The 57,396-nt window shown below is 60.6% G+C and carries 52 protein-coding genes (1 of these 52 only partly in view); 28 read left to right on the forward strand and 24 right to left on the reverse strand.

Translation table 11 applies throughout. The annotated features are described in order from the left end of the window. Positions 1-356 precede the first annotated feature (356 nt). The 6 genes from L6D82_RS17330 to L6D82_RS17355 all read right to left on the reverse strand — a co-directional run bounded on the left by L6D82_RS17330 (position 357) and on the right by L6D82_RS17355 (position 7,172). Positions 357-1,130: an enoyl-CoA hydratase gene (locus L6D82_RS17330; protein ID WP_236190594.1), complete on the reverse strand. Its 774-nt coding sequence runs from the start codon at positions 1,128-1,130 to the stop codon at positions 357-359. A gap of 14 nt (positions 1,131-1,144) precedes the next feature. Next, complete coding sequence (locus L6D82_RS17335; RefSeq protein WP_011334278.1) at positions 1,145-2,272, reverse strand: acyl-CoA dehydrogenase; 1,128 nt, start codon at positions 2,270-2,272, stop codon at positions 1,145-1,147. A 20-nt stretch (positions 2,273-2,292) separates the two neighbouring features. Then, positions 2,293-3,483, reverse strand: a complete 1,191-nt coding sequence (locus L6D82_RS17340; protein WP_007951273.1) for an acetyl-CoA C-acyltransferase — start codon at positions 3,481-3,483, stop codon at positions 2,293-2,295. A 12-nt stretch (positions 3,484-3,495) separates the two neighbouring features. Continuing rightward, positions 3,496-4,257, reverse strand: a complete 762-nt coding sequence (locus L6D82_RS17345; protein WP_236190596.1) for an SDR family NAD(P)-dependent oxidoreductase — start codon at positions 4,255-4,257, stop codon at positions 3,496-3,498. Between the two features lie 16 nt (positions 4,258-4,273). Next, on the reverse strand, positions 4,274-5,938 hold the full coding sequence (locus L6D82_RS17350; protein ID WP_236190598.1) for an AMP-binding protein: 1,665 nt from the start codon (positions 5,936-5,938) through the stop codon (positions 4,274-4,276). Positions 5,939-6,155: 217 nt separating this feature from the next. After that, entirely contained in the window at positions 6,156-7,172 is a 1,017-nt protein-coding gene (locus L6D82_RS17355) for an AraC family transcriptional regulator (protein WP_236190600.1), read from the reverse strand. A 179-nt stretch (positions 7,173-7,351) separates the two neighbouring features. On the opposite strand from L6D82_RS17355, the gene efeU reads away from it, so the two are divergent. The 4 genes from efeU to efeO (L6D82_RS17375) are packed head-to-tail and all read left to right on the forward strand — an operon-like array spanning position 7,352 to position 11,561. Further along, positions 7,352-8,191, forward strand: coding sequence for an iron uptake transporter permease EfeU (efeU, locus tag L6D82_RS17360; RefSeq protein WP_007951269.1), 840 nt, complete (start codon positions 7,352-7,354; stop codon positions 8,189-8,191). A gap of 8 nt (positions 8,192-8,199) precedes the next feature. Then, positions 8,200-9,399 carry an iron uptake system protein EfeO gene (efeO, locus tag L6D82_RS17365; RefSeq protein WP_236190602.1) on the forward strand — a complete coding sequence of 400 codons (1,200 nt, stop codon included), beginning with the start codon at positions 8,200-8,202 and terminating at the stop codon, positions 9,397-9,399. Between the two features lie 17 nt (positions 9,400-9,416). Beyond that, positions 9,417-10,715, forward strand: a complete 1,299-nt coding sequence (gene efeB, locus L6D82_RS17370; RefSeq protein ID WP_236190612.1) for an iron uptake transporter deferrochelatase/peroxidase subunit — start codon at positions 9,417-9,419, stop codon at positions 10,713-10,715. 21 nt (positions 10,716-10,736) lie between these two features. Beyond that, on the forward strand, positions 10,737-11,561 hold the full coding sequence (gene efeO / locus L6D82_RS17375) for an iron uptake system protein EfeO (RefSeq protein WP_085687128.1): 825 nt from the start codon (positions 10,737-10,739) through the stop codon (positions 11,559-11,561). 62 nt (positions 11,562-11,623) lie between these two features. Here the strand turns inward: efeO (L6D82_RS17375) and pssA are convergent, their stop codons facing one another. Next, positions 11,624-12,967, reverse strand: a complete 1,344-nt coding sequence (gene pssA / locus L6D82_RS17380) for a CDP-diacylglycerol--serine O-phosphatidyltransferase (protein ID WP_085687126.1) — start codon at positions 12,965-12,967, stop codon at positions 11,624-11,626. 256 nt (positions 12,968-13,223) lie between these two features. Between pssA and L6D82_RS17385 the strand changes: the two genes are divergently transcribed. Further along, a complete protein-coding gene (locus L6D82_RS17385; protein ID WP_007951264.1) occupies positions 13,224-13,790 on the forward strand; it encodes a TetR/AcrR family transcriptional regulator in 567 nt (188 codons plus the stop codon). A 53-nt stretch (positions 13,791-13,843) separates the two neighbouring features. Beyond that, positions 13,844-14,323, forward strand: coding sequence for a nuclear transport factor 2 family protein (locus L6D82_RS17390; protein WP_085745578.1), 480 nt, complete (start codon positions 13,844-13,846; stop codon positions 14,321-14,323). A gap of 42 nt (positions 14,324-14,365) precedes the next feature. Here L6D82_RS17390 and sfnG read toward each other — a convergent pair whose 3' ends face one another. Beyond that, positions 14,366-15,460, reverse strand: a complete 1,095-nt coding sequence (gene sfnG, locus L6D82_RS17395) for a dimethylsulfone monooxygenase SfnG (RefSeq protein ID WP_236190614.1) — start codon at positions 15,458-15,460, stop codon at positions 14,366-14,368. Between the two features lie 258 nt (positions 15,461-15,718). Between sfnG and L6D82_RS17400 the strand changes: the two genes are divergently transcribed. Continuing rightward, a complete protein-coding gene (locus L6D82_RS17400) occupies positions 15,719-16,498 on the forward strand; it encodes a TSUP family transporter (protein WP_007951261.1) in 780 nt (259 codons plus the stop codon). On the opposite strand, the gene nudC is transcribed toward L6D82_RS17400, so the two are convergent. The 3 genes from nudC to L6D82_RS17415 all read right to left on the reverse strand — a co-directional run bounded on the left by nudC (position 16,466) and on the right by L6D82_RS17415 (position 18,971). Beyond that, entirely contained in the window at positions 16,466-17,296 is an 831-nt protein-coding gene (gene nudC / locus L6D82_RS17405) for an NAD(+) diphosphatase (RefSeq protein ID WP_102718714.1), read from the reverse strand. The two genes, L6D82_RS17400 and nudC, sit on opposite strands and share 33 nt — an antisense overlap. Positions 17,297-17,302: 6 nt before the next feature. Further along, on the reverse strand, positions 17,303-18,115 hold the full coding sequence (locus L6D82_RS17410) for a crotonase/enoyl-CoA hydratase family protein (RefSeq protein WP_236190616.1): 813 nt from the start codon (positions 18,113-18,115) through the stop codon (positions 17,303-17,305). 82 nt (positions 18,116-18,197) lie between these two features. Next, complete coding sequence (locus L6D82_RS17415) at positions 18,198-18,971, reverse strand: class I SAM-dependent methyltransferase (RefSeq protein WP_236190625.1); 774 nt, start codon at positions 18,969-18,971, stop codon at positions 18,198-18,200. A 158-nt stretch (positions 18,972-19,129) separates the two neighbouring features. Between L6D82_RS17415 and L6D82_RS17420 the strand changes: the two genes are divergently transcribed. From L6D82_RS17420 to pncA, 4 genes are all read left to right on the forward strand, one after another. Next, the gene (locus tag L6D82_RS17420; RefSeq protein ID WP_007951256.1) at positions 19,130-19,663 is read left to right on the forward strand and encodes a tetratricopeptide repeat protein; all 534 of its coding nucleotides are present in this window, start codon (positions 19,130-19,132) and stop codon (positions 19,661-19,663) included. A gap of 62 nt (positions 19,664-19,725) precedes the next feature. Continuing rightward, positions 19,726-20,211, forward strand: a complete 486-nt coding sequence (locus L6D82_RS17425) for an RNA polymerase sigma factor (RefSeq protein ID WP_373870912.1) — start codon at positions 19,726-19,728, stop codon at positions 20,209-20,211. Continuing rightward, on the forward strand, positions 20,208-20,966 hold the full coding sequence (locus L6D82_RS17430) for an anti-sigma factor family protein (RefSeq protein WP_085745571.1): 759 nt from the start codon (positions 20,208-20,210) through the stop codon (positions 20,964-20,966). Before L6D82_RS17425 ends, L6D82_RS17430 begins: the two co-directional genes overlap by 4 nt. A gap of 50 nt (positions 20,967-21,016) precedes the next feature. Next, positions 21,017-21,643, forward strand: coding sequence for a bifunctional nicotinamidase/pyrazinamidase (pncA, locus tag L6D82_RS17435; RefSeq protein ID WP_236190627.1), 627 nt, complete (start codon positions 21,017-21,019; stop codon positions 21,641-21,643). Positions 21,644-21,785: 142 nt separating this feature from the next. On the opposite strand, the gene L6D82_RS17440 is transcribed toward pncA, so the two are convergent. Both L6D82_RS17440 and L6D82_RS17445 read right to left on the reverse strand, forming a co-directional pair. Beyond that, on the reverse strand, positions 21,786-23,087 hold the full coding sequence (locus L6D82_RS17440; protein ID WP_085745569.1) for an ATP-binding protein: 1,302 nt from the start codon (positions 23,085-23,087) through the stop codon (positions 21,786-21,788). 4 nt (positions 23,088-23,091) lie between these two features. Next, positions 23,092-23,793 (reverse strand): response regulator, encoded by a 702-nt coding sequence (locus L6D82_RS17445; RefSeq protein WP_007960391.1) that lies wholly within the window; start codon positions 23,791-23,793, stop codon positions 23,092-23,094. A 263-nt stretch (positions 23,794-24,056) separates the two neighbouring features. Here L6D82_RS17445 and L6D82_RS17450 point away from each other — a divergent pair, with 263 nt between their 5' ends. From L6D82_RS17450 to L6D82_RS17475, 6 genes are all read left to right on the forward strand, one after another. After that, the gene (locus L6D82_RS17450) at positions 24,057-25,214 is read left to right on the forward strand and encodes an efflux RND transporter periplasmic adaptor subunit (protein ID WP_102718708.1); all 1,158 of its coding nucleotides are present in this window, start codon (positions 24,057-24,059) and stop codon (positions 25,212-25,214) included. A gap of 15 nt (positions 25,215-25,229) precedes the next feature. Further along, the gene (locus tag L6D82_RS17455; protein WP_236190637.1) at positions 25,230-28,328 is read left to right on the forward strand and encodes an efflux RND transporter permease subunit; all 3,099 of its coding nucleotides are present in this window, start codon (positions 25,230-25,232) and stop codon (positions 28,326-28,328) included. A 126-nt stretch (positions 28,329-28,454) separates the two neighbouring features. Further along, a complete protein-coding gene (locus L6D82_RS17460) occupies positions 28,455-28,901 on the forward strand; it encodes a hypothetical protein (RefSeq protein WP_236190639.1) in 447 nt (148 codons plus the stop codon). After that, positions 28,898-29,371 (forward strand): hypothetical protein, encoded by a 474-nt coding sequence (locus L6D82_RS17465; protein ID WP_236190641.1) that lies wholly within the window; start codon positions 28,898-28,900, stop codon positions 29,369-29,371. Before L6D82_RS17460 ends, L6D82_RS17465 begins: the two co-directional genes overlap by 4 nt. Before the next feature lie 153 nt (positions 29,372-29,524). Then, the gene (locus L6D82_RS17470) at positions 29,525-30,166 is read left to right on the forward strand and encodes a DUF1345 domain-containing protein (protein WP_236190644.1); all 642 of its coding nucleotides are present in this window, start codon (positions 29,525-29,527) and stop codon (positions 30,164-30,166) included. Positions 30,167-30,324: 158 nt separating this feature from the next. Next, entirely contained in the window at positions 30,325-30,774 is a 450-nt protein-coding gene (locus tag L6D82_RS17475; RefSeq protein ID WP_085745563.1) for a hypothetical protein, read from the forward strand. A gap of 57 nt (positions 30,775-30,831) precedes the next feature. On the opposite strand, the gene L6D82_RS17480 is transcribed toward L6D82_RS17475, so the two are convergent. The 3 genes from L6D82_RS17480 to L6D82_RS17490 form a co-directional block, all read right to left on the reverse strand. Next, positions 30,832-33,159: an autotransporter family protein gene (locus L6D82_RS17480; RefSeq protein WP_236190646.1), complete on the reverse strand. Its 2,328-nt coding sequence runs from the start codon at positions 33,157-33,159 to the stop codon at positions 30,832-30,834. A 373-nt stretch (positions 33,160-33,532) separates the two neighbouring features. After that, a complete protein-coding gene (locus tag L6D82_RS17485) occupies positions 33,533-35,659 on the reverse strand; it encodes a hypothetical protein (protein WP_102718703.1) in 2,127 nt (708 codons plus the stop codon). A gap of 155 nt (positions 35,660-35,814) precedes the next feature. Next, on the reverse strand, positions 35,815-36,615 hold the full coding sequence (locus tag L6D82_RS17490) for a hypothetical protein (RefSeq protein WP_085745560.1): 801 nt from the start codon (positions 36,613-36,615) through the stop codon (positions 35,815-35,817). 241 nt (positions 36,616-36,856) lie between these two features. Here L6D82_RS17490 and L6D82_RS17495 point away from each other — a divergent pair, with 241 nt between their 5' ends. The 5 genes from L6D82_RS17495 to L6D82_RS17515 all read left to right on the forward strand — a co-directional run bounded on the left by L6D82_RS17495 (position 36,857) and on the right by L6D82_RS17515 (position 42,113). Next, positions 36,857-37,882, forward strand: coding sequence for a LacI family DNA-binding transcriptional regulator (locus tag L6D82_RS17495; RefSeq protein WP_102718702.1), 1,026 nt, complete (start codon positions 36,857-36,859; stop codon positions 37,880-37,882). Between the two features lie 64 nt (positions 37,883-37,946). After that, entirely contained in the window at positions 37,947-38,729 is a 783-nt protein-coding gene (locus tag L6D82_RS17500) for a sugar phosphate isomerase/epimerase family protein (RefSeq protein ID WP_102718701.1), read from the forward strand. Continuing rightward, on the forward strand, positions 38,722-39,687 hold the full coding sequence (locus L6D82_RS17505) for a sugar kinase (RefSeq protein WP_102718700.1): 966 nt from the start codon (positions 38,722-38,724) through the stop codon (positions 39,685-39,687). Before L6D82_RS17500 ends, L6D82_RS17505 begins: the two co-directional genes overlap by 8 nt. 137 nt (positions 39,688-39,824) lie before the next feature. Then, positions 39,825-41,123, forward strand: a complete 1,299-nt coding sequence (locus L6D82_RS17510; protein ID WP_102688049.1) for an MFS transporter — start codon at positions 39,825-39,827, stop codon at positions 41,121-41,123. 21 nt (positions 41,124-41,144) lie between these two features. Then, on the forward strand, positions 41,145-42,113 hold the full coding sequence (locus L6D82_RS17515) for a 2-hydroxyacid dehydrogenase (protein ID WP_236190648.1): 969 nt from the start codon (positions 41,145-41,147) through the stop codon (positions 42,111-42,113). Between the two features lie 125 nt (positions 42,114-42,238). Here the strand turns inward: L6D82_RS17515 and L6D82_RS17520 are convergent, their stop codons facing one another. The 4 genes from L6D82_RS17520 to L6D82_RS17535 all read right to left on the reverse strand — a co-directional run bounded on the left by L6D82_RS17520 (position 42,239) and on the right by L6D82_RS17535 (position 47,671). Next, positions 42,239-43,426, reverse strand: a complete 1,188-nt coding sequence (locus tag L6D82_RS17520; protein ID WP_134020210.1) for a pyridoxal phosphate-dependent aminotransferase — start codon at positions 43,424-43,426, stop codon at positions 42,239-42,241. A 41-nt stretch (positions 43,427-43,467) separates the two neighbouring features. Next, on the reverse strand, positions 43,468-45,093 hold the full coding sequence (locus tag L6D82_RS17525) for a methyl-accepting chemotaxis protein (RefSeq protein WP_102688047.1): 1,626 nt from the start codon (positions 45,091-45,093) through the stop codon (positions 43,468-43,470). Between the two features lie 223 nt (positions 45,094-45,316). Further along, positions 45,317-46,456, reverse strand: a complete 1,140-nt coding sequence (locus L6D82_RS17530; RefSeq protein WP_102688046.1) for a glycerate kinase — start codon at positions 46,454-46,456, stop codon at positions 45,317-45,319. A 90-nt stretch (positions 46,457-46,546) separates the two neighbouring features. Then, positions 46,547-47,671, reverse strand: coding sequence for a sugar diacid recognition domain-containing protein (locus L6D82_RS17535; protein WP_102688045.1), 1,125 nt, complete (start codon positions 47,669-47,671; stop codon positions 46,547-46,549). A gap of 171 nt (positions 47,672-47,842) precedes the next feature. Here L6D82_RS17535 and L6D82_RS17540 point away from each other — a divergent pair, with 171 nt between their 5' ends. Continuing rightward, positions 47,843-49,153 (forward strand): MFS transporter, encoded by a 1,311-nt coding sequence (locus tag L6D82_RS17540; RefSeq protein ID WP_236190650.1) that lies wholly within the window; start codon positions 47,843-47,845, stop codon positions 49,151-49,153. Positions 49,154-49,209: 56 nt separating this feature from the next. Here the strand turns inward: L6D82_RS17540 and L6D82_RS17545 are convergent, their stop codons facing one another. Continuing rightward, positions 49,210-49,581, reverse strand: coding sequence for a DUF6124 family protein (locus L6D82_RS17545; RefSeq protein ID WP_102688043.1), 372 nt, complete (start codon positions 49,579-49,581; stop codon positions 49,210-49,212). Between the two features lie 544 nt (positions 49,582-50,125). Beyond that, on the reverse strand, positions 50,126-50,488 hold the full coding sequence (locus L6D82_RS17550; RefSeq protein ID WP_102688042.1) for a VOC family protein: 363 nt from the start codon (positions 50,486-50,488) through the stop codon (positions 50,126-50,128). 97 nt (positions 50,489-50,585) lie between these two features. Between L6D82_RS17550 and L6D82_RS17555 the strand changes: the two genes are divergently transcribed. The 3 genes from L6D82_RS17555 to rarD all read left to right on the forward strand — a co-directional run bounded on the left by L6D82_RS17555 (position 50,586) and on the right by rarD (position 53,589). Continuing rightward, complete coding sequence (locus L6D82_RS17555; RefSeq protein ID WP_102688041.1) at positions 50,586-51,485, forward strand: LysR family transcriptional regulator; 900 nt, start codon at positions 50,586-50,588, stop codon at positions 51,483-51,485. 69 nt (positions 51,486-51,554) lie between these two features. Continuing rightward, entirely contained in the window at positions 51,555-52,568 is a 1,014-nt protein-coding gene (locus L6D82_RS17560) for an aldo/keto reductase (protein ID WP_102688040.1), read from the forward strand. A gap of 139 nt (positions 52,569-52,707) precedes the next feature. Beyond that, a complete protein-coding gene (gene rarD / locus L6D82_RS17565; protein WP_103385188.1) occupies positions 52,708-53,589 on the forward strand; it encodes an EamA family transporter RarD in 882 nt (293 codons plus the stop codon). A gap of 63 nt (positions 53,590-53,652) precedes the next feature. On the opposite strand, the gene hppD is transcribed toward rarD, so the two are convergent. Both hppD and L6D82_RS17575 read right to left on the reverse strand, forming a co-directional pair. Continuing rightward, positions 53,653-54,729 carry a 4-hydroxyphenylpyruvate dioxygenase gene (hppD, locus tag L6D82_RS17570; RefSeq protein ID WP_007958955.1) on the reverse strand — a complete coding sequence of 359 codons (1,077 nt, stop codon included), beginning with the start codon at positions 54,727-54,729 and terminating at the stop codon, positions 53,653-53,655. A gap of 246 nt (positions 54,730-54,975) precedes the next feature. Then, positions 54,976-55,923 (reverse strand): DMT family transporter, encoded by a 948-nt coding sequence (locus L6D82_RS17575; protein WP_236190652.1) that lies wholly within the window; start codon positions 55,921-55,923, stop codon positions 54,976-54,978. A gap of 76 nt (positions 55,924-55,999) precedes the next feature. Here L6D82_RS17575 and L6D82_RS17580 point away from each other — a divergent pair, with 76 nt between their 5' ends. After that, positions 56,000-56,872 carry a LysR family transcriptional regulator gene (locus L6D82_RS17580; protein WP_236190654.1) on the forward strand — a complete coding sequence of 291 codons (873 nt, stop codon included), beginning with the start codon at positions 56,000-56,002 and terminating at the stop codon, positions 56,870-56,872. A 106-nt stretch (positions 56,873-56,978) separates the two neighbouring features. Beyond that, positions 56,979-57,396: the beginning of an EAL domain-containing protein gene (locus tag L6D82_RS17585; RefSeq protein ID WP_102718093.1), read on the forward strand. It continues 1,118 nt past the right edge of the window; 418 of the gene's 1,536 nt are visible here — the first part of the coding sequence; its start codon is at positions 56,979-56,981; its stop codon lies off the right edge, out of view.

Genomic DNA, 57,396 nt, shown 5'->3' on the forward strand with positions numbered 1-57,396 from the left:
TTCACTCGTTGATCCATCGGGGACTCTTGATTCCAGGGCATGGTCAGCACCTCCTGACCATGATTGATACCTGTAAACCATGTCCCCGGTCTCAAACGTAAAGGATGTACCCGGTCTTTACCCACCCCAGCCCTCTCCCGGAGGGAGAGGGAGCCGACCGAGGTGTCTCAGGTCTGACATCGACCTGAAACATCCCGGTCGATTATGGAATTGCCAAACGAAGACACCAATCCCGCGCTATTCAAGCCTGAGTTCAACTCGGTAGCTCAGGTCGGTGCAACTCCCGAAAACAACTCGGTCAGTCCCCTCTCCCTTTGGGAGAGGGTTAGGGTGAGGGGGCTTTTGAGGGCGCCGCGTTATTTGCCTTGAAATTTAGCAGGCCGCTTAGCCACAAACGCCGCCATCCCTTCCTTCTGATCCTGCGTCGCAAACGCCGCATGGAACACCCGGCGCTCGAATCGCACGCCTTCAGTCAGGTTCACTTCGAACGCGCGGTTGACGCTTTCCTTGACCATCATCGCAATCGGCAGCGATTTGCTGGCGATCACTGCAGCGACTTTCAGCGCCTCATCCAGCAACTCGGCACTCGGCACGATCCGCGCAACAATGCCGCAGCGCTCGGCTTCCACCGCGTCGATCATGCGGCCGCTCAGGCACATTTCCATGGCCTTGGCCTTGCCCACGGCGCGGGTCAGACGCTGGGTGCCGCCCATGCCCGGCAGCACGCCGAGGTTAATTTCCGGCTGGCCGAATTTGGCGTTGTCGCCGGCCAGGATGAAGTCGCACATCAGCGCCAGCTCACAGCCGCCGCCGAGGGCAAAACCGTTGACCGCTGCGATGATCGGCTTGCGGCGGTTGGCCACGCGATCGCTGTCGCTGAACAGGTCGTCCATGTAGATCTGCGGGTAGGTCAGATCGGCCATTTCCTTGATGTCGGCGCCGGCGGCAAAGGCTTTGGTCGAACCGGTGATGACGATGCAGCCAATGTTCGCGTCGGCTTCAAATCCATCGAGCGCGCGGTTCACTTCGCTGACCAGTTGCGCGTTGAGGGCATTCAGCGCCTGCGGGCGATTGAGGGTGATCAGGCCGACGCGGCCATGGGTTTCCAGCAAAATCGTTTCATAACTCATGTGCAGATTCCTTCTCAAAGATTGCGCGAAATGACCATGCGTTGAATGTCGCTGGTGCCTTCGTAGATCTGGCAGACCCGCACGTCGCGGTAGATGCGCTCCAGCGGGAAGTCGTTGAGGTAACCGTAACCGCCAAGGGTTTGCAATGCCATGGAGCAGACCTTTTCGGCCATTTCCGAGGCGAACAGTTTGGCCATCGACGCTTCAACCAGCGCCGGCTGACCGCTGTCACGCAGGGCGGCGGCGTAGTGCACCATCTGCCGTGCTACTGCGATCTGGGTCGCCATGTCCGCGAGGCGGAATGCGACAGCCTGATGTTCGATGATCGGCTTGCCGAAGGTGTCACGCTCGCGGGCGTAATCACGGGCGGCTTCGAACGCGGCGCGGGCCATGCCCACCGATTGCGAAGCGATGCCGACACGGCCGCCTTCGAGGTTGGCCAGGGCGATCTTGTAGCCCTCGCCCTCCTCGCCCAACCGGTTGGCCACCGGCACTTTCACGTCTTCGAACAGAATCTGGCAGGTGTCCGAGGCGTGCTGGCCGAGCTTGTCTTCGACGCGGGCGACTTTGTAGCCCGGCGAATCGGTCGGCACGATGAAAGCGCTGATCCCGCGCTTGCCGGCGCTCGGGTCGGTGACGGCAAACACGATCACGATCCCGGCGTTCTGCCCGGAGGTGATGAACTGTTTGCAGCCATTGAGCACGTAGTGATCGCCTTCAAGGCGTGCACGGGTTTTCAGGCTGCTGGCGTCGGAACCGGCCTGTGGTTCGGTCAACGCGAAAGCGCCGAGCATTTCGCCGCTGGCCAGCGGCTTGAGGAAGCGCTCACGCTGGTCGTCGTTGCCGAACTTGAGGATTGGCACGCAACCCACTGAGTTGTGCACGCTCATGATCGTCGAGCAGGCGCCGTCGCCGGCGGCGATTTCTTCCAGGGCCATGGCGTAGGCCAGGTAACCGGTGTCGCAACCGCCCCACTGCTCCGGCACCAGCATGCCGAAGAAGCCCAGCCCGGCCATTTCGCCGATGGCTTCTTTCGGGAAGCGGTGCTCGCGATCCCACTCGGCGGCGAACGGTTTCAGCCGTTCCTCGGCAAACTGCCGGGCCATGTCGCGGATTTGTTGCTGGTCGTCATTGGGAATCATGGCAAATCCTTAACTCGGGTTCAGACGCACTCGACGGCCATCGCCGTGGCTTCGCCGCCGCCGATGCAGATCGCCGCGACGCCGCGCTTCAGGCCCTTCTGGCGCAGGGCCGAGAGCAAAGTCACCAGAATCCGCGCGCCGGACGCACCAATCGGATGGCCCAGGGCGCAGGCGCCGCCGTGGATGTTGAGCTTGTCGTGAGGGATTTCCAGGTGGGTCATCGCCGCCATGCCGACCACGGCGAAGGCTTCGTTGACTTCAAACAGATCGACCTGATCCAGCGACCAGCCGGTTTTCTTCATCAGCTTCTTGATCGCGCCAATCGGCGCCACCGGGAACAGGCCCGGGGTGTCAGCGAAGGCTGCGTGGCCGTGAATCACCGCCAGCGGTTTCAGACCCTGTTTCTGCGCTTGCGACTGACGCATCAGCACCAGTGCAGCGGCGCCGTCGGAGATCGAGCTGGAGTTGGCTGCGGTCACGGTGCCGCCCTCGCGGAACGCCGGTTTCAGCGAGGCGATCTTGTCCAGTTTGGCTTTTGGCGGCTGCTCGTCGTTGCTGATCACAACCTGTTCTTTGCCGACGGTCACGGTCAGCGGAACGATCTCGGCCTTGAAGCTGCCGTCCTTGATCGCCTGCTGGGCGCGGGTGGTCGAGGCAATGGCGAAAGCGTCCTGAGCCTCACGGCTGAAGTCGTTGGTTTCAGCGCAATCCTCGGCGAAGGTGCCCATCAGGCGGCCCTTGTCGTAGGCGTCTTCGAGGCCGTCGAGGAACATCGAATCCAGCACCCGGCCGTGCCCCATGCGGTAACCGGCGCGGGCGCGGTCCAACAGATACGGCGAGTTCGACATGCTTTCCATGCCGCCGGCGATCACCACATCGGCGCTACCAGCCAGCAGCATGTCGTGGGCCAGAATCGTGGTTTCCATACCCGAACCGCACATCTTGTTGACCGTGGTGCAGCGGGTGGATTTATCCAGCCCGGCGCCCAGCGCAGCCTGACGCGCAGGCGCCTGGCCGAGACCGGCCGGCAACACGCAGCCGAACAACACTTCATCGACCGCATCGGCGGCCACACCGGCACGTTCAACCGCAGCCTTGATCGCCGCCGCGCCGAGTTGTGGCGCGGTCAGGCTTTTCAGTTCGCCCTGAAAACCGCCCATCGGGGTGCGGACGGCGCTGACGATGACAATCGGATCGTTGGAGATGGTCATGGGAAATCCTCCTTACTTGGCGGCCATGCGCAAGGCACCGTCGAGACGGATCACCTCGCCGTTGAGCATGCTGTTTTCAATGATATGCCGCACCAGCGCGGCGTACTCGGCAGGTTTGCCCAGACGCGGCGGGAACGGCACGCCGGCGGCCAGCGAGTCGCGCACTTCCGGGGTCATGCCGGCCATCATCGGGGTTTCGAAAATGCCCGGGGCGATGGTCATCACGCGGATGCCGAAGCGCGCCAGTTCACGGGCGGCAGGCAGGGTCAGGCTGGCGATCGCGCCTTTGGACGCAGAGTACGCCGCCTGGCCGATCTGGCCATCGAACGCCGCAACCGATGCGGTGTTGATGATCACGCCGCGCTCGCCGTCGGCATTGGCTTCGCTTTCGGCAATCGCCGCCGCTGCCAGACGCAGTATGTTGAAGCTGCCGATCAGGTTGACGTTGATTACTTGAGCGAAACTGGACAAGGCGTGCGGGCCGTTTTTGCCGAGGATTTTCTCGCCGCGAACGATGCCGGCGCAGTTCACCAGACCATTCAGGCTGCCGAAGGCTTTTACCGTTGCCTGCACGGCGGCCTCGGCGGCGGCTTCGTTGCTGATGTCGGCGACCACGCTCTGCGCGCCGAGGCGTTGGGCCTGGGCGGCGACGGCGTCGGCGTTCATGTCCACCAGCATCACTTTGGCGCCGGCGCTCACCAGCAATTCAGCGGTGGCGGCACCCAGGCCGGATGCGCCGCCGGTGACGATAAAAACCTTGTTTTCGATCTGCATGACTGTTTCCTTGGATTCAAGCTGAAACGTTGTGCGCCGCGGCCTCTTGAGCCTTGGCGATTTCCTGGTTGCGCAAGATAAAGCGCTGCAATTTGCCGCTCGGGGTTTTCGGCAACTCGCTGACAAATTCGATTTCACGGGGGTACGAATGCGCGGCCAGACGTTTGCGCACGTGTTGGCGCAGTTCTTCGGCCAGCGCAGGTTCCGCGCGGTATTGCGGGTTGAGCACGACGAAAGCTTTCACCAGTTCGGTGCGCTCCGGATCGGGCTTGCCGACCACTGCTGCCTCGACGACGGCCGGGTGTTCGATCAGTGCGCTTTCCACGTCGAACGGGCCGACCCGGTAGCCGGACGTGGTGATCACGTCATCGCTGCGGCCGACGAAGCTGATGCTGCCGTCCGGGTTCCACTCGACGGTGTCGCCGCTCAGGTAGTAATTGCCGACGAAGGCTTTGGTTGGCGCGCCTTGGTAACCGGCGAACCAGCACATTGGCGACTGCGTGCGATCAATGGCGAGGATGCCGGGCTGGCCGACGCCGAGTTCGTTGTACTGCTCGTCGAGCACCACGATGCGATGACCCGGCGAGGCGAAACCGGCAGCGCCGAGGTGGATCGGATGTTCGAGACCGTGGTGGTTGCACAGGACCATGCCCAGTTCGGTCTGGCCGTAATGGTCGTGAATGACCACGCCGAGGTTGTCGGCGAACCAGCGAATCACTTCCGGGTTCAACGGCTCGCCGGCGCTGCTGACGATGCGCAACTTGCCCTTGATCGACTTGGCGAACTCATCGCCGCCGGCAATCAGCAGGCGATACGCCGTGGGCGAACCGGTGAGGTTGGTGATGCCATATTTGTTGATCACCCGGCAGGTGCTTTCGAAGGTGAACGGGCCATCATAGAACGTGATGGGATGGCCCATCGACAACGGGCCGGTCACGCCGAAATAGATGCCATAGGCCCAGCCCGGATCGGCGACGTTCCAGAATGCATCTTCCGGACGCAGATCCACGGCATCGCGGGTGTAGCTCTGGAACGCGACGATGGCCTTGAGCGGCACCGACAGCGCTTTCGATGGGCCGGTGGTGCCCGAGGTGAACATCAGCAGGAACGGGTCTTCGCCAGTCAGCATCAGCGGTTCGCAGACATTGGAATGGTTGGGCAGCTCGGCCCAGAAACTGAAATCGCCACGGACGATGCCCTGGCCTTTCGGGCCGCCAACGGTGACCAGCGTCGGACAGTCGGCGACTTCGCTGAGTTTCGGCCGGTTGGCGGCGTCGGTCACCACGACTTTGGCGCCGGAGCTGTTCAGGCGATGTTCGAGGGCTTTCGGGCCAAACGCGGTGAACAGCGGTTGATAGACCGCGCCGATGCGCCAGGTGGCGAACACGGTGATCAGCAATTCGATATTGCGTGGCAGCAGGCCGGCGACCTTGTCGCCCTTCTGCACGCCCTGGGCGAGAAGGAAATTGGCGAAACGCGCGGCTTTGTCCTGCAGGTCGCTGAAGGTATACGTCGCACTGGCGCCGTCGCGGCCTTCCCAGAACAGCGCGATACGCCCCGGCAAGGCGTGGCGGTCACAACATTCGACGCAGGCGTTGAGCGCCTCGAGCGAGCCGCTGAGGGCGGCGTCCACGGTGTGCTGATAATCAAACTGTTTGGTGGCAGACAAGTAATCGCGCATTGCCAGAATCCCTCTGTTCTTATTAGGTTGGGGAACCGTAAACAACAGAGGAATACTCGCGCCGCACGCCGTCTGCGGCAATGGTCAAAGCCCTCAAAGTGGATGACTGGTTTGGCCAAGGTTCCGGACTTTGATCGCTCCCACGCCGAGCGCGATGGCCGTTCCCACGCTCTGCGTGGGAACGAGAGTTGGCGGTGGGCGGTGAGTCAGCGGTGGATCAGACCGCTTCGTTGAGGATCAAGGTGCGATAGTGCCCAGGATTGGTCCCCGACCACTTGCGAAACGCCTTGTAGAACGAGCTTGCATCGGCAAACCCCAGCCGCGTGGCGATCTCGGCAAAACTGATCGAAGGCTCCGCCAGCCAGGTAATCGCCAGTTCCTTGCGCACGCTGTCCTTGAGGCCCTGATAGGTCTGCCCTTCTTCCGCCAGACGCCGGCGCAGGGTCGAGGCCGACATGCACAACTGCTGGGCCAGCGCGTCGGTTTCCGGCCACTTATCTGCGGATAATTGCCGCAGATCCTGCTTGATCCGGCTCGCAAGGCTTTCCGGGTCGCGGTACTTCACCAGAATGTTGGCCGGGGCATGGGCCAGAAAGCGCTTCAATTCCTCGGCGCTGCGCTTGATCGGCAGATCCAGCACGTCGGCGGCGAAGATCATCCGCGTGCGCGGCCGGTCGAAACGCAGGTTCTCCGAGAACATCACCCGATAGTCATCACAGAAATCCGGCGCCGGGCCGCGCAGCTCGATGGCCAGGATCGGAATTCGCCGCCCCGCCAGCCAGCACGCCACGCCGTGGACGATCATCCAGTAAGTGAAATAGGTGAAGGCGCGGCGCGGTTCCGGGTCGTCTTCCAGCAGCACGATTTCCGCCAGACTCTGCTGATGCACCAGTTGCGCCGGCAGGCGCTCGAGCATCAACGACAGGAAATTCAACCCGGTGCTCAACCCAGCGGCCAGGTTCGGCTGGGCCATCGCGCTGCGGCAGAGGAATTCCAGGCTGCCGGATTTCAGCTTGCGCGGGTCCATGCCGAAGAACTCGTCATCGCCGCGCCGCGCCAACAGGCGCCACAACCGCGCGTACTGGCTGGCCGGGACGCGGGCGTCGTCGGTGGCCAGCAACGCCGGATCGATCCCGACCTTGCTCAAGACTTCTTCCGTGGCCACGCCCAGGGCACAACTTTGCAGCAGTGCCTCGCGCACCAGTTGAATGGCGATGGTGTCTTTTTCCGACATGGAACGCGCGCAATCCTGTTGTTGTTCGAGTGGCGGGCATCTTAGCGCAGCTGGCTCGGTGGCGTGGATGTTCAGACTCGTTCAGCTCCGGTTCAGCTAAATGTCAATGAATGCCATGTGAGAATGACTTTCATTATGTTACAACTTGTAACCTCATTTCGTTACACAGTGATCGTCGAATGCTCGTTCCCTTTTTGATCATGTTGCGCGAAGGCATCGAAGCCGCGCTGATCGTTGGCATCATCGCCAGCTACCTGCAACAGACCGGCCGTGGCCAGTGGATGCCGGCGGTGTGGATCGGAGTGTTCCTCGCTGCTGCGCTGGCGTTGCTGGTCGGCGGTGGCCTGGAGCTGGTCAGCGCCGAATTCCCGCAAAAACAGCAGGAACTGTTCGAAGGCGTGGTCGGGCTGGTGGCCGTGGGCATTCTCAGTTCGATGGTGTTCTGGATGCGCAAGGTGGCGCGTTCGATCAAGCATTCGCTGCAAGCCTCCCTCGATCACGCGCTGACCGCGTCAAAGCATCAGGTCATCGCGCTGATCGCCATGGTGTTTTTCGCCGTGGCCCGGGAAGGTCTGGAAACCGTGTTCTTCCTGCTCGCCGTGTTCCAGCAGAGCGAAGGCCCGGCCGCGCCGATCGGCGCCCTGCTCGGCCTGATCCTGGCGATCATCGTCGGCTTCCTGATCTACAGCGGCAGCATGCGTTTGAACCTGTCGGCGTTCTTCCGCTGGACCGGGCTGTTCATCCTCGTGGTTGCCGCCGGGATTCTCGCCAACTCGGTACAGGCCCTGCATGAGGCCGGGGTGTGGAACCACCTGCAAACCGTGCTCTTCGACTTCAGCGCGACGCTGCCGATGGATGGCCCGCTGGGCTCGGTGCTGGCCGGCATGTTCGGTTATCAGGATGCACCGACCGTCAGCACCCTCGGCGCGTACCTGATTTATCTGCTGGTGGCGCTGGTCATGTTCTTCATGCCGGCGCCCAAGCCCGCTGCCCAATCGTCTTCCGTTTCCAGCCAATAAGGGCCTTCATGTCAAAGCCTAATATTCCTCAGGCCTCGCCTCCCCGCGCCTTGCGCTGGGCGGTCGCCGGTTCGGTGGTCGTGATGATCGCCGCCGGTGGCCTGTTCTACTACGCCTCGAAAATGGCCGCGGCCAAACGTCAGCACAACCGCGACGAAGTGGTGGTGAACATCCATCCGCACAGTTGCGAGCCGAACGCCCTGACGGTGCCGGCCGGCCACGCCAGCTTTCGCATCGTCAACCGCTCCGACCGGGCGGTGGAATGGGAAATCCTCGACGGCGTGCTGGTGATCGAAGAACGCGAGAACATCGCCCCGGGCCTGAGCCAGGTAATCAACGCCAACCTGCAACCCGGCGATTACGCCATCACTTGCGGCCTGCTGAGCAACCCGCGCGGCACGCTGCACGTGACGCCGACCGCCGCTTCGGATGCCGCCGCCAAGGCCAAGCCTTCGATGGTTGCCTTCGTCGGGCCGCTGTCGGAGTTCCGCGTGTATCTGGCCAGCCAGAGCAGCGCGCTGATCAAAGCCGTGACGGCGCTGAATCAAGCCATCGACAGCGGCGATCTGGCCCAGGCCCAGGCTTTGTATTTGCCGACCCGCGCCGCGTATCAGCGTCTGGCCCCCGCCGCACAACGTCTGGCGGAGCTGGACAACAGCATCAACGCCCGCGCCGATTACTTCGAAAAACGCGAGCAGGATCCGGCCTTCGTCGGTTTCCACCGTCTCGAATACGCGCTGTTCCAGCAACGCAAACTCGATGATCTGACGCCCATTGCCCAAGGCTTGCTCGACAACGTCACCACCCTGAAACAACAGCTGCTGGCCCAGTCGCTGCCGCCGCAGCAACTGGTGGAAATCGTCGTGCGCAACCTCAATACCCTCGCCGACGTGCGCGCCGCCAGCGGCGAAGAGGAACGCTACAGCCACAGCGATCTCAACGGCTTCGCGGCCAATCAGGAAACCGCGCACAAAGTCGTCGAACTGCTGCGCCCGCTGCTGAGCAAATCCGCCGCCGACCTGATGCCGAAAATCGACAGTGCGCTGGCTGATTTCGATACCACGCTGAACGGCTTCAAGGTCAAGGACGGCTACGCCAGTTACGACACCGTCAACGGTGAGCAACGCAAGCAGATCGCCGACAAGGCCAAGGCCCTGGCCGACGCCCTCGACGCCATTGATCCCGCCCTCGGCCTCTCCGGCCTGTAAGCAGAAGACGAATACCGATGAACGATTCCGAACACTTCAACCTGCAACGTCGCCGCGTACTGATGGGCATGGGCGCCGCCGGCGTCGCACTGGCCGGTACTGCCCTGAGCTGCCCGGCGATGGCCGCCGCCCCTGCGCAAGTCACCGAAGCGCCGAGCAGCGACAAGACCCAGGATCACCACGATTTCCATGGCGTGCACCAGACTGGCATCGTCACCCCGCGTCCGGCGGCCGGCATGCTGGTGTCGTTCGATGTGCTGGCCAGCGACCGTGAAGACCTGGAGCGGCTGTTCCGCACCCTCAACGAGCGCATCTCATTCCTGATGAAGGGCGGCCCGGTGGCGCAGATCGATCCGAAGTTGCCGCCGCCGGATTCCGGAATCCTCGGCCCGGTGGTGACGCCGGACAACCTGACCATCACCGTGTCCGTCGGCGAATCGTTGTTTGATGAGCGTTTCGGCCTCGCGTCCGCCAAACCCAAGCGTCTGGTGCGCATGGTCGGTTTCCCTAACGATGCGCTGGAAGCCGATTGCTGCCACGGCGACCTGAGCCTGCAGTTCTGCTCCAACACCGCCGACACCAACATCCACGCCCTGCGCGACATCGTGAAAAACCTGCCGGACCTGCTGCTGGTGCGCTGGAAACAGGAAGGCAGCGTGCCGCCGCAAGCCCCTGCCAAACCCGGTGTGCCGGCGCAATCGGCGCGCAACTTTCTGGGTTTCCGTGACGGTTCGGCCAACCCGGATTCCAACGACGGCAAGGCCATGGACCGCATCGTCTGGGTGCAACCGGGCAGCGACGAACCGGCCTGGGCGGCCCACGGCAGTTATCAGGCGGTGCGGATCATCCGCAACTTCGTCGAACGCTGGGACCGCACGCCATTGCAGGAACAGGAAAGCATCATCGGCCGGGTCAAAACCACCGGCGCGCCAATGGGCGCCAGCCATGAAACCGAAGTCCCGGATTACAGCAAGGACCCGGAAGGCAAGCTGACCAAGCTCGACGCGCATATCCGCCTGGCCAACCCGCGCACCGCCGTGAGCCAGACCAACTTGATCCTGCGCCGTCCGTTCAACTACTCCAACGGCGTGAACAAGAATGGCCAGCTCGACATGGGCCTGCTGTTCATCTGCTACCAGGCCGACCTGGAAAAAGGCTTCATCACCGTGCAGACCCGCCTCAACGGCGAGCCGCTGGAGGAATACCTCAAGCCGGTCGGCGGCGGTTACTTCTTCACCCTGCCGGGTGTCACGGGCGACAAGGATTTCATTGGTCGCTCGCTGCTCAACGCTACTCAACCAAAAACAACTGCATAGCATTCAACAGGAGCCGCCCCCATGAAAAAGACGCCACTTGCGTTATTGCTCACCCTAGGTTTGCTCAACACCCCGCTGTCGGCGTTCGCCGCGACCGCGCCTCTGGATCTGGTGGGGCCGGTGTCGGACTACAAGATCTACGTCACCGAACAACTGGATGAACTGGCCAGCCACACCCAGCAGTTCACCGACGCGGTGAAAAAAGGCGACCTGGCGACCGCACAGAAGCTCTACGCACCGACCCGCGTCTATTACGAGTCGATCGAGCCGATCGCCGAGCTGTTCAGTGACCTAGACGCGTCCATCGACTCCCGCGTCGACGACCACGAGCAAGGCGTGAAAGCCGAAGACTTCACCGGTTTCCACCGCATCGAATACTCGCTGTTCTCGGAAAAGAGCACCAAGGATCTGGACGCCCTGGCCGATGGCCTGAACAAGGACGTGAAGGACCTGCAGACCCGCGTCGCCGGCCTGACCTTCCCGCCGGAAAAAGTCGTCGGCGGCGCCGCTGCGCTGCTCGAAGAAGTCGCCGCAACCAAGATCTCCGGTGAAGAAGACCGCTACAGCCACACTGACCTGTACGACTTCCAGGGCAACATCGACGGCGCGAAGAAAATCGTCGACCTGTTCCGTCCGCAGATCGAGAAACAGGACAAGGCCTTCGTTGCCAAAGTCGACAAGAACTTCGCCACCGTGGACAAGATCCTGGCCAAGTACAAGACCAAGGACGGTGGTTTCGAGACTTACGACAAGGTGAAGGACAACGACCGCAAGGCGCTGGTCGGCCCGGTCAATACCCTGGCGGAAGACCTGTCGACATTGCGTGGCAAACTCGGGCTGAACTGAGTCCGCGCATAAAAAATCCCCCGGACGCTTGCTGCGTTCGGGGGATTTTTTGTGGGCCGGTTTTAGAGAATGCGATAGAGCAACCGCTCGACTCGCACCCGGCTCACGCGCTTGAGGAACTTGGCCACGCCCGCCGGGTAATCCGGCAAAGCTTCCAGATCTTGGAAACGTGCGATTCGCGTGGTGTGAACGAAGATGTTCTCCAGCTCCGCACGGCGCGGCTCGAGCCACTCGCCTTTCGGGTCATCGATCAGCAAGGCGTTTTCCAGATCGAGACGGAACGCCCGCGGATTGAGGTTGTTGCCGGTCAGCAGCGTATAGCGCTGGTCGATCCACATGCCTTTGAGGTGATAGCTGTTGTCGCCTTCACGCCACAGATGCAGGTTCAACTGGCCGCTGTCGATGTTGCGCTGATGACGCTTGGCGAAACGGCGCAGGCTGATCTCGTAGAGATACGGCAGCGCGGCGATCACCTTGAACGGCTCGGTCGGCGGGATGTAGAAGTCGTTGGCGGTCTTGTCGCCGACCACGATGTCGATCTTCACGCCGCGCGCCAGCGCCCGGTTGATCTCGCGGATCACGCCGAGCGGCAGGTTGAAGTACGGCGTGCAGATGGTCAGCTGCTTCTGGGCGCTGGCGATCAGCTCCAGAATCACCCGGTTCAGCGGGTTGTTCTTGCCCACGCCGAGCAACGGACTGACCGACAGACCGGTATGCGCCGTGCTGCCGGCACTGGTGTCATACGCCGCGTATTTGAGGCGGCTGCGCAGATCGCCGATGTCGTTGCGCAGGCTGCGGGTGGTCGGCAGGTTCGGCAGGTCAAGGCGATGCACCGCTTTCGATTCGATCAGGCCGTGCTTGACCAGGTGGTGCATCGAGTCCGCCAGTTCGCGGCTTTGCAGCACGTGATAACGGTCGAAACGGTACTTGTCGAACTTGTGCAGGTAGACGTTGTTCAGGCTGGCACCGCTGTAGACCACGCAATCGTCGATCACGAAGCCTTTGAGGTGCAGCACGCCGAACAACTCGCGGGTCTGCACCGGCACGCCGTAGACCGGCACCACGCTCTGGTGGGTGCGGGTCATTTCCTGATACCACGCCGAGTTGCCCGGCTGTTTGCCGGCGCCGATCAAGCCGCGCTGGGCCCGCAGCCAGTCGACGACCACCGCGATTTCAAGCTCGGGACGCTTGAGTTTGGCGGCGTGCAAGGCATCGAGGATTTCCTGGCCGGCTTCATCGTTTTGCAGATAAAGCGCGACAAGGTAGATGCGCTGGGTCGCCTGGGCGATTTTCTCCAGCAGGCAACGGCGGAAATCGGCGGCGCCGGGCAGGATCGTCACGGCCTCGGCGGTCAGCGGAAAGCTGCGCAGTTTGGGCAGCAGAGAGCGTTTGAAAAGCAACGGCATAGGGCTCGCAATGGGTCGAATCCGAAGAACCGAGAGCTTACACCATCAACTCCTTCGGGTCTTCCCGCCTGATTGATCGTTCCCACGCTCTGCGTGGGAACGCAGCCCGGGACGCTCCGCGTCCCTTCCAGAGCTGGAAAGCAGAGCGTCCCTTGAGGCATTCCCACGCAGAGCGTGGGAACGATCAAGTAGAACGCGAGAGCGATCATAAAATAACTGCTTGACCAAGGAGAACGATCGTTCTACTGTTCGCCACATGAACGAAATCACCAGCAACGACACGACCCGAGACATCATTCTGGATGTCACCGAAAAGTTGATCTACAAAAGTGGCATCGCTGCCACCGGTATGGATCTTCTGGTGAAAACCGCCGGCGTTTCCAGAAAGAGTATCTACCGCTACTTCGCCAACAAGGAGGAGCTGACCGTCGCCGCCCTGCAACGACGAGACGTGCGCTGGATGCACTGGTACAGAAGCGCCGTCGATCAGGCCGAAACCCCGGCCGATCGTCTGCTCAACCTGTTTACCGTGCTCAAGGGCTGGTTCGCCTCGGAAGGTTTCCGGGGCTGTGCCTTCATCAACACCAGCGGTGAGACCGGCGATCCCGAGGATCCGGTTCGCCTAGTCGCCAAAGACCACAAACAGAAACTGCTCGACTACCTGTGCGAGCTGTGTACCGAACATGGTGCCGAGGATCCGCAACTGTTGGCCAAACAGCTGCTGATACTGATTGACGGTGCCATTACCGTAGCGCTTGTGATGGGTGATCACAGTGCCGCCGATAATGCGCAATGCATGGCGCGAAAGTTATTGGACCTGTAACGCCTTAATAAGCCTGACAAGTTGTTTAACTGTTAATAGATCGGGAGACAAACATGTCTACTGCAGCCGAAGTTCGTCCGCCATTGCCACCGTTCAACCGTGAATCGGCCATTGAAAAAGTTCGTCTGGCCGAGGATGGCTGGAACTCCCGCGACCCGGAGCGCGTGTCGCTGGCCTACACCCTGGACACCAAATGGCGTAACCGCGCCGAATTCGCCAACAACCGCGAAGAAGCCAAGGCTTTCCTGACCCGCAAATGGGCCAAGGAACTGGATTACCGCCTGATCAAGGAACTCTGGGCCTACTCCGACACCCGCATCGCCGTGCGCTACGCCTACGAGTGGCACGACGACTCGGGCAACTGGTTCCGTTCCTACGGCAACGAGAACTGGGAATTCGACGACAACGGCCTGATGTTCCAGCGTTACGCCTGCATCAACGACATGCCGATCAAGGAAAGCGAACGCAAGTTCCACTGGCCGCTGGGCCGGCGCCCGGATGATCATCCGGGATTGTCCGAGCTGGGTCTGTAATTAAGTAGCCGATCCCTCCTGCACAGTGTGCAGGAGGGATTTTCAGGCGAATTCGGCAGTCCGGGCCGATTGCGCTTTAGCCTCAAGTTCCCGCACCAGCGGCAACACCCGCTGACCGAAATACTCCACCTCTTCCTGAAAATGCAGGAACCCCGCCAATACCAGATCAACCCCCACCGCTTTCAACGCGACGATGCGCTCGGCAATCTGCTGCGGCGTGCCGATCAGGTTGGTCTTGAAGCCGTCGTTGTACTGCACCAGATCTTCAAAGGTCGATTTGGCCCAGTTGCCCTCACCTTCCGGCGACGCCCTGCCCGCCTGTTTCGCTGCATCACCGAAGGCATTCACCGCTTCCGGGTCAGCCTGATCGATGATCTGCGCCAGCACCGCTTTGGCTTCTTCTTCGGTATCTCGGGCGATCACAAAAGCATTCACCCCGATTTTTACTGAATGATGGTTTGCCGCCGCTTTGGCGCGAATGTCGTCGACCTGTGCCTTGATGCCCTCGACGCTGTTGCCGTTAGTGAAATACCAATCCGACACCCGCGCCGCCATGTCACGTGCGGCACGGGAGCTGCCGCCCTGAAAGATTTCCGGGCAGCCCAGCGGTTTCGGTTTGAGGCTGTAATTGTCGAAGCGATAGAAATCGCCACGGAAGGTGAAGTTGTCCTGACTCCAGATCCCTCGCAATGAACGGATGAACTCTTCAGAACGACGATAGCGCTCGTCGTGCTCCAGCCAATGCTCGCCAATCGCCTGGAATTCGCCCTTGAACCAGCCGCTGACGATGTTCACCGCAATCCGGCCGTTGGTGAGTTGATCGATGGTCGCCAATTGTTTGGCCGCCAGCGCCGGTTGCCACGGGCCGGGCAAGATGGCGGCGATGACTTTGAGTTGGCTGGTGGCCGCGAGCAGCGCGTGGCTGAAGGCAACCGATTCATGCTGAAACTCGGCGCCGTAACCGGCGGTGAAGCGGATTTGCGTCAGGGCATATTCGAAACCCGCCGCCTCGGCCAATTGCGCCAGTTTGCGGTTGTAGTCGATGCCCCAATCGGTGCGTTGCTCGATCTTGCTGACCACCAGGCCACCGCTGACGTTCGGCACCCAGTAGGCAAATTTCACGGCTTGCTGACTCATTGGCGTGTCCTCGGGACAGTTGATGAAGGTGAGTAAGCCAGAGCAGCAAGCGTGCCAGCGGCGGGAGACCCGGTTTTATTGGTTTCTCCGGAAATCGGCATGCATGGTGAGAGGGTGAATTGTTGGGTGCGTGTTGGGTGGGCAACAGTTGAGCCGTCGCTGGTCGAGTCTTATGGGTCGCCGCAACATTCGGAAATGAGTAACATGACTGCCCTCCCCGCAGCCCAGCTCTGCGCCCTGCCGAAATAAGCCGATTCCATGCCTTTCGAACTCAGCGTTGACCTCACCACCCTGGCCGTTCTGGCCCTTGTCGCTTTCATTGCCGGATTCATCGACGCCATCGCCGGCGGTGGCGGTCTGTTGACCACGCCTGCGTTGCTCACCGCCGGCCTGCCGCCGCACCTGGTGCTGGGCACTAATAAACTGAGTTCGACCTTCGGTTCGGCCACCGCCAGTTTCACCTTCTACCGACGCAAGCTGTTTCACCCACGGCAGTGGATGCACGCCATCGTCGGCACGCTGGTCGGTGCGCTGACCGGCGCCGTCGTCGCCCATTACCTGCCCGCCGAATGGCTGAACAAGATGCTGCCGGTGATCGTCTTCGCCTGTGGCCTGTACCTGTTGTTTGGCGGCACGCCGAAAGCGCCGCTGGACAGCGACGCACCGATCAAGAAGAAGTGGCAATCGACCCAGGGCTTCAGCCTCGGTTTCTACGACGGCGTAGCCGGCCCCGGCACTGGCGCGTTCTGGACGGTCAGCAGCCTGCTGCTGTACCCGATCGATCTGGTCAAGGCCAGCGGCGTGGCGCGCAGCATGAACTTCGTCAGCAACATTGCGGCGCTGTCGGTGTTCGTGTTTTCCGGGCAGGTGGACTGGATCATCGGCCTGAGCATGGGCCTGTCGGTGATGGTCGGCGCATTCTTCGGGGCGCGCACCGCGATCAGCGGCGGCGCCAAGTTCATTCGTCCGGTGTTCATCACCGTGGTGCTGGGGTTGACCGTACGTCTAGCCTGGCAGCACTGGTTCAGCGTGGCCTAAGCGCCGCGCCACGTAGACGTCGATCAGATAACGGGCAATCGATTTGGACGCCGGCAACGGCGGCAGATCGTGCACGTTGAACCACTGGGCGTCTTCGATCTCGTCTTCCTGACAGACAATCTGGCCACCGGCGTATTCGGCATGGAAGCCGAGCATCATCGAGTGCGGGAACGGCCAGCACTGGCTGCCCATGTACTGAATGTTCTTCACCTCGATCTGCACTTCCTCGCGCACTTCGCGGATCAGGCAATCCTCGGCCGACTCACCCGGTTCGGCAAACCCGGCCAGCGTGCTGTAGACCCCGGTGACGAAACGCGGTGAGCGCGCCAGCAGCACTTCATCGCCACGGGTCACCAGCACGATCATGCTCGGCGAAATCCGCGGATAACTGCGCAGATCGCAGGGCTGGCAATACATCGCCCGCTCCCGCGGCACCTGGGTCATGGCCTGACCGCAGTTGCCGCAGAAACGGTGTTCGCGCGCCCAAGTACCAATCTGCGCCGCATAACCCAGCACTTTGTAGATCGTGTGATCGCCATCGAGCATGAACGCCCGCAGGCCTTTCCAGCTGCAACCCGGCACCTCGCTGGTGCTGCGCAGTTCCAGCAGATACACCGGCTCGCCATCGAGATGACCGATACCGTGCTCGGCAAGGATCGACAAGTCCTGGCGCTTGAGCCATTCCCGCGGGAACAGCGCGCCGTTGTCATCGAACAGGAAACCCTCGGGGCTGCGCGCCACGGCCCAGCCGCCGGGTTGATCGGTGTCCAGTACTGCAGTGGTCCAGCGAGATGTCATGGTTTCTCAATCCAGAAATTCGGGTTTCTGTTTGCTCATATGGGCGGCCATGGCCACGCGCAAATCGTTGGATTGCAGCATGGCGGCGTTCCAGGTGGCAACGTACTCGAGACCGTCGTCGATGCGATGGTCGCGCATGTAGCTGATCATTTCCTTGGTGCCGGTGACCGCGATCGGCGACTTGCCGGCGATGTCCCGGGCAATGTCCATCACGCCTTCGATAAGGCTGTCCTTGTCGCTGTAGACGCGATTGACCAGACCGATGCTGCGCGCTTCTTCGGCGCCAAAGGTGCGACCGGTGTAAGCCAGCTCACGCAGCATGCCGTCACCGATGATCCGTGGCAACCGTTGCAAAGTGCCTACATCAGCCGCCATGCCGATATCGATTTCTTTAATAGAGAATTGCGCGTCTTCGGCGGCGTAGCGCATGTCGCAGGCGGCGATCAGATCGATGGCGCCGCCCAGGCAATACCCCTGGATCGCCGCGAGTACCGGTTTGCGGCAATTGTCGACCGCATTGAAGGATGCTTGCAGGGTCAGGATCTTCTTGCGCAGCAGGCGCGCATTGCGGCCAACGTCCTTGCCCAGCTCATTGGCCACGCCGGCCAGCATCATCAGGTCGATGCCCGAGGAAAAGTGTTTGCCGGCACCGCTGAGCACCACCACCCGCACTTCGTCGGTGTCGTCGACCCACTGGAACACCTCGACGATTTCACTCCAGAACGCGGCGTTCATCGAGTTGATCTTTTCCGGACGATTGATCTGCACATGGGCGATATTGTCGGCCAGTTCGACGCTGAAGGCGGTGTATTGAGTCATCGCAGAAATCCTTTACCGGGCTGAAAATGAGGCCCGAACTATAACAAGGCATCAGCACGGCGGTTCGGCCAAATGCGGGACTCTAACCGTTCTTCACCGCGACGAAGGCGGCGGTCTCGTAAGGCACCGTCACCACCTCCCTGCCCCGCAGCTGCGGCTCGCCGGCAATCAGTTGAGCAATCTGCTCGTCGATCTTCGCGCGTTGTTGGTCACTCAACGCCGCAATGAAACTGGTGGAGCGCACCCGGTTGAAAATCACATCCTCCGGCGAGCCGGTATGGCCATGCTGAAAGTGCTGCGCCTGCAACGGCCCGAACGCCGGATGGGGAAAGGCCTTGCGCCATTCGCCGGTGTAGAAGCGCGGTGTGTCACCTTCCAGCGCATTGACGATGGCGTCCAGCTTGGGCACCCAATCGATCCGGGTGTCGCGCAGGTTCCAGATCAGGCCCAGCTTGCCGCCCGGTTTGAGGACCCGGGCGATTTCATCCAGCGCCTCGGTACTGGCAAACCAGTGAAAAGCCTGCGCACACACCACCGTATCCACCGAGGCGTCGGGCAGCGGCAAATCCGTTGCCGTACCGCTGACGGCCAGCACCTGCGGCCAGGCCAGCGACAGTTTTTCCAGCATCTGCGCCACCGGTTCCACGGCGATCACCTGGGCGCCGGTCGCCACCAGCCGTCCGGTGAACTTGCCGGTGCCGGCGCCGAGGTCGATAACGGTCTTGTGGCCATCAAGGCCCAGCGTGCCCGTCAGCCATTCACTGACGGCCGGCGGATAGTCGGGCCGGCCTTTGACGTAGGTGTCGGCAGCGGTTTTGTAGCCGCTGGCGGCCGAGTGGTGAACCTGATCTTTCATGGCCAAACTCCCATGGTAGAACTGCAGATCGACAACGAATGCTGACGAGCATAGCGCCGGAAAAAGGGCTTTCCTTTAACAAAGCCTGACAAAGCAATGAATAAATTTTCACCCTGCGGTGTTCAAAGTGAAACATGACCCCCTGTGGAGCCTTGCCCATGACTATCCGTTCCGTTATGTTCGCCGCCCCGTTGCTGGTGGCCGCCGTTTTCGCGAGCCCCCTCGCCTTCGCCAATGGCGATGAAGAGGCGCCGGTGCAGAAACCCAACTGCCCCAAAGGCCAGGTATTCGACACCAAGACCCAGAAGTGCGTGATGCAGACCAGCCATCTGGTGCCCGACGCCGACCGGACCGACTACGCCTACCGTCTGGCCAAGGCCGGCCGTTATGAAGAAGCCCTGGCCCTGCTCGACACGCTGGAACAACCGAACACCGCCAAGGCCCTCAACTATCGCGGTTACGCCACGCGCAAACTGGGGCGCACCGACGAAGGCATCGGTTACTACCTGCAATCGGTCAAACTTGATCCGCAGTACGCGCAAGTCCGCGAATACCTGGGCGAAGCCTATGTGATCAAGGGCCGCGTCGATCTGGCGCAGGAGCAGTTGCAGCACATCCAGAAGATCTGCGGCACGACCTGCGAGGAATACCGGGACCTGGCCGAAGCCATCAACGATTCATCGAAAACCTGACACGACACGCGGAGGCGAACATTTTCAGCGATCAGGCCTTCAGAGCCGAACTCGGGCAACACCTGGCGCGCCTGTGGCGCTACGGCTTGCTGCTGTCGCGCAATCGGCACGTGGCCGAGGATCTGGTACAAGCCACCTGCGTGCGGGCGCTCGAGCGTTCGGGCCAGTACCTGGCCGGCACGCGCATGGATCGCTGGCTGCTGAGCATTCTGCATTCGATCTGGCTCAACGAAGTGCGCGCCCGTCGGGTGCGCCTGGGCCAGGGTGTGGCGGATGCCGAAAGCCAGCTGACGTTCGATGGTGAATACGCCGCGCAAACCCACGTCATGGCGGCACAGGTGATCCGCCGGGTCGATGCGCTGCCGGAAACCCAGCGCGAAACGGTTTATCTGGCCTACGTCGAAGGCCTGTCCTATCGCGAAATCGCCGAGATCCTGCAAGTGCCGATCGGCACGGTCATGAGCCGTCTGGCCACCGCGCGCCTGAAACTGGCCGAATACCCGCCGCTGCAAGCGGTACCGAACACCCCCGCAGGAGACCGGCAATGAATGCGCCTTCCGACGAGCAACTGGTGGCGTATCTGGACGATGAACTTGACCGCGAACAGCGCAGCCAACTCGACAGCCTCATCGCCGACGATCCGCTGCTGAGTTTGCGCGTGCAATGGCTGAGTCGCAGCAACCTGCCATTCAAGGCTGCCTACGACGAACTGGCCCAACAGGCGCCGCTCGACCGTTTGCAGGCCCGGCTCGATGCCGCGCCGTCACCGCAGAAGCCCGGTTTGAGCCGGCGCTGGTTCATAGGCGCCGCAGCAGCGGGCGTGGCGCTCGCAGGTGTCGCGGCGGACCGCTTGTTCCTGGCCTGGCAAACGCAGCAATCGCACAACTGGCGCGAGCTGGTGGGCGATTACATGGCGCTGTATGTGCCGCAGACCCTCGAACATCTGCCCACCGACGAAGCCTCGCAACTGGCGCAGCTGCGAACCGTCGATGCGCGGCTGGGCGTGAGCCTGTCGCCGGCGAAACTGAAACTGCCGGGCGCACAGTTCAAACGCGCGCAATTGCTCGAGTATGACGGCGTGCCCATCGCCCAGATGACCTGGCTCGACGCCACCCACGGCCCGCTGGCGCTATGCGTCACGCGCACCAACAGCGGCAGCCAGCCGCTGGCCCATGAACGCCGGCACGGGATGAACGTGGTTTACTGGACCGAACGCGAACACGCCTGGATGCTGATCGGCCACCACCCGGCTTCCGAGCTGGAGGACATGGCAAAAATGTTTAAGACCCGGCTGAACGTTTAAAGAATTTTGTCACTATGCTGCTCGGGTGATTTTCCAAGAAGGATGGATTTATGCCGATTTCGCCACGCACAGCCCTGCTGGTCATCGACGTACAGAACGACTTCATTCCCGGTGGCCAGTTGGCCGTGCCCGAAGGTGACATGATCGTTCCGCTGATCAACCGGCTCGCCGGGCAGTTCAAGCAAGTGGTCATCGCCCAGGACTGGCATCCGGCGGGGCATGCTTCGTTTGCTTCCAGCCATCCCGGGCGTCAGCCTTACGATGTGATTCAACTGCCGTACGGTGAGCAGACGCTGTGGCCGGATCATTGCATTCAGGGTTCACGCGGTGCCGAGTTTCACTCGGGGCTTGATCTGCCCCACGCGCACTTGATCATCCGCAAGGGCTGCAACCCGGACATCGACAGCTATTCGGCGTTTCTGGAAGCGGATCGCGTCACGACCACGGGTCTGGCCGGTTATCTGAAGGAACGCGGGATCGAAACGGTTTACATGGTTGGTCTGGCGCTGGATTTCTGCGTGATGTTCTCCGCGCTGGATGCACGGGCGGCGGGGTTCAATGCGTTTGTGGTGCTGGATGCTTGCCGGGCGATTGATTTGAACGGCTCGCTGGCGTCGGCGATCGAGCGGATGCAGGTAGCTGGGGTTGGGTTGATCCAGTCCACTGAACTGCTTTGACCGACTTGCTGATCGTTCCCACGCTCCGCGTGGGAATGCATACGGTGACGCTCTGCGTCACAAAGGACGCGGAGCGTCCTGGGCGGCATTCCCACGCAGAGCGTGGGAACGATCAGCGCTCTGGGTGGGACCTCAGCGATCATCAGGTCGGGGTTGGCAGCCAAAGCCTGAACCGCGCCCCGCCCAATGGCGAACCCTCCACCGTCAACGTCCCGCCCTGCGCTTCCAGCGCCCGCCGGCTGATCGCCAGCCCCAGGCCAAACCCGCCGGTCGCCCGATCGCGACTGCGATCCAGTCGATAGAACGGCTCGAAAATCCGCTCCCGCTCGTCTTCCGGAATGCCGATGCCGTCATCATCGACCCAGATCTCGCAGCCTTTCGGGCAGACCTGCACGCCAATCTGAATGCGTTTCTCGCAGTAGCGCATGGCGTTGCGCAGCAGGTTCTGAATCGCGCGGGCCGTCAGGCGCGGGTCGAGGGAGAAGCGTTCCAGCTGATTGTGCAGCAGCACATCGATGACGATTTCCGGGGATTCCAGTTCTTCATCGACGCTGCCCAGAATGCTGTCGATGAACTCGTCCAGCGACACTTCGACCTGCTCTGGCAACTTCGCCGGGTTCTGCAGGCGACTGTAGGACAGCAACTCCAGCACCAACTCATCCAGTTCGCGAATGTGCGCAACCAGCCCTTGCAGGCGTTCGCGGCTGGCTTGCGGCAAGTCATCGGACAGCGCCAGCGCGAGGCCGAAGTCCAGGCGGGTCAGCGGCGTGCGCAGTTCGTGGGACACGGCGTTGAGCAGGTCACGCTGCTGGTTGAGCAGGTTTTCGATATCGCCGGCCATGGTGTCGAACACATTGGCCAGACTGCCGATGTTGGAGCTTGCGCCAATCTGCGTGCGCTCGCTCAAATGGCCCTTGCCGAAACGTTCGGCCGTGCCCTTGAGGCGTTCCAGATCGCGCCAGTGCGGGCGAAACCAGAGCAACAGGCACGCCAGCAGACTGGCGCCGATCAGCACGTTGATGCTCCAGTACAACAGGTTCACGTCCATCGGATCCGGCGGCACCACCATCTGCACTGCCATTTCGTCGTTGAGCGGCGTGACCGCCAGCGTGCGCCAGCCCCAGTCGCCCACCCGCACCATGTTCTCACCACGCCGCAGCCGCTCTTGCTCGATGGCGGTGAAGCCAGGGTCATCAATACGGGCGAGCACGATGTGCAGCGGTTGAAAATCCTTGTCCATCGATGCTGCCAGCGCCGGCCACTGATCCTGCGGCACCGCGCGAAACTGCTTGGTGATCAGCGATTGCAGGCCTCGGGAATAGTCGAGGTTGTAAGTGACGAATCGCTGCTTGAACGCCATCACTACCAGATCCGGCACCAGATAGATCGCCGCACTGTAGGAGACGATCGTCACCAGATAGAGGCGAAACAGGATTCTGAACATCGAATCAGCATTCCCACTCGGAACGGCTGAACAGATAACCCTTGCCCCACACGGTCTTGATCTTGCGCGCCTCGCCGGCGTGGTCGTCGAACTTGCGCCGCAGCTTGGAAATCGCCACGTCCACCGAGCGGTCGGTGCCGTTGAATTCGATGCCGCGCAGGCGTTGCAGGATCTGGTCGCGGCTCAGCACTTCGCCGGCATGACGGGCCAGCACCACCAGCAGGTTGTATTCGCCGCTGGACAGCTCCACAGGTTGCTCGCGCCAGGTCACCGTGCGTTCCGACAAATCGATGCACAGATTGCCCATCAGGATCCGGTCGTTGGCGGTCATCGGCTCGCCGAGGCTGCTGCGCCGCAGCAAAGTGCGCACTCGCGCCAGCAGGACGCGCGGCTCACAGGGCTTGGTGACGTAATCGTCGGCGCCCATTTCCAGGCCCAGCACCTGATCGTGGCTGTCGTCGCGGGCGGTGAGCATCAGGATCGGCAGCGTGGCCGAATCGGCACGCAACAGGCGACAGACCTGCAAACCGTCGAGGCCCGGCAGCATCAGGTCGAGAATCACCAGATCCGGCGGATTGAGCCGCGCCCGTTCGCGCACATGGTCGCCACGGCCGATCACGCTGACGGAGTAACCGTTGCGTTCGAGGTAACTGGAGATCAGTTCGGCGAGGGCGGTGTCGTCTTCGACCAGAAGAATGTTGGGCATTGAGGTGATCCAGAAATACAGTGGCGACCCATCGTCCGCTATCGCGAGCAGGCTCGCTCCCACATTTGGAATGCAATCCCTTGTGGGAGCGAGCCTGCTCGCGGTGCTTTATCTGTCGCAATAAATATCAAGGCGTAAAGGATATACGCCCTCACTCGTCCCTGAGCAAAACCCTTACACAATTTCACACAGCGCCTACAAAGCTTCACCGCTACCCTCGGCGACTGTCCGTAGGATGCGCAGATCAATATTGGGGGTTGTACATGTCGAAGAATCTGCTGGCCGGGCTCGGCCTGATCGCATTGGCGCTGACGCTGAGTGCCTGTGATAAATCCTCGAACGCCGAGGAACAGGCGCCGCCGGCCACCGTGCGGATCGAAACCCTTGAGGCGCGCCCCCTGTCGATCAGCAGCGAACTCAGCGGACGGATTGCCGCGCCGCGCATTGCCGAAGTCCGCGCCCGAGTCGCCGGCGTCGTGCTGCAACGCACCTACCGCGAAGGCAGCGACGTAAAAAAGGGCGATGTTTTGTTCCGCATCGACCCGGCGCCGTTCAAGGCTGACCTCGATAGCGCCGAAGCCGCCCTGCGCAAGGCCGAGGCCAATGCGTTCCAGGCAAAACTGCAGGAGCAGCGCTACGCCCAGTTGATCGACGACAAGGCCATCAGCGCTCAGGATTACGACAACGCCCGCGCCAATGCCCGGCAGACTGCCGCCGACGTGGCCGCCAACAAGGCTGCCGTCGAGCGCGCGAAGTTGAACCTTGGTTACGCCACCGTCACCGCGCCGATTTCCGGCCGCGTTGGTCGCGCGCTGGTGACCGAAGGCGCACTGGTGGGCCAGAACGAAACCACGCCCATGGCGCTGATCCAGCAACTGAACCCGATCCACGCCGACCTCACCCAGTCGACCCGCGAACTCAATGAGCTGCGCCGGGCCTTCCGGTCCGGCCAGTTGCAGCAGGTCGGCCAGGATCAGGTCAAGGCCACGCTGATCCAGGACGACGGCAGCCTCTATCCGTTGCCGGGCAAGTTGCTGTTCAGCGACATCACGGTCGATCCGGGCACCGGTCAGATCATTCTGCGCAGCGAGTTCCCCAACCCGGATCTGGACCTGTTGCCCGGCAGCTACGTTCGCGTGCGCCTGGAACAAGGCGTGATTCAACACGGCCTCACCGTGCCGCAACGCGCGGTGCAACGTGACAGCGCCGGTGTGGCGCAAGTGCTGACCGTCGACGATCAGATGCGCGTCGCCCAGCAGCCGGTTCAGCTTGGCGCTGTGCAGAACGACCGCTGGATCGTTACCGGCGGCCTCAAGCCCGGCGACCGCATTGTCATCGAAGGCCTGCAACACGCCCGTCCGGGCGAAGTGGTGCAGATCGACGACACCCCTCTTCCACTTGCCCAGACCTCTGGTCAGTAAGCAGGACGCTCTTCTATGCCGCAGTTCTTTATCGACCGCCCGGTGTTCGCCTGGGTCGTCGCGTTGTTCATCCTGTTGGCCGGTGCGCTGGCCATCCCGCAATTGCCGGTGGCGCAGTACCCCGACGTCGCGCCGCCGCAGATCGAGATCTATGCCGTGTACCCGGGCGCCTCGGCGCAGACCGTCGACGAAAGCGTGGTCAGCCTGATCGAGGAAGAGCTCAACGGCGCCGATCACCTGCTGTATTTCGAATCGCAGAGCAGCCTCGGCAGCGCCACCATCAAGGCCACTTTCCAGCCGGGCACCAATCCGGAACTGGCACAGGTTGACGTGCAAAACCGCCTTAAAGTGGTCGAGTCGCGCCTGCCGCAAGCGGTCAACCAGCAAGGTTTGCAGGTGGAGAAAGTCTCCGCCGGTTTCCTGTTGCTGATCACCCTCACCTCCAGCGACGGCAAGCTCGACGACGTAGCGCTCAGCGATTATCTGGCGCGCAACGTGATGAACGAGATCAAGCGCATCGACGGCGTCGGCAAGGCCCAGCTGTATGGCGCCGAACGGGCGATGCGGATCTGGGTCGACCCGCAGAAGCTGATCGGTTTCAACCTGACGCCGGCCGACGTCAACGCCGCCATCGTCGCGCAGAACGCCCAGGTCTCGGCGGGCAGCATCGGCGATCTGCCAAACCCGAGCACTCAGGAAATCACCGCGACGATTCTGGTCAAGGGACAACTGTCGACCCCGGAAGAGTTCGCCGACATCGTGCTCAAGGCCAACCCGGACGGCTCCACCGTGCGCATCAAGGATGTGGCGCGGGTCGAGATCGGCAGCCAGGAATACCAGTTCGGCACCCGTCTGAACGGCAAGCCGTCCACCGCCGTCGGTGTGCAACTGGCGCCGGGCGCCAACGCCCTCAGCACCGCGACCTTGATCCGCGCCAAAATGGATGAACTGTCGCGCTACTTCCCGACCGGCGTGGAATACAAGATTCCCTACGACACGTCGCCATTCGTGAAGGTCTCGATCACCAAAGTGGTCTACACCCTTGGCGAGGCGATGTTGCTGGTGTTCGCAGTGATGTTCCTGTTCCTGCAGAACATCCGCTACACCCTGATTCCGACGCTGGTGGTGCCGGTGGCGCTGATGGGCACCTTCGCGACCATGCTTGCGCTGGGGTTCTCGATCAACGTGCTGACCATGTTCGGCATGGTGCTGGCCATCGGCATTCTGGTGGACGACGCCATCGTGGTGGTGGAGAACGTCGAACGGATCATGGCCACCGAAGGCCTGTCACCGAAAGAAGCGACGCGCAAGGCGATGACCCAGATCACCGGGGCGATCATCGGCATCACGCTGGTGCTGGTGGCGGTGTTCATTCCGATGGCGTTCATGCAGGGTTCGGTGGGCGTCATTTACCGGCAGTTCTCACTGTCGATGGCTACCTCGATCCTGTTCTCGGCGTTCCTCGCGCTGACCTTGACCCCGGCGCTGTGCGCAACGCTGCTCAAGCCGATTGCCAAGGGTGAACACCACGAGAAAACCGGGTTCTTCGGCTGGTTCAACCGTCGCTTCGAGCAACTGACCGATCGCTATCAAGGCTGGGTCGGTTACGCGCTGAAACGCACCGGTCGTTATCTGTTGATCTACGTTGTATTGCTGGTGGGTCTGGGCCTGTGCTTCGCGCGCCTGCCGTCCTCGTTCCTGCCGGTCGAGGATCAGGGTTACACCATCACCGACATTCAACTGCCGCCCGGCGCGAGCAAGAACCGCACGGTGCAGGTGGTCGAGCAGATCGAAGCGCACAACGCCGGCGAGCCGGGCGTGGGCGACAGCACGGTGATTCTCGGTTTCAGCTTCTCCGGCAGCGGGCAGAACGCCGCATTGGCGTTTACCACGCTCAAGGACTGGTCGCAGCGTGGCGGCGACGACTCGGCAAGTTCGATTGCCGACCGCGCCAACATCGCCCTGAGCCAGATCAAGGACGCCGTGGCGTTCGCCGTGCTGCCGCCGCCGGTTGACGGTCTCGGTACGTCCAGCGGCTTCGAGTTCCGCCTGCAGGATCGTGGCGGCCTCGGCCATGCGACCTTGATGGAGGCGCGCACCCAGTTGCTGGAAGCCGCCGAGAAAAGCCCGATCCTGATGAACGTGCGTGAAAGCGCACTGGCCGAAGCGCCGCAAGTGCAACTGGAAGTGGACCGCAAGCAGGCCAACGCCTTGGGGGTTTCGTTCGCCGATGTTGGCAACGTGCTGTCCACCGCCATTGGCTCTTCGTACGTCAACGACTTCCCCAATCAGGGGCGGATGCAACGCGTTGTCGTGCAGGCTGAAGGTGACCGTCGCAGTCAGGTCGATGACCTGCTGAAAATGCATGTGCGCAACGACGCCGGAAAAATGGTGCCGCTGTCGGCGTTCGTCCGAGCCACGTGGACTCAAGGCCCGGCGCAGTTGACCCGCTACAACGGCTACCCGGCGATCTCGATTTCCGGTGAGCCGAAACCCGGCCACAGCACCGGCGAAGCCATGGCGGAAATCGAACGGCTGGTGGCTCAGGGGCCGAAAGGCCTGGGTCAGGAATGGACTGGTCTGTCGTTGCAGGAACGTTTGTCCGGCAGTCAGGCGCCGATTCTGCTCGGGCTGTCGCTGCTGATCGTGTTCCTGTGCCTGGCGGCGTTGTATGAGAGTTGGTCGATCCCGACTTCCGTGCTGCTCGTTGTGCCGCTGGGCGTACTCGGCGCGGTGCTGGCGGTGACTTTGCGCGGAATGCCCAACGACGTGTTCTTCAAGGTCGGCCTGATCACCATCATCGGCCTGTCGGCGAAAAACGCGATCCTGATCATCGAGTTTGCCAAGAGTCTGTATGACGAAGGGCATGACCTGATTGACGCTACGCTGCAAGCGGCGCGTCTGCGGTTGCGGCCGATCGTCATGACTTCGCTGGCGTTCATTCTGGGCGTGGTGCCGCTGGCGATTGCCACGGGTGCGAGTTCGGCGAGTCAGCAGGCGATTGGTACCGGGGTGATTGGTGGGATGATTACCGCGACGTTGGCGGTGATTTTTGTGCCAGTGTTTTTTGTGGTGGTGGTGAAAGCCGTAACCCGATGGGCCGGCAAAAAATGAAGTTTCGCTATAAGTCGATCGGTTTTTACACCTGTCAAAGTTGACAGGTTCGCCAATTGCTCCAAAAACTTAGGCTAGCTCCTGTCACGTTTGACTTAGCGGTTTGACTTGAATCAGGAGCTTCTCATGACGAATGTAAAGGGCAATGCAGATGGCAAATTCACAGCCACCACGAGCGATCCCGAACTCCGGAATTTTAACGCAGAAGAAAAGTTCTACTCATTGGGTATCGGCCGCTCCCTTCAGGGGTGGGCCTCGTTGGTGCAATGGCCGAATGAACGCAGAAACATTGCCCTGAATTTCAAAAACACGGGCGATATGGAAAACCAGACCTTCGATTTCGCCGATCCTGAACGCCAAGCGACAGGCAGCTGGTGGAAAAGTACATCAAGCTCTGTCGAAGCGCCTTTCCTTGCGCAAAGCGGCACAGTCACTGTCACCGTGGACGCCGCTAAAGATGAAGCCATGGCAACGTTCAACTTCGTTGCGGTGTCGCAGAATGGAAAAGAGAAAGTGACTGTCAACGGAGAACTACATCTGGTGCCGAACGACCAAGGGAGCGCAAAACCATGAGTGCTGCTCAACCAGTGTCCAAAGGTAGCTTGACCGCTGACGTCGATGGCCTGGAGCCGCCAGTGAAGGATAGCTACACGGCAGAAACGGTTCTCCTCACTGCTCAATACGATCAACTTTTCAAACAAGAGGCCTGGTCAGCCAGGGGAGAATGGTGGATTGATGGCCCGAGTCGTCCTCAACGGAGTCTGAGTATTGTTCTGAATGTGGCGCAAACCGCCAGTTTGAATACCCCCTACGACTTGAATACGGATGTCAGTCTGGTCAGAGCGGTTTTCGTGGAAAGACTCGCGGTTGGTATCAATCCTTTTTACAAAGCGATTCAAGGGACAGTCACCTTTCTCAGCTTCCCTGTTGCCGGCTCGGAGAAGGGGCAAATTGAAGCCGAGTTCGACTTCCTCGGCCAGAACGGTGACGCTGTTCCAAAAACCGTGACAGTCTCCAAAGGCAAGCTTCAGATCCATAACTGATCCAGCTTCCCGCCCATCCTTCTGAAACATAAAAACCTTGGGCTTCTTGTCGATGCTGACAGAGTCACAAGGTTTCTTTTTGCAGTCCTCCGCGCCAGCCAGAACCCACACCCATGCTATGGTTTGCTCGACGCCGTCAACAAAGAGCCGCCCATGCGCTTCCTCGCCCGCACCCACCCTCGCCTCTCTGCCGCGTTCCTGCTCGGCCTCGCCGTCGGTCTGCTGGTACCCGCCGATTCCATCATCAGCAAGATCCTCATCGGCTGGAACGCCGGGGTCTGGACTTACCTGTCGCTGATGCTCTGGCTCACCGCCCGTGCCAAGGCGCCGGACGTCAAGCAGATCGCCGTCGTCGAAGATGAAAACGCCGGGCTGGTGCTGTTCGTGGTGTGTATTGCGGCGCTGGCCAGCCTGGCGGCCATCACCCTGGAACTTGTCGGCAGCAAGGATCTGGATACCCACCACAAATTGATGCACTACGGTTTTACCGCACTGACGGTCATTGGCTCATGGCTGCTGATCGGGGTGATTTTCTGCGTCCACTACGCCCGGCTGTTTTACACCTGGGACGGCAAAGAGCCGGCGCTGCGCTTTGCCGAAGGCTTGACGACGCCCAATTACTGGGACTTTCTGTACTTCTCGTTCACCATCGGCGTCGCGGTGCAGACGGCGGATGTCGGCGTGGCCACGCGGGAGATCCGCAAGATCGTGCTGGCGCAGTCGCTGATCGGTTTCGTATTCAACACAGCGATTCTGGGTTTCTCGATCAACATCGCCGCCGGATTGTTTGGCTGAGGGCTGGCGTCAGTGGCTATTCGCTCACAGATTTCAAGGGCTGTAACCTGTCAAGTCTGACAGTGTACAGATCGCCTGAATCGCGCTTTTATGATGCATCCAGAGTTAGGGCCCAATGGCCTTTGGATACTTCCCCAAAGTGAACGGAGATCCAATTCATGAACGCTGTGATCAGACGCACCAGTTTTGCCCCCGGTAATTTTGTGACCGCAAAAGCTTTCGCCAACGGTGGAGCCCCTGTCGCGGACTTCACTGCCTCTTCCCGACTGATTGAAACCAAAAAGGTCGGCCCTGACAAAATCGACGCGGTAGAGATAACCGCCATTGATCGGCCACCTTCGGGCACGAAAGCCAAAACAAACCCGGCACGTGAACTTACCCTGATCGTCCCCGATGGTTTCCCGATCGGGAAGCATGTCTTGACCAGCCGCTCTGACGTAGCCGTCAGCTATAAAGACGGCACTGCGATCAGTGAAGGCATTTCAGGTGACATCGAGATCAAGCCTGCGAGCGATCAAAAGAATGTCGCGGCCGATTTCAATGTGACGCTGGAGAACGCCGATGGCACTACCTTCCAGTTGAAGGGAGGTTTTCAAGTCTTGAAGTGATGCAGCCGCAGGCACAAAAAAGGGAAGCCATCGCTTCCCTTTTTAGTTTCCGTTCCCTCAGAACCTGTAATGCGCCCCCATGTTCACACCGAAGTCTTTGGTGACGTTGTCGCCCTTGCTGGTGTCCAGCTCCGCGTGCAGCTGCCAGCGGTCATTCAGGGTCCAGGATGCGCCGGCGGCCACTTCGAAGCGCGTGCCGGAAAGATCATTGTTGAACTTGTTGTCGTTGACCCGCACTTCGTTGGTTTTGACGAACTCATGTACGGCAGCCACCCGCACGTGGGGTTGCAGGACACTGCCATCCGCCAGTTTCATGCCTCGCCCTAAGTTCAGGCCCGCCTTGCCCAGCATGGAACGGGTTGTATCAGCGTCGACACTCAGACCATTGTCCAGACGAAAATCCTTGCCTTGCACCGAGGCTCCCTGCCATTGGGTGAACGGTTCGATGTAATAGCCATCCGCGAACTCAATATGCTTGCCGAACTCCACCGACGCGCTTGCACCCAGACTGTTGTAACTGCCTTTGGTTTTGGTGTTGTCACTCAGCATCACGTCGGCCTTGTTGCGAAAGTGATTGAGCTTGGCCACCGTGTCCAGGTAGTAACCGCTGTCGCCCAGCCAGGTGCCGTAAAGACCGAGTGAGGTGCTGCCGATTTCCCCGGAGCTGCCGCGGCTCAAATCCAGATCGGATTTGCTGTAACCGGCAAACACACCGAGCAGTACACGCTCGCCGGCGATTTGCACCGGCGTATCGACGCCCATCGAGAAACCATACTGTCGTTGTTTGTAACCATTTCCGTAAGCATTGTTACTGATGCTGTACTGGCTGCCGAAAGAGCGCACCCATCCGCCCGTTTGCCCGCCATTGACCCGCAAATCACCCATGCGGTTGTTCAGCAGAACCGTTTCGCCATAGGTCACTGTCGGGGCTGTACCGGCAATGGCCAATGCGGCGCGTGTCGGTGTGCTGACAACAGTCTTGTCCGGTTGCAGGAACCAGTCATCTCCCTTCTTCACCAGAAGATAAGTGAATGCGCCTACGTCGACACGGTTGTTCACCAGGCCGTACTGCGCGCCTGACGCCACGCTCTGCACCACTTTGATGGACGAGTCATTGACCGGATCAAGACCGGAACTGGTGACCAGCAACTGATGGTAGCCGGAAGCACTGCGCGTGACATTCAGCAGATCGCTGAGACCCTGATTGAAGTCGGTGCCCATCCGGAACGTGCCGTTGCCCGACAGGTTGGCGACGTTCAATTGAAAGTATTGCTGAGGAGTGCCAAAACTTACCGTGCCACCATTGCCCAGTGACAGATTGTTCACCGATTGGCTGCCAGTCATCTGCCATAGCGCCTGATTGTTGATCGCAAAATTGGCGACATTGTTCACCTGGCCGGTGAGCGTGGCAGCATTGTCCAGCGTCAGACTCGAAGCACTATTGGCAGAAGCATTGACGTCACCGTTCATGACGCTCTGATTGTTGATCGTCACCGTGGCGACGTTGTCGAGATTGCCGGTCAGGGTCGAGCCGTTGTCGAGCGCCACACTCGAAGCACCGAGCACATTGCCGGTCATGCGCGCCTGATTGTTCAACACCGCGGTCGTGACGTTTTGCAGATCACCGGTCAGCGACGCATTGTTCTGCAACGTGACATTCGCGGAACTGCCCGAAACCACCGTGACGTTACCGGTCAGGTCACTGTTCTCGACGAGGAATCCAGCCGAAGCACCTTGTCGGACTTCAAGCAACGTGTTGTTGCCGGCCACCAGCGTCGAACGGTTACGCACTTCGATGTCTGCCACTGTCGGGAAATTCGGCGCGTTGATGCCGACCACCAGTGCCGAGCCGGTCTGGCCTTCGACACGAGTGCCGTCCAGAATTATTTTGGTCGGGATAACGGCGTTCGCCTGAGTGTCAGTGCCAACCGTCACGCCATTAAGACCGCCGCTAATCGTACTGCCGGAGGCCGACAGTGAACCTTCCAGCATCCTGATCCCGAAGCTGTTGGCACCAGTGCCTTCGGCGGTGGAGTTTTGCAGACTGATGACGCTGAATCGGTTGCCCGCAATGCCCCCCGTCAAGCCCTGAACAACTGAGCCATTACGCAGCGTCACGCTTGAACCGCCTACGCTGTTGTTATTGCGTACTGCCGAAATGCCGATGCCAGTGGCATTGTTAACCGTTGAGTTGTCCAGGGTTGCGCTGGCGTTGACCAGTGAAATCCCCGAGACCGCTGCGGCGTTGACATTCGAGCCCGTCAGATTGATCAGGCCACCGGGATTGCTGTTCATTTCCAGTGTCGTGGCATTGGTGGCATTCAGGATGGCGTTGTCTTGAAGTTGCCAGATTTGCACCGGCGTCGTGCCGTCAATGGCAAGCATGGTACCCGCCGGAACGGTACCCGCCTGGGTGAGCGGCGAATTCATCAATAGGGGCAGCAGGGACAAAATTCCCAAGCTGATCGAGGTTTTCTGAAACGGGGTGTTCAATTTGGGCGACATGGTTGAGTCCTACTCGATTACATTCCGTGAGGAACGAGCGTCCGACTCAAACGAGTTGCGAGCCGGAACTGAAGCGGTCGCCAGACTACGGATAACTTTCCGAGGGATATGTAGGACTAATCTCCATCTTCGTACGACTTATCCCCTTGTCCCGTAAGAGCACCCGTATCTGACTTCGATTCCCACGATGGGGACGGTATTGACTGCCGTCCCCATCGCAGGAAACTTCACTCGAAGTACTGTTGATGCACGATCAAGGACGGTTCTGGTCGCAATACACCAGGCTCGAGTTCAAGAGCGCGACAGGGACGATGACCGACGCTGTAATGCCGTTGACCCCATACTCGATGTACGCATATTGAGTCGCCGGACGCTGGCCAGGACCGGGGCTCGGCAGCTGGATCGGACGGACATTGGTGTATGGCACGTTAAATTCCAGAGGGCCCGTTGCAGGCATGGGCTTGGAATCTGTGAATGGCGTGTTGGGTATCACCGTCCCGCCAGCTCCGTTGGTCGTCCGCCCCTCAAATTTTAACGCAACCGTTGCACCTGTCGGGATGTTGGCATCCCGCTCGACCCTGATCCGCAGTCTGCGTGTAGCCTCATACGGCGGCATCGGTCCGTTCGCGACAGCCGGGTGATCCAGACACGGGCAGTTGACGGACATCAAGAAGCTCTCGGGAACCACCGCACCGGTGGGGGTTCTGAAAGCCGAAACGACAATCTTCGGCGCCGGCAGATTGATCACGATCGCTGTCACGTTGACACGCGTAACAGGCGTCTGCGTCATCGCGTTTGAACTGCCGGGGTAGGAGACAACAATGTAGGCCTCGCGCGCGGTAGCGCCGGTGCCGTTCCCTTCCAACAGAATCTCGGCCCAAGGCAATCGCGTGGTGACCCTCGTCGCGCCAACCTGCACGCCCACAGGCGGACCCACTTGTTTGCCCTGATAGAAGAACGTGACGATTTCTCGACCGGTAATCGGCCGCAGAGGATTTGTCCACAAGTTCCAGATCATGGTTGCATCAAGACCGGCCTGAGCCGGGCCAAGCGTGTTGGGTGCAGGCACAGGCGTGCCGCCACCCTGAACGATCACCGGGATGGCATTGGGGTTTTCCAGTTCAGGAAGGTTCGGCTGCTCATCCCCGGCGTATGCAAAATCGACAGTAGCAAATTGCTGAGGCGTGGAAACCGGATTCGGTGTAATCGTCGAGCGAATCAATTCGTACCAGTACTCGACCTGCTCTTCGGTGTCCCGGTTAGGGTCGCCGAAGACCACCGCCCAAAAGGCGTAATCAATCACGAATTTCAGCGGCCCGGCAGTGCCTGGCGCCGGGATTGTCTGTTCCGCAAGATCATGGACAATACCCTTCGAATCCATGATATGCGGCAGGATTCGGTCATCTTGCAACGAGTTGGTCGGGAAATCGATCTCCATTACCACTGCATCTGGATCAGATTTGAATGATGCGAGCGTAATGGGCGTCTGACCGTTGATACCGGTCGCCGGAATCCTTGGAATACCCAGCACCGGGGCCGGTGCGCTGACCCGATTGAACAGCAGCGTGATGGACGCGTTGTTGCTGATATTGCCCGCGGCATCCTCTAGGTTGTAGGAGTAAAAATACGCGCCATCCTTCAACGCTTGCAGAATGACCAGTGAAATATTGATAACGCCGTCAGGCCGCACCGGCAAATCTACAACAACAGCGCCCTCACCTTGCATGCCGGTGAATGTGGTGAGTTGGGAGATGAAGAAGTTGACCAGATCAAGGCCTGGTTCGAATTTTGTCCAGCCCGTTGGAATGGTGATGTTCAAGCCGCCAGCGTTGGCAGGGTTGTTCAACCAATCGTCATCGATGACGGTTGGCAAACCTGTCAGGCTGATCTGCGGCGGCCGATTGCCGGTGCCATTGCCAGTGCCGGGTTGGCGCTGCCATTGTGCAGTCAGGTCGATGAGGATCTCGAGATGCGGTTGAGAGTTGTCGAGGTTCCCGAATGCGTCAATGATAACGAACGCTGCAAAAAACTTGTTGTAATCCCCGCTAGCCGAGAACTTGTCGACGAAGATACTGAGCTGCGTGTCGGTCCGGTCAAAACTGACCGGAAAAGTCCAGTCACCTCCTGGCTGGCTGGCTTTAAGCTTAGTGTCCACTAAATAAGTCGGATCTCCCGGTATCAGCTGCGCCCCTTCCGGAAAGATATACAGTTGAATTTGGTGCGCACCATCCGGAGTTTTGTCATCAACGTCCGCCAACTGAAATGTCACTTTTTTATCAACTTTCAGTTGCTGATACGTCAGTCGACCATCTGCCAACTGATCCACAATCGTTGGCGGCAACGCCAGAGCACCACCACCCGTTTTAACCTGCATATTCATGTTCGTGAACTCCATCGATGAGTGTGTTGTTGAACCATCAACGTTGTTTCCCAATGAAGAATTTCGCGACTGCAGGCTGCATGTTCCTGGGATTGACGTTCTGCCAACGTTTTGTTGGATCTATCGCTTTTCACTGCTTTTTTGGACTGCTTGATTCAAGGACCGCAAGGCGGTTTCCCGGAAAGGCGCCTGTCGATCTTCACGAATTCCGGATATGAACTGGCCAGCGCAACACCGTTTCGGTAGTGGGTGTAGGTGCACATCGCAGATCCGAATTCGATCGGTTTGATGTATTGGACGTAGTAGCTACTGTCGAGTCTGAAATCGAACCCTTGGGGAGAGGTCGCTTCCTGTTGCGACAGCGTTTTTCGAATTCGTAGCGCCGTGCCCGGAATTGGGTTGACACCGTTCAGGCTCGTGCAGCCTTCCCAATTCAGTACGCACTCATCATTCGCCAGAAACGTTCCCGGTTGCGCCGGAACCCGCACGACCACCACATCCCAGATCGCCGGGAATGTTAAACACATGAGCCAGCCCCAAAGGTTCGCGTCGGGATAAACCACCTCTTTCAATTTGACCGGAACCGGGCGCTTGAGGATGAACACTTGCGGTATCGAGTCATCTTCATTACTGGTGTCGCCGGAGGTCACCCGGTACCTCAACGTGATGTCGCCTGTCTGTTGCAAGTACTGCGCAGGCAGGTGGATCGTGCCCGGAAAGACCACCGGAACCGGAAACAGGTTGTTGTAGAAACGCGTCTCGGATATTGCCCCGGGCTCAAGTATCCAGATCTCCAGCAAATCACTTTTGCCGGGGATGATCGAAGGTGCAACCCACGGCGACATGCGCAGTGTGACGCCGTTGATATGCGCATCCAGAGGCAGCACTTTGTCGGCACCCACCCCTTCGATGGTCAACGGCAAGGCGAATGTCCCGATGGATTTTTTGGCGCTCATCCACTGTTCTCCAGAGGCGTAAAAAACACTTTGCTTCGGAAGAAATTAAACGCAGTAACCGCGCTTTCGCCTACTGTCAGATCTGACAGGTTTGATGACCGCTGGTCGGAATTGACCTTCAGCTGTTTCTGATTCAGACCTTCTCGGGCTTGACGAAGCGATGGTTAATGCGGTTATCTGAAACCGGTTTCAGCCTTGCCGCGCTGACTCGAACAATTCCAATAAAAAGGCTTTTTCAACCGTGAACGATTTCTCCGCCGCCCAGCGCAGCCGCGTGACCATGCTCGATGTCGCCGAACACGCTGGCGTGTCCAAGGCCAGCGTCTCGCGCTTTATCGGCGATGACCGCGCCCTGCTCTCCGATGCCATTGCCCAGCGCATCGAGCAGGCGATTGCCGAACTCGGCTATCGCCCCAATCAAATGGCCCGTGGTTTGAAACGCGGCCGCACCCGCCTGATCGGCATGCTGGTGGCCGATATCCGCAACCCTTATTCGATTGCCGTGATGCACGGGGTGGAAACCGCCTGCCGCCGGCACGGTTACAGCCTGGTGGTGTGCAACACCGACCGCGATGACGAGCAGGAACGCCAGCACCTGGCGCTGCTGCGCTCGTACAACATCGAAGGGCTGATCGTGAACACCCTGGGCCATCATCGGGATGAGCTGGATGGGCTGAAGCGGGAAATGCCGCTGGTACTGGTGGATCGCAAGGTCGAGGGGCTCGACAGTGACATGGTCGGATTGAACAACCCGCAGGCCATCGAGATGGCGCTCGAACATCTTCAGCAGCGTGGCTATCGCAATGTGCTGCTGGTGACCGAACCCTATGACGGCACGAGTTCGCGGATCGAGCGGGTCAGCAGTTTTCAGCAGCAGATTGGTCAGCGCAAAGACATCCGTGGCGCGGTGCTGGAAACCGGTTCGAGTCTTGCGAACGATCTTCAAACCTTTTTGAACGCACCTGATTCGGGCCCGAAAGCCCTGTTCTGCGCCAACGGCGTGGCGGCGCTGGCTTGCACCCTGGCCTTGCGCGAGATTGGCTGCCGGTTGTTCGAGGATGTCGGGTTGATCGCGCTGGATGATCTGGACTGGTATCCGTTGGTGGGCAGCGGGATTACTGCCCTCGCTCAGCCGACGGAGGAGATTGGTGCGCGGGCGTTTGAGTGCTTGCTCAAGCGGTTGCGTGGGGATGATGAAGCGGCGCGGACGCTGGATTTTGCACCGGTGCTGATTGAGCGCGGTTCGACGCGCAGCAAGGCGGAATAAGGCCCTACGGGGCCACCCAAAATTTTTTGAACAAAAATGAAACCGGTTTCAGAGGTAGATAACAATGAATAAACCTGCCGTTTCCATCAGCCTCTCCAGCTACGGTGCCGACCTTGTTCGCCGTCGTGGTCAGGCTTCGTTCATCGAAGTGCTGGCCGCTGCCGGCGCCCATCGCATCGAATGGCGCGAAGAGTTGCTGACCAACGAAGTCCCGGAACAACTCTCCACCGCCACGCAAGCCCAAGGCCTGCAAAGCATCTATTCCTCACCGACCGAACTGTGGCTCGCCGGTCAGTCGCGGCCCAATCCGGAACTCATCACCGCGCTGCAAAACGCCGAAGCGTTCGGCTCGAAGTGGCTGAAGGTCTCCCTTGGTTTTTTCACCGACAACAACGATCTGCAGACGCTGGCGCAAATCCTTGCGCAAAGCCCGGTGCAGTTGCTGGTAGAAAATGATCAGACGCTGCACGGCGGGCGGATCGAACCGTTCCAGCGCTTCTTCGCCGCCGTCGAGCAACACAACTTGCCAATCAAGATGACTTTCGATATCGGCAACTGGCAGTGGCAAGACCAGTCCGCCACCGGTGCCGCTCGACTGTTGGGCCGTCATGTCGGTTACGTGCATTGCAAAGCCGTGGCCCGCCGTGCCGACGGCAAACTGGTCGCGGTGCCGCCCGCTGCCACTGACCTGCATCTGTGGGAACAACTGCTGCGGCACATGGCCCAAGGGGTCATGCGCGCCGCCGAATACCCGTTGCAGGGCGATGATCTGGTGCAACTCACCACCGAACACGTCGCCGCCCTCGCCCGCCTCGGCCAGTCTCGTCTGGAGCCTGCTCATGTCTGAGATCGATATTCTGTCATTCGGCGAAACCATGGCCATGTTTGTTGCTGAACAGAGCGGCGATCTGGCCTCGGTCGAGCAGTTTCACAAGCGGATTGCCGGGGCGGACAGCAACGTGGCCATCGGACTGTCTCGACTGGGCTTCAAGGTGGCGTGGCTGAGCCGGGTCGGTGCTGATTCGCTGGGACGATTTGTCGTTGAAACCCTGGCCCGCGAAGGTCTGGATTGCAGCCATGTCGACGTCGACAACGCGCACCCGACCGGTTTCCAGCTCAAATCGCGCAACGATGACGGCAGCGATCCGACGGTCGAATACTTCCGTCGCGGCTCGGCGGCCAGTCATCTGTCGCCGCAGTCGATCACCCCGACGTTGTTAAGCGCCCGGCACCTGCACGCCACCGGCATTCCGCCGGCGCTGTCGGCTTCGGCGCGGGAAATGTCCCGTGAACTGATGACCCGCATGCGCAACGCCGGGCGCAGCGTCTCGTTCGACCCGAATCTGCGTCCGAGCCTGTGGGCCAGCGAGCGAGAGATGATCCGCGAGATCAACCGCCTCGCCGCCCTCGCCCACTGGGTGTTGCCGGGGTTGAGCGAAGGGCGACTGCTGACCGGGTTTGAAGACCCGGCGGATATCGCCGCGTTCTATCTCGATCAGGGTGCCGAAGCGGTGGCGATCAAGCTCGGGCCGCAGGGTGCGTATTACCGCACGCATCTGGATCAGGGTTTTGTCGCCGGGGTTCCGGTCGAAACCGTGGTCGATACGGTCGGTGCCGGGGATGGGTTTGCGGTGGGGATGATCAGTGCCCTGCTGGAGCATCAGAGCTTTCCCGAAGCCGTCAGACGCGCCAACTGGATTGGCAGTCGTGCGGTGCAGAGCCGTGGCGACATGGAGGGTTTGCCGACCCGATCCGAACTCACCGCTGATCGTTCCCATGCTCCTGCGTGGGAATGCAGCTCGTGACGCTCTGCGTCACATGGGACGCGGAGCGTCCCCGGAGGCATTCCCACGCGGACGGTTCGACGCCTCGACGTGGGAACGAGCAAGCAATAAACCATTGAACCTGCTGCGACAAAAACAACAAGCTCAGGAGCAAGACCATGAAAACCGCAACCCTCGCCACCCGCCGCTGGTGGTACATCATGCCGATCGTGTTCATCACCTACAGCCTGGCGTACCTCGACCGCGCCAATTACGGCTTCGCTGCTGCCTCCGGGATGGCCGCCGACCTGATGATCACGCCGGGCCTGTCCTCGCTGCTCGGCGCGCTGTTCTTCCTCGGTTACTTTTTCTTCCAGGTGCCCGGCGCGATCTACGCGCAGAAGCACAGCGTCAAGAAGCTGATCTTCGTCAGCCTGATCCTCTGGGGTGGGCTCGCCACGCTGACCGGCGTGGTCTCCAACGCCTATTGGCTGATCGTCATCCGCTTCATGCTCGGTGTGGTCGAAGCGGCGGTGATGCCGGCGATGCTGGTGTACCTGTGCCACTGGTTTACCCGCGCCGAACGCTCGCGGGCCAATACCTTCCTGATCCTCGGCAACCCGGTAACGATGCTGTGGATGTCGGTGGTTTCGGGCTATCTGGTGCAGCATTTCAGTTGGCGCTGGATGTTCATCATCGAAGGCTTGCCGGCGGTGCTCTGGGCATTCATCTGGTGGAAGCTCGCCGATGATCGTCCGGCCCAGGCCAAGTGGCTCAGCGAGCAGGAAAAGCACGATCTGGAAAGCGCGCTCGCTGCCGAACAGGTCGGCATCAAAGCGGTGAAGAACTACGCCGAGGCCTTCCGTTCGCCGAAGGTGATCATTCTGGCGCTGCAATTTTTCTGCTGGAGCATCGGCGTCTACGGCTTCGTGCTGTGGCTGCCGTCGATCCTCAAGGCCGGTGCGCAGATGGACATGATCGAGGCCGGCTGGCTGTCGGCCCTGCCGTATCTGGCGGCAGTGATCGGCATGCTGCTGGTGTCGTGGGGCTCGGACAAACTGCAAAAGCGCAAACGTTTCGTCTGGCCGCCGCTGCTGATTGCCTCGGTGGCGTTCTACGGCTCCTACGCTCTGGGCGCGGAGCATTTCTGGTGGTCGTACACGCTGCTGGTGATTGCCGGCGCCTGCATGTACGCGCCTTACGGGCCGTTCTTCGCCATCGTCCCGGAGATTCTGCCGGCCAACGTTGCCGGCGGCGCCATGGCGCTGATCAACAGCATGGGCGCCCTCGGTTCTTTCGGCGGTTCGTATCTGGTCGGTTACCTGAACAGCTCCACCGGTTCGCCCGGCGCTTCGTACCTGTTGATGAGCGGCGCGCTGATGCTCTCGGTGGTGCTGACGATTTTTCTCAAGCCCGGCGCCAGCGACCGGGTGACGGCCAAGCGCGTCGCACCGCGTCCGCTGCCGGCCCATTCCTGAATTGATAAAGAGATGACTGCGATGAAAAAGCAGGTTGTGTTGTACAAGAAACTGTCGCCGGCGCTGATGGCGCGCCTTGAGGAACAGGTCGACGTGACGCTGATCGACAGCCTCGACGCGGACGGTGTGATGAAGCTGCGCGACGCCCTGCCCGCCGCCCAAGGCCTGCTCGGCGCCAGCCTGAAACTGGACGCGGCGCTGCTCGATCTGGCACCGAAGCTTGAAGCGATTTCCAGCGTCTCGGTGGGTGTCGACAACTACGACATCGATTACCTGACCCGGCGCAAAATCCTGCTGACCAACACCCCGGACGTGCTCACCGAAACCACCGCCGACACCGGTTTCGCGTTGATCCTGGCCACCGCCCGGCGGGTGGTGGAGCTGGCGAACATGGTGCGCGGCGGTCACTGGCACCGCAGCATCGGCCCGGCGCATTTCGGTACCGATGTGCATGGCAAGACGCTGGGCATCATCGGTATGGGGCGAATTGGCGAGGCGTTGGCGCAGCGCGGGCATTTCGGGTTCGGGATGCCGGTGATCTATCACAGCCAGTCGCGCAAACCGGCGGTTGAAGAACGTTTTGATGCGAAGTACCGCAGCCTGGAAAATCTGTTACAGGAGGCGGATTTCATCTGTCTGACCTTGCCGTTGACGGCGCAGACTGAAGGTTTGATTGGCGCGGAACAGTTTGCGCTGATGCGGCCGGACAGCATCTTCATCAACATTTCCCGGGGCAAGGTGGTGGATGAGGCCGCGCTGATCGACACCTTGCGCCATAACCGGATTCGCGCTGCGGGACTGGATGTGTTCGAGCGTGAGCCGTTGAATCATGACTCGCCGTTGTTGCAGCTGAACAACGTGGTGGCGACGCCGCACATGGGCTCGGCGACCCATGAGACGCGCGAGGCGATGGCGCGGTGTGCGGTGGAGAATCTGTTGGCGGCGTTGGCCGGTGAAAAACCCGCCAACCTGGTGAATTCTCTCCACTGATGATCGTTCCCACGCTCTGCGTGGGAATGCCTCAAGGGACGCTCCGCGTTCCAGCTCTGGAAGGGACGCGGAGCGTCCCGGGCTGCATTCCCACGCGGAGCGTGGGAACGATCAGGAGGAGACCCTCAGGCGCTGCGCACCTGGAGAAGCTGCGCAGCGCACAGTGCAATCCGCGAACACGCATCCGCCAGTTTTACTCTATCCACCACCAGCCCGATGCGAATATGCCCCGCCGCACTCGGCCCGAACGCTTCGCCTGCCAGCACCGAAACCCCATAACCCTCCAGCAATCGCTCGGCAAAATCCTGCGCGCCGAGCCCGGTCTGGCGCACGTCGACCATCACGAACATCCCGCCATCCGGTTTGATCGGGTACAACCCCGGACAACCACGCAACCGCTCGCACACCAGATCCCGACGCAACCGGTATTCCTCGCGCATCTGCGTCACTTCCGGCAGATCTTTCTCCAGCGCGATCTGCGCCGCTTTCTGCACAAAGTCCGGCAGACCGAACAACATGCTCAGCGACAGATTTACCAAATGCTCGGCCAAGGGTTTCGGCCCGATCATCCAGCCGATCCGCCACCCGGTCATCGCATGGGATTTGGACAGACTGTTGATGGTCGCGGTGCGCTCGGCCATGCCCGGCAGGCTCGCCGGGCTGACGTGCTCACCTTCGTATAACAATTCGCTGTAGACCTCATCGCTGATCAGCCACAGGTCATGGCGGATGCACAACGCCGCCAGCTCTTGCCAGATCAGCAGCGACAGACTCGCACCGGAGGGATTGTTGGGACTGTTGAGCAACATGGCTCGCGTTTTCGGAGTGATCCGCGTCGCGACATCCGCCGGATCGACCCGGAAACCGTTTTCCGGGCGAACCGGCACCGGCACCACGGTTGCGCCACAGGCACCGAACACACCTTCATAAGTCACGTACATCGGTTCGGCGACGATCACTTCATCGCCCGGATCGAGCAGACACTGCGCCACCGAATACACCGCGCATTGCGCGCCGGGCAGCACGATCACATGCTCGGCATCGACGTCCTGGCCGCTGCGTTGCCGATGGTGCTCGGCGATGCGCCTGCGCAACTCCAGCCGGCCGCGCACTTCGGAATAATGGGTATCGCCCGCCAACAGGCTGTCGATGGCGCCGTGGATGATCGGCAGCGGCGTATCGAAATCCGGATCACCCACCGACAGCAGCAACACATCGACCCCTTCGGCGCGCAGCTCCAGCGCTCGGTCGTGAATCCGCCAGGCTGCTGCTCCCTCCCCGGCGATTCGTTGGGTCAAGGCTGAATAGCGCATGTACGTCTCCTGATTGCGCGGTCTCCAGCCTTCACCCTAGGTCAAATCACAAAGCGCGCCACCATCGCATTCAAATCCACCGCCAGACGCGACAGTTCGTGGGTCGCGGCGCTGGTTTGATTCGCGCCGGCAGCTGATTGGGTGGCCAGGTCGCGAATGTTGACCAGGTTGCGATCGACCTCGCGGGACACCTGCGCCTGTTCTTCCGAAGCGCTGGCGATCACCAGGTTGCGTTCGTTGATCTGGTGGATCGATTGGGTGATCTGCTCCAGCGCGATGCCGGCGGCACGGGCCATTTCCAGAGTCGACTGAGTGCGCTGGTTGCTCTGTTGCATCGACTCGACCGCTTCGCCGGTGCCGTTCTGGATGCCGGCGACCATTTTTTCGATTTCCTGGGTCGACTGCGCGGTGCGATGGGCCAAGGCGCGAACTTCATCCGCTACCACCGCGAAGCCACGCCCGGCTTCACCGGCACGGGCGGCTTCAATGGCGGCGTTGAGCGCCAGCAGGTTGGTCTGTTCGGCGATGGCGCGGATCACGTCCAGCACCTTGCCGATGTCGCGGCCCTGAGCGGCCAGGCCTTCAATCATTTGCGCGGTGTTTTGGACGTCGTGGGTCATGGTCTGGATCGCATCGACGGTTTTCACCACTTGGTCGCGACCTTCACGGGCGGCGTGGGTCGACTGGTTCGAGGCTTCGGAAGTCGACACCGCGTTGCGTGCGACCTCTTCCACCGCAGCGCTCATTTCGTTGACGGCGGTGGCGGCCTGTTCGATTTCGTCGTTCTGCTGTTGCAGACCACGGGACGCTTCTTCGGTCACGGCGCTGAGCTCTTCGGCGGCGGCGCCCAGTTGCGTAGCGGAGCCGGCGATCTGTTCGATGGTCTTGCGCAGGTTGGTCTGCATCGCGGCCAGCGCTTCAAGCAGGCGCGCCGGTTCGTCCTTGCCGTCGATTTCGATGACTTTGGTCAGGTTGCCGCCGGCGATGGTTTGCGCGGCAGCGACCGCGCGGTTCAGCGGGGTGACGATGCTGCGGGTCAACAGCCAGGCCAACAGCACGGTCAGCAACGCGGCAATCACGGCCACGGCGACGATGCCGGTAATGGCACTGTTGTAATACTCACCCGCCTGAGTGGAAGCGGTCTTCGCGTCGGCGGCATTGATTGCAATCAGCTTGTTGAGCTGTTCGCCCATCTTGTCGGTGCCGTCCTTGATCTTCGTGTTGATCAGGGCGCGCATCTCGTCGAGCTTGTCCTGGCGCGACAGCTCCATCATCTGGTTCTGCGCTAGCACATAGTTGTCGAGAGTCGTCGAAAACTCCTGATATAACGCGCGTTCCTCCGGGCCGGCCGGCAGGACTGCGTAACTGGCCTGGGCAGCGCGCACCTTGTCCACCAGCACACCGATGCGGGTCTGGGCTTCCTGCAAACCAGCCGGTTCGCGGTTGACCAGAATGCGGAACGACAGAATGCGCAGACGCAAGACGTTTTCCGTGACCACGGCGAGTTGGGTGACGCTTGGCAACTGCGTCGAGTCCATCTCCAGGGAAGCCTGACGGATGATCGACATGCGGTTGACGGCGAACACGCCAAGCACGATCACCAGCAAGGCAATAAAGGCAAAACCGAGGAAGGCACGGGGCGCGATATTCAGATTACGCAAGGACATAGGAGGACTCTCGGATGAATGAAACTACGAGCGTCCATGCCGTGATCACTGGCCCTTGGGGCGGGCTTCAGTCCGGCGTCACTGTTTTAAGAAGTCTTGTGTGCGCCTGACTTCTGTATCGGCCAGGCTTGAGGAAGATTGCGGGGAAAGATGAAATATTTTTCAAAGTGTTGCGGGTGTTTCAGCGGTGAAACACCCTTCGCTTCAGATGATGACTGACAGGTCAGGCTGGAGCTGCCATACCCCATACGCGAGCAATATCTGTTGCACGTTCACGCAACAGGCGCGGGGCTTCGGCGCAGGCTTGTTCCAGGGACATCGGGCCGCTGGTGACCGCGAATGCAGCGTCGATGCCGTGATCGTAGAGCGCTTGATAGCCCTCGCCCAACGTACCGGCAATGACGATTACCGGTACGCCGTGTTGCTTGGCGATCCGCGCCACGCCAAACGGGGTTTTGCCGCGCAGGGTCTGGGCATCGAAGCGCCCTTCTCCGGTAATCACCAGATCTGCGCCCTTCACTGCGTCGGACAGTCCGACCAGTTCTGCGACGACTTCGACACCGGCCTGGAAGCGTGCGCCGAGAAACGCTTTGGCGGCAAAGCCCAACCCACCTGCGGCACCACTGCCCGGTTCATCGCGTACGTCCTTGCCCAACGCCTGCGCGCAGAGTCCGGCGAAGTGGCCGAGGGCCTGATCCAGTTGTTGAACTTGCGCCGGTGATGCGCCCTTTTGTGGGCCAAAAATCGCCGAAGCGCCGTGGGGGCCGCACAGTGGATTGTTGACGTCAGCGGCGATGTCGAAACGGACGTAAGCCAGACGCGGGTCGAGTTCGCTCAGGTCCAGACGTGCGAGTTGCGCCAACGCCAATCCGCCCGGCACCAGAGCTTGCCCTTGAGCATTCAGCAGTTTCACGCCCAGCGCCTGCATCGCGCCGGCGCCGCCGTCATTGGTGGCGCTGCCGCCGATGGCCAGAATGACGCGTTGTGCGCCGGCATCCAGCGCAGCGCGGATCAGTTCACCGGTGCCGAACGTGCTGCTGATGCACGCATCACGCTGCCCCGGCGGCACCAGTTGCAAGCCGCTGGCCTCGGCCATTTCGATGATTGCGGTGTGGTTATGCGGCAACCAGCCCCACGCAGCTTCAACTGCTGCGCCCAACGGGCCACGCACGCGGGTGCGGCGCAGTTCGCCTTCGCACGCGGCGAGAATCGACTCCACCGTCCCTTCGCCACCGTCGGCCATCGGGCATTTGACCAGCGTCGCCTGCGGCCAGACCTGCGCCAGGCCCAGCGCGATGGCTTCTGCAACGCCTTGGGCACTCAGGCTGTCCTTGAACGAATCGGGGGCGATGACGATTTTCATACGAATTCTCCAGTTCCAATGCCCTCATGCTGCCAGTCGCCTTGTGCGTTGACGCCTGTCCGCTGCACAAGTTGGATTGGCGTTTATTGTTCATTTCGACAAATCGTCAGTCTGCGGCAGCAATTGCACCCCGAGATACAACGCCAGCATGCCATCGAGTTTCAGCGGATCGACCCCGCTCAACTCGGCAATCCGCTCCATCCGGTAACGCAGGCTGTTGCGGTGAATGCCCAAGGCATCGGCGCAGGACTGGCTCTGCCCGTCGTGATCGCACCAGCTGCGCAAAGTCGCGAGCAACTGGCCGTTGCTGTCTTTGGCGATGACCTTGCGTAACGGTTTGAGCAGTTCATCCAGTGCATCATCGTTGCGATGACGCCAGAGCATGACCGGCAAACGATAGCGATTGAGGGTCAGCAGGCGTGAGCGCGGCAGCACTTCGCGGCCATAGGCGAGCAAGTCGCCCACCCTTCGATAGCAACGGCGCAACCCGGCCAGCCCATCGGCCTGCCCGCCCACTGCGATGCGCAGAATGTTCCAGCCCAGACCATCGAGTTTTTCCAGCAGGCGATCATGCTCGACGTTCTGACTGGCCGGCCGGCACCAGAGCAGCGACGACTTGGCGGAACTCACGCACCAACTGTCGGGGTAGCGCGACAACAACCAGGCACTCAGCGCCTCGACGGTTTGCCCCGGCCCGTGTTCCAGGCCCAACTCGAACAGATACGGCACCCGCGTCAGTTGCGGTTTGAGCCCGAGTTGCTGGGCTTCATCCACCAAACGCGGCGAATCCCCCGCTTCACTCAACAGCAGCGCGAGCAAGTCATCGCAACGCTGCCGCCGCCATTGCTGTTCGGATTGCTGGTTGCGCTGGCCCACCAGCATTTCAGCGGTCATGCGCACCAGTTCGGCGTAAGTGCGCAGCTGCTCCGGCTCGCCGGTGATGCCGAGTACGCCGATCAAACGCTGATCGAGCAACAGCGGCAGATTGATCCCCGGCTGCACGCCTTTCAGATGCACCGCCGTCTGCGCGTCAATCTCCACCACCCGCCCGTTGGCCAGCACCAGTTGCGCGCCCTCGTGGCGGGTGTTGATCCGCTCCGGCTCGCCGCTGCCGAGAATCAGCCCCTGGCTGTCCATGACGTTGACGTTGTACGGCAAAATGGCCATGGCCCGGTCGACGATATCCTGGGCGAGGTCGTGATCGAGTTCGAACATAAGGGCTGGAATCCTTGAAAACAGGCGCGGACGGTTGTTCACCCGCACAGGGTCTGGCAGCAAACCCTGTGCTCAGGCACAAAGACAATCCGGCCAAAGGTGGCCGAGACTCTCAGGGCGATCAACGTTACCCTTTGCATCGCAAAAAATCATAATAAAGAGAGAGCCGCCATGTCGCAGAGCGCCGCTGCCGCCCAGACCATCGATGACGATAAAAACGCCGTCTACAAACGCATCACCCTGCGTTTGATTCCCTTCATCTTCATCTGCTACCTGTTCAACTACCTCGACCGGGTCAACGTTGGATTCGCCAAACTGCAGATGCTCGACGCGCTGAAATTCAGCGAAACCGTGTACGGCCTCGGGGCCGGTATCTTCTTCATCGGCTACGTGCTGTGCGGCGTACCGAGCAACCTGGCCCTGACCAAATTCGGCCCACGGCGCTGGATCGCGCTGATGATGATCACCTGGGGCACGCTGTCGACCTGCCTGCTGTTCGTCACCACACCGACCGGGTTCTATACCCTGCGCCTGTTCACCGGCGCGGCTGAAGCCGGGTTCTTCCCGGGCGTTGTGCTGTATCTCTCGCAGTGGTTCCCGACTTTCCGCCGTGGCCGGATCATGGCGCTGTTCATGTCGGCGATCCCTGTTTCGGGTTTGCTCGGCAGCCCGTTTTCCGGCTGGATCCTCAATCACTTCGCCGCAGGGCAAGGTGGCCTCGCCGGTTGGCAGTGGATGTTCCTGCTGCAAGGCATTCCGACCGTGGTCTTGGGCGCACTCGCCTACTTCCTGCTCAGCGACAACTTCGCCAACGCCAAGTGGCTGACCCCTTACGAGCGTTCGGTGCTGGAAGCGGATCAGGCCGAAGACCTGGCGAACAAACCGAAAACCACCTCCGATTCGCTGATCGCGGTGTTCAAGAACCCGGCCATCTGGGCGTTTGGCCTGATCTACTTCTGCATCCAGAGCGGCGTGTACGCGATCAACTTCTGGCTGCCGTCGATCATCAAGAACCTCGGCTTCAGCGACAACCTGGTGATTGGCTGGTTGAGTGCGATTCCTTACCTGCTGGCCGCCGTGTTCATGCTGGTAGTAGGTCGCTCGGCAGACCTGCGTAAAGAGCGTCGCTGGCACTTGGTGGTGCCGATGTTGATGGGGGCTGTCGGCCTGCTGATCGCGGTGAACTTCGCGGCGAATCCGGCAATTGCGATTCTCGGCCTGACCATTGCGACCATGGGCGCGCTGACCGGTCTGCCGATGTTCTGGCCGGTGCCGACTGCCATGCTGAGCGCGGGTGCTGCGGCGGGTGGGTTGGCGTTGATCAACTCGATGGGGCAGATGGCCGGGTTCCTGAGCCCTTACCTTGTGGGTTGGGTGAAGGACAGCACCGGGTCGACGGATGCGGCGTTGTATCTGCTGGCGGGGGTGATTGTTGGCGGGAGTCTGCTGGCGTTGCGGATGACGCGGACGTTGCGGGCTTAAGCCTTAGTCGAAATACAGAAACGGCCCTTTTCGGGCCGTTTTTCTTTTGGATCTAGCTACAGCGGTGCTTCAGTCTTGAGTTCCAGATTATCCAGCGCCCGGTTCACCGCCAGTTCACTCAGCATGATCAGTTGGGCAATGCCCAGCAATACGTGCCGCTGCGAGCCGTCCACCAGTCCGGCGAAATCGGTGGCCATGGTTTTGGCGCAGGTCAGGGTTTCAGAGGCGTCGGCCAGCAGTTCTTCACTGTCGATGCCGGGGGCGATGAGGTAGCGGGTGTTGGGTTTGAGCAGCGGTTTTCTGGGGAGCAGCGGATTGAGGTAGTGGTCGAGGGCGCGTTCGGCGGCTTCGTGGAAGGTCTTGGAGTCGAGGGATTCGTAGGGCGAGGTGGTGTCGGCTTCGGGTGGGTTGGGTGTTGGTTTGATCATGGTGAAACTCCTAAGGCGCTTATTGGAGCCACCACACTCGCTACCAAACGATGGTGGTGGCCAGACGCAGGTTGGTAGACCGGGCCTTAGGAGAAACGGCGCACCCGAAGGTGCCCTGCGAATGACCACCATAAAACAGAGACAAAAGACTCTACAAAATGGAGCACTCTGCACTTAAAGACCCGGGCTACCAAACCCGATCGCTGTTCTTTTCAGCGACGGGACAACGATAAAACCCGGCCCTTGAGCGCACAAGCCGGCGGATTCTGGCTTAGTCGTAGGCAACGGCGCAAGGTTGTGTAGCCTGGGGTGCGTGTCTGGACGTGTCCTTTAAACGCATGGCTTAAACACTGCGGTGTACTTGAGAATTTACCCCCTCACCCCAGCCCTCTCCCCCAAGGGGGCGAGGGGGAAAGGGAGCCGATGTGTATGTTTTTCAAAACCGGAGTTCGACTCGGTATTTCACGTCGGCGTAACTTGTGAGAACACCTCCGTCGGCTCCCTCTCCCTCCGGGAGAGGGCTGGGGTGAGGGAGCCCTTGATTCTAAGCCCCCGATTTCGCATCCAACTCCAAAACCACCCCACCCGGCATCTGCACAAAAATCTGCCAGATCCCATCCTCCGGCACCTGCGCCACCTGATACGGCAACCCACTGCCCTGCACCCGCTTCAAAACCGCGGCTGCGTCTTCATCGGTACGAAACGCAATATGACTCAACGCCGCCTCATCCAGCGCCGGCTGCTCAATCACATGCACCAACGCCTCCTCATCCTGATACAACCACCGCCCGGGAAACGGAAACGGCGGCCGGCGCCCCGGCGTCAATCCCAACAACCCACCAAAAGCGTCCTGCAGCGCCTGACCGTCAGCGGTGTTGAAAGCAAGATGATCAAATGTCCACGTCATGTCTGTCTCCTGCGGTTATTCAGGATTTCAGTATCTGCGCTTGCCAATCCCGGAAAAATCCCGCAAAACGCCAAGGATCTTCAACGGATTTTTACTAATGAGCTCAATCCTCGATCTGGAAATCTTCGTCCGCACCGCCGACTCCGGCAGCATCTCCGCCGCCGCCCGGGCGCTGGAGCTGACGCCGGCCGCCGCCAGCATCGCGCTGAAACGCCTGGAAACCCGCCTCGGCATCCGCCTGTTTGCCCGGTCCACCCGCAGCATGCGCCTGACCGAAGAAGGCCGGCGTTATCTGGAAAGTGTGCGTCTGGCGCTGGCCACCCTGGCCGAGGGCGAACAGGCGCTGAAGCAGCAGACCGAAGGCTTGAGCGGCGTGCTGCAACTGGCGGCGCCGTCGGACTTCGGGCGCAATGTGTTGCTGCCTTGGCTGGACGATTTCAAGCGCGAGCACCCGCACATTCAACTGCAATTGCTGCTCAATGACCGGCATGCGGATCTGTTTCGCGAAACGGTGGACGTGGCGCTGCGCTTCGGCGTGCCGAGTGATTCGACGCTGGTGGCGTTGCCGATTCTGCCTGAGCATCGGCGTGTGGTCTGCGCCAGCCCCGCGTATCTGGAGCGCCACGGCACACCGCAAAACCCTGCCGAATTGAGCGAGCACAGCGCCCTGCTCTATCTGCGTAATGGCCGGCCCTATAACACCTGGCGCTTCCATCGCGAAGACGAAACCGTCGAGGTCGAAGTACGCGGTGACTACCTCAGCGACGACGGTGAAGTCGCTCGCCGCTGGGCGCTCGCCGGGCACGGCATCGCCTACAAGGCCTGGCTCGATGTGGCCGAAGACGTGCGCGCCGGGCGGCTGGTGACGCTGTTCGATGACTGGCACGGCGAGAGCGTGCCGTTCAATCTGCTGTGCCCGCACCGGGTGCAGGTGTCGGAACGGGTCAAAGTCTTGCAGGCGTTTTTGCGCGAACGTTGCGAGGCATTGCGTCGATAAATTCACTTTGCCGCGCTGGGCGCTTCTGGTATTTGATGGAAGCTTTCCCACCGACAAAAGGATTTCGGCATGAGCTATCGCACACTGGGTCACTCGGGGTTGCAGGTGTCCACCCTCACCCTCGGCACGATGATGTTCGGCGAACAGACCAGCGCAGAGGACTCGCTGCGCATCATCGACAAGGCCTGGGATCAGGGCATCAACTTCATCGACACCGCGGACGTCTACACCAACGGCCGCTCGGAAGAGATCGTCGGCGAGGCCATCGCCCGTCATCGGCATGAATGGGTGCTTGCAACCAAAGTCGGTTTCGGCCCGGTGGACGGCGTGCCGAATCGCAGCGGCCTGAGCCGCAAGCACATTTTCAATGGTCTGGAAGCCAGCCTGACCCGGCTCGGCACCGATTATCTCGACATCTATTACCTGCACCGCGAAGACCACAACACGCCGCTGGAAGTGACGATTTCGGCGATTGGCGATCTGATTCGCCAGGGCAAAATCCGTTATTGGGGCCTGTCGAATTATCGCGGCTGGCGGATTGCCGAGGTGATTCGCGTGGCGGACAAACTAGGCGTCGATCGCCCGGTGATCAGCCAGCCGCTGTACAACATCGTCAACCGTCAGGCCGAAACCGAGCAGATCACCGCCGCCCAGACTTACGGCCTTGGCGTGGTGCCTTACAGCCCGCTGGCCCGTGGCGTGCTCAGCGGCAAGTACGCACCGGACGTGACCCCGGACGCCAACAGCCGTGCCGGACGCCAGGACAAGCGGATTCTGGAAACCGAATGGCGCGTGGAGTCGTTGCGCATTGCCCAGCAGATTCAGCAATACACCCAGGAGCGTGGGGTCGGGATCGTTGAATTCGCAATTGCCTGGGTACTGAACAACGGCGCGGTGACGTCGGCGATTGTCGGGCCGCGCACCGAGGAACAATGGGATGCGTACACCAAGGCGCAGGCGGTGAAGATTACGGCTGAGGATGAAGCGTTTATCGACTCACTGGTGACGCCGGGGCATGCTTCTACGCCGGGGTTTAATGATGTGAGCCATTTTGTGTCGGGGCGTAAATCGCATCAGGCTTAAGCACCTATGCTTCGACACAGGTTCCCGCTCTCACGGGACCTGTGTCGAATGTTGGAAATATTGATCACTCGGCCAATATTCAGCACAAAAACCACGTATCCTGCGCGCCCCGTTTCACCATCACCCCCGCGAGGACAGTTTGTCTAAAGGCATTGCTTTATCGGTGACAGCATCGACGCTGTTTGCCGTCATGTATTACTACACCTCGTTGCTCACCCCGTTGAGCGGCGTGGAGATCTTCGGTTGGCGGATGTTGCTGACCGTGCCCTGCATGACCGTGTTCATGCTGGTTTCCGGCGAATGGCGGCGGGTGCTGGAGCTGCTGCGCCGGATCCCTGCGCTGCCGAAGTTGATCGGCGGCCTGATTCTTTCGTCAGCGCTGCTGGGCGTGCAGTTGTGGCTGTTCATGTGGGCGCCGCTCAACGGCTACAGCCTCGATGTGTCGCTGGGCTACTTCCTGCTGCCGTTGTCCATGGTCCTGACCGGACGCATCGCTTATGGCGAAAACCTGTCATACCTGCAAAAAGTCGCGGTGTTTTTTGCCAGCCTCGGTGTGTTGAACGAGTTGTATCAGGTCGGCGGGTTTTCCTGGGCGACGCTGGTGGTGGTCGTCGGTTACCCGCTGTACTTCGTGCTGCGCAAATACCTCAAGACCGACAACCTCGGCGGTTTGTGGGTCGACATGACCCTGATGCTGCCGGTGGCGTACTGGTTTGTGCGCGGCGGCGAACAGGGTTTCGGCGTGTTCGATCAGTACCCGGCGCTGACGTGGCTGATACCGCTGCTCGGTCTGATCAGTGCATCGGCGCTGGTGGTGTACATCATCGCCAGCCGTTTGTTGCCGTTCAGTCTGTTCGGTTTGTTGAGTTACGTAGAGCCAGTGTTGTTGCTCGGCGTGGCGCTGCTGCTGGGTGAGAGCATCAAGCCCGGAGAATGGCTGACCTACATCCCGATCTGGCTCGCCGTGGTGGTGCTGGTGTTTGAAGGCTTCAAGCATCTGATGCGCCAACGGCGCCCGTAAGACGCGCAATAAAAAGCCCGGCCTGCATTTCTGCAGGCCGGGCTTTTTTACATCTGGTGCGGATTACTCGGTAGCGAGTACGCCACGACGCACCTGGTCACGCTCGATCGATTCGAACAGAGCCTTGAAGTTGCCTTCGCCGAAACCATCGTCGCCTTTGCGCTGGATGAATTCGAAGAACACCGGGCCCATCAGGGTTTCCGAGAAGATCTGCAGCAGCAGACGCTTGTCTTCTTTATCCGACGCACCGTCGAGCAGGATGCCGCGCGATTGCAGTTGATCCACCGGCTCGCCGTGGTTCGGCAGGCGGCCTTCGAGCATTTCGTAGTAGGTGTCCGGCGGCGCGGTCATGAAACGCATGCCGATCTTCTTCAACTGATCCCAGGTCTTGACCAGGTCATCGGTGAGGAACGCCACGTGCTGGATGCCTTCGCCGTTGAACTGCATCAGGAACTCTTCGATCTGCCCGGCGCCCTTCGACGATTCTTCATTGAGCGGGATGCGGATCATGCCGTCCGGCGCTGTCATCGCTTTCGAGGTCAGGCCGGTGTATTCGCCCTTGATGTCGAAGTAGCGGATTTCGCGGAAGTTGAACAGCTTCTCGTAGAAGTTCGCCCAGTAGGCCATGCGACCGCGATACACGTTGTGGGTCAGGTGGTCGATGATCTTCAGGCCGGCACCGACCGGGTTGCGGTCAACGCCTTCGAGGAACACGAAGTCGATGTCATAGATCGAGCTGCCTTCGCCGAAACGGTCGATCAGGTACAGTGGCGCACCGCCAATGCCTTTGATCGCCGGCAGATTCAGTTCCATCGGGCCGGTTTCGATGTGGATCGGCTGGGCGCCGAGTTCCAGTGCGCGGTTGTAGGCCTTCTGCGAATCCTTGACCCGGAACGCCATGCCGCAAACGGACGGGCCGTGCTCGGCCGCGAAGTACGAAGCAACGCTGTGGGGTTCGTTGTTGAGGATCAGGTTGATCGCGCCCTGACGATACAGGTGCACGTTCTTGGAACGGTGGGTCGCGACCTTGGTGAAGCCCATGATCTCGAAGATCGGCTCCAGGGTGCCAGGTGTCGGCGATGCGAACTCGATGAACTCGAAGCCCATCAGGCCCATTGGGTTTTCGTATAAATCTGCCATGGTTGGCGCCTCATCATTCTTATCAATTAACCAGAGTTATTTGTCAGTAATGCTGAGACCGGTGGGTGGCGCACAGGAGATGCCACGCACACTGCGGGCGAGGAAGTCACCGTATATCAGTTGAAACCCGAATATCTTCATTGTCGACCCAAGGCTCTTGCGGGCGAGGCTTCTGCTGCCAGAAGACGATTATTATTGTATGCGTAACCCGATTCTACACAGCGTAAATAGGGTTGTCTGCCCTCTCTATAAAATCCGCTTTTTTCCGGCCGGTGCAAGGGGTTTGTTGCACAGCCAGATGCCCGCCAGAATCAGCACGCCGCCCAGGCACATGGCCAGCGTCAGCTGTTCACCCAGCAGGATTGCACCGGCCAGCACGGCGGTCAGCGGGTTGAGCGCAATGAACACGCCGGAGCGTGTGGCGCCGATTTTACGGATGCCATCGTAGTAACCGATGTAGGCCAGCGCCGAACCGAGTACGCCCAGATAGGCCAAGCTCAGCCATTGGCGTGTGCCAAGCGCGGCCAGCGCTGCAACGTCCACTTCGCCCCGGCTCAGGGCCAGCGCCCACAACATCAGGGTGCCCAGCAGAATCGAAAAGGTCACGGTCTGCACCGGACCGATGCTCTGGTTCAGGCCGCGAGAGAACAGCGAATAGACGCCCCAGCTCAAAACGCAGCCGAGGATCAGCAGATCGCCAATCCACGCGTCCGGCGTTTCGCTCAACAGCTGCGGGTTGCGACTGACGATCACCACACCCGCCCCGCCGATGCAGATTGCGATGCCCATAACCTTGAGCCGGTTCAGCCGCTCCTTGAACAGCAGCCATGACGCCAGACCAATGACTGCCGGGTTCAGCGCCACGATCAACGAGGCCCGGGAAGCGTTGATGTATTGCAACCCGTAAAAGAAGCACAGGTTGTAGAAGAAAATCCCGAAGAACCCCAGCAACGTCAGTTGCAGCCATTGCCGGGGCGTGGGCCGCGCCAACGCAATCCGCGTCAGCCGCAGAAACCCGAGCAACGCTACGCTGGCCAGCAGAAACCGCAGGCTGGCAGCAAACACCGGGCTCAGGCTGCCGGCCAAAAAACGCCCGGCCACCCACGTTCCGCCCCAGATCATGGTGACCAAGGCCAGGTTCAAATAGACGGGCATGTCCGAGGCGACCGGACGAACAGGTTCATGACAACTCATAACGCTCCAACGACGAGACTGACGGATGACGTATCATTCGATTGATTCCTCATCATCGTAAAATGAGTCTTTACTCATGACCCTGACCCAACTCGAAATCTTCTCGCTGGTGGCCGAACTGCACGGCTTCACCCTCGCCGCCCATCGTCTGGGAATTTCCCAGTCAGCGGTGTCTCATGCATTGAAGTCGCTGGAACAGGAACTGGGCGTCGAGCTGCTGCGCCGGCATCAATCGCAAGTGGAACTGAGCGACATCGGCGAACAACTGCTGTTGCGGGCACGGGCGATGCTTGGGCTGGCGAACACCTTGCGTCAGGAGGCGGCGGATGCGCGCGGCATGAAACGCGGCACGCTGCGCATCGGCTCGTTCGGGCCGACGTCTTCGATCAAATTGTTGCCGCGGATTCTTCAGCAGTATCGCGAGGCGCATCCGGGGATCGAAGTGCACATCGATGAAGGCCCGGATCGGCAGGTCATTCAGTGGTTGGAGGAGCGGCGGATCGATATCGGTTTTGTGGTGCTGCCCGAGGAGCGCTTCGACACGTTCACCTTGATTGAAGATCAGATGGTCGCCCTTCTTCCGCTCGGTCACCCGCTGGCGGCGCACGACTCAGTGAGTCTTAAAGACCTGTGCAACGATCCGTTTGTGCTGACCGAGGCGGGTTCGTCGGAACTGGTTTCGCGCCTGTTCAACGCCGCGCGGTTGAGCCCCAACATCCGCTATCGCTGTTCGCAGCTGCTCAGCACGCTCGACACCGTGGGCCGGGGCGATGCGATGACTGTGGTGGCCGAAGGTTCGTTGCCTTTCGATCCGGAACCGCGATACATCAAGCGACCGCTGTCCCCCGTAGTCACCCGGCAGGTCGGCCTGGCGGTGCTGGATCAGCGCCAGGCATCGCCTGCCACGCTGGCATTCATTCAGCTGGCAACCCGGCTGGATTATCGTTGAGCGGCGCAGGTGTCATTGGCCATCTATCATGGGCTCAGACCTCGGGCTTTGCGCGCACGCTTCGCCTGCCATCAAGAGCCCCACTCCACCGCGACAGGATGCGCCCATGCCACTGACCGTCAGGCCCCGCCGCAAGCGCAGCACCCGGATTATCGTGACATTGCTGTGCGGCTTGCTGCCGATCGTACTCGGCAGCGTGATTCTTTATATGCAGGCCGGACGCGCCCTTCAGCAGAGTTCGCAACACACCGCCGATGAAGCCCTGCGGCAGTTCGAACTGATGCTCGACAACACTGCCCAGGCCGCCCGGGAGTTGCTGCCGCTGGCCGGCCAGACCTGCGAGACCGTCAAACTGGCGTTGCGCGAACAAGTCACTCGCCGTCCGTTTGTGCGCTCGACCAATCTGGTGTGGGACGACAACCTCTATTGCAGTTCGCTGTTCGGCGACTTCAAGGAAGTCGTGAATCCCGGCGACTACGCCCAAGGCAAGTTGTGGCTCATGAACGGCAACCCGGTGACGCCAA

Origin of the sequence: Pseudomonas paraglycinae (genome assembly GCF_021601625.1) — a bacterium.
Taxonomy (GTDB): domain Bacteria; phylum Pseudomonadota; class Gammaproteobacteria; order Pseudomonadales; family Pseudomonadaceae; genus Aquipseudomonas; species Aquipseudomonas paraglycinae.

Coding starts and splice junctions, on each gene's coding strand:
- L6D82_RS17330 (WP_236190594.1), bottom strand. CDS start 1,130: ATGAGTTATGAAACGATTTTGCTGGAAACCCATGGCCGCGTCGGCCTG.
- L6D82_RS17335 (WP_011334278.1), bottom strand. CDS start 2,272: ATGATTCCCAATGACGACCAGCAACAAATCCGCGACATGGCCCGGCAG.
- L6D82_RS17340 (WP_007951273.1), bottom strand. CDS start 3,483: ATGACCATCTCCAACGATCCGATTGTCATCGTCAGCGCCGTCCGCACC.
- L6D82_RS17345 (WP_236190596.1), bottom strand. CDS start 4,257: ATGCAGATCGAAAACAAGGTTTTTATCGTCACCGGCGGCGCATCCGGC.
- L6D82_RS17350 (WP_236190598.1), bottom strand. CDS start 5,938: ATGCGCGATTACTTGTCTGCCACCAAACAGTTTGATTATCAGCACACC.
- L6D82_RS17355 (WP_236190600.1), bottom strand. CDS start 7,172: ATGTCGGAAAAAGACACCATCGCCATTCAACTGGTGCGCGAGGCACTG.
- efeU (WP_007951269.1), top strand. CDS start 7,352: ATGCTCGTTCCCTTTTTGATCATGTTGCGCGAAGGCATCGAAGCCGCG.
- efeO (WP_236190602.1), top strand. CDS start 8,200: ATGTCAAAGCCTAATATTCCTCAGGCCTCGCCTCCCCGCGCCTTGCGC.
- efeB (WP_236190612.1), top strand. CDS start 9,417: ATGAACGATTCCGAACACTTCAACCTGCAACGTCGCCGCGTACTGATG.
- efeO (WP_085687128.1), top strand. CDS start 10,737: ATGAAAAAGACGCCACTTGCGTTATTGCTCACCCTAGGTTTGCTCAAC.
- pssA (WP_085687126.1), bottom strand. CDS start 12,967: ATGCCGTTGCTTTTCAAACGCTCTCTGCTGCCCAAACTGCGCAGCTTT.
- L6D82_RS17385 (WP_007951264.1), top strand. CDS start 13,224: ATGAACGAAATCACCAGCAACGACACGACCCGAGACATCATTCTGGAT.
- L6D82_RS17390 (WP_085745578.1), top strand. CDS start 13,844: ATGTCTACTGCAGCCGAAGTTCGTCCGCCATTGCCACCGTTCAACCGT.
- sfnG (WP_236190614.1), bottom strand. CDS start 15,460: ATGAGTCAGCAAGCCGTGAAATTTGCCTACTGGGTGCCGAACGTCAGC.
- L6D82_RS17400 (WP_007951261.1), top strand. CDS start 15,719: ATGCCTTTCGAACTCAGCGTTGACCTCACCACCCTGGCCGTTCTGGCC.
- nudC (WP_102718714.1), bottom strand. CDS start 17,296: ATGACATCTCGCTGGACCACTGCAGTACTGGACACCGATCAACCCGGC.
- L6D82_RS17410 (WP_236190616.1), bottom strand. CDS start 18,115: ATGACTCAATACACCGCCTTCAGCGTCGAACTGGCCGACAATATCGCC.
- L6D82_RS17415 (WP_236190625.1), bottom strand. CDS start 18,971: ATGAAAGATCAGGTTCACCACTCGGCCGCCAGCGGCTACAAAACCGCT.
- L6D82_RS17420 (WP_007951256.1), top strand. CDS start 19,130: ATGACTATCCGTTCCGTTATGTTCGCCGCCCCGTTGCTGGTGGCCGCC.
- L6D82_RS17430 (WP_085745571.1), top strand. CDS start 20,208: ATGAATGCGCCTTCCGACGAGCAACTGGTGGCGTATCTGGACGATGAA.
- pncA (WP_236190627.1), top strand. CDS start 21,017: ATGCCGATTTCGCCACGCACAGCCCTGCTGGTCATCGACGTACAGAAC.
- L6D82_RS17440 (WP_085745569.1), bottom strand. CDS start 23,087: ATGTTCAGAATCCTGTTTCGCCTCTATCTGGTGACGATCGTCTCCTAC.
- L6D82_RS17445 (WP_007960391.1), bottom strand. CDS start 23,793: ATGCCCAACATTCTTCTGGTCGAAGACGACACCGCCCTCGCCGAACTG.
- L6D82_RS17450 (WP_102718708.1), top strand. CDS start 24,057: ATGTCGAAGAATCTGCTGGCCGGGCTCGGCCTGATCGCATTGGCGCTG.
- L6D82_RS17455 (WP_236190637.1), top strand. CDS start 25,230: ATGCCGCAGTTCTTTATCGACCGCCCGGTGTTCGCCTGGGTCGTCGCG.
- L6D82_RS17460 (WP_236190639.1), top strand. CDS start 28,455: ATGACGAATGTAAAGGGCAATGCAGATGGCAAATTCACAGCCACCACG.
- L6D82_RS17465 (WP_236190641.1), top strand. CDS start 28,898: ATGAGTGCTGCTCAACCAGTGTCCAAAGGTAGCTTGACCGCTGACGTC.
- L6D82_RS17470 (WP_236190644.1), top strand. CDS start 29,525: ATGCGCTTCCTCGCCCGCACCCACCCTCGCCTCTCTGCCGCGTTCCTG.
- L6D82_RS17475 (WP_085745563.1), top strand. CDS start 30,325: ATGAACGCTGTGATCAGACGCACCAGTTTTGCCCCCGGTAATTTTGTG.
- L6D82_RS17480 (WP_236190646.1), bottom strand. CDS start 33,159: ATGCTTGCCATTGACGGCACGACGCCGGTGCAAATCTGGCAACTTCAA.
- L6D82_RS17485 (WP_102718703.1), bottom strand. CDS start 35,659: ATGAATATGCAGGTTAAAACGGGTGGTGGTGCTCTGGCGTTGCCGCCA.
- L6D82_RS17490 (WP_085745560.1), bottom strand. CDS start 36,615: ATGAGCGCCAAAAAATCCATCGGGACATTCGCCTTGCCGTTGACCATC.
- L6D82_RS17500 (WP_102718701.1), top strand. CDS start 37,947: ATGAATAAACCTGCCGTTTCCATCAGCCTCTCCAGCTACGGTGCCGAC.
- L6D82_RS17505 (WP_102718700.1), top strand. CDS start 38,722: ATGTCTGAGATCGATATTCTGTCATTCGGCGAAACCATGGCCATGTTT.
- L6D82_RS17510 (WP_102688049.1), top strand. CDS start 39,825: ATGAAAACCGCAACCCTCGCCACCCGCCGCTGGTGGTACATCATGCCG.
- L6D82_RS17515 (WP_236190648.1), top strand. CDS start 41,145: ATGAAAAAGCAGGTTGTGTTGTACAAGAAACTGTCGCCGGCGCTGATG.
- L6D82_RS17520 (WP_134020210.1), bottom strand. CDS start 43,426: ATGCGCTATTCAGCCTTGACCCAACGAATCGCCGGGGAGGGAGCAGCA.
- L6D82_RS17525 (WP_102688047.1), bottom strand. CDS start 45,093: ATGTCCTTGCGTAATCTGAATATCGCGCCCCGTGCCTTCCTCGGTTTT.
- L6D82_RS17530 (WP_102688046.1), bottom strand. CDS start 46,456: ATGAAAATCGTCATCGCCCCCGATTCGTTCAAGGACAGCCTGAGTGCC.
- L6D82_RS17535 (WP_102688045.1), bottom strand. CDS start 47,671: ATGTTCGAACTCGATCACGACCTCGCCCAGGATATCGTCGACCGGGCC.
- L6D82_RS17540 (WP_236190650.1), top strand. CDS start 47,843: ATGTCGCAGAGCGCCGCTGCCGCCCAGACCATCGATGACGATAAAAAC.
- L6D82_RS17545 (WP_102688043.1), bottom strand. CDS start 49,581: ATGATCAAACCAACACCCAACCCACCCGAAGCCGACACCACCTCGCCC.
- L6D82_RS17550 (WP_102688042.1), bottom strand. CDS start 50,488: ATGACGTGGACATTTGATCATCTTGCTTTCAACACCGCTGACGGTCAG.
- L6D82_RS17555 (WP_102688041.1), top strand. CDS start 50,586: ATGAGCTCAATCCTCGATCTGGAAATCTTCGTCCGCACCGCCGACTCC.
- L6D82_RS17560 (WP_102688040.1), top strand. CDS start 51,555: ATGAGCTATCGCACACTGGGTCACTCGGGGTTGCAGGTGTCCACCCTC.
- hppD (WP_007958955.1), bottom strand. CDS start 54,729: ATGGCAGATTTATACGAAAACCCAATGGGCCTGATGGGCTTCGAGTTC.
- L6D82_RS17575 (WP_236190652.1), bottom strand. CDS start 55,923: ATGAGTTGTCATGAACCTGTTCGTCCGGTCGCCTCGGACATGCCCGTC.
- L6D82_RS17580 (WP_236190654.1), top strand. CDS start 56,000: ATGACCCTGACCCAACTCGAAATCTTCTCGCTGGTGGCCGAACTGCAC.